The 56699-nt window shown below is 56.7% G+C and carries 54 protein-coding genes and 1 other annotated feature; of the genes, 21 read left to right on the top strand and 33 right to left on the bottom strand.

The features are described 5' to 3' along the window. Nucleotides 1-247: 247 nt before the first annotated feature. From QLG21_RS08600 to QLG21_RS08590, 3 genes are read left to right on the top strand one after another with little or no spacing between them, the layout of a single operon-like run. On the top strand, nt 248-1321 hold the full coding sequence (locus QLG21_RS08600) for an iron ABC transporter permease (RefSeq protein ID WP_282484227.1): 1074 nt from the start codon (nt 248-250) through the stop codon (nt 1319-1321). Then, nucleotides 1318-2097, top strand: a complete 780-nt coding sequence (locus tag QLG21_RS08595; protein ID WP_282484226.1) for an ABC transporter ATP-binding protein — start codon at nt 1318-1320, stop codon at nt 2095-2097. The genes QLG21_RS08600 and QLG21_RS08595 overlap by 4 nt, the downstream gene beginning before the upstream one ends. Nucleotides 2098-2113: 16 nt before the next feature. Then, nucleotides 2114-3250 carry an ABC transporter substrate-binding protein gene (locus tag QLG21_RS08590; RefSeq protein WP_282484225.1) on the top strand — a complete coding sequence of 379 codons (1137 nt, stop codon included), beginning with the start codon at nt 2114-2116 and terminating at the stop codon, nt 3248-3250. Nucleotides 3251-3294: 44 nt separating this feature from the next. Here QLG21_RS08590 and QLG21_RS08585 read toward each other — a convergent pair whose 3' ends face one another. The 3 genes from QLG21_RS08585 to tal all read right to left on the bottom strand — a co-directional run bounded on the left by QLG21_RS08585 (nt 3295) and on the right by tal (nt 6359). Beyond that, the gene (locus QLG21_RS08585; protein WP_236346534.1) at nt 3295-4584 is read right to left on the bottom strand and encodes an MFS transporter; all 1290 of its coding nucleotides are present in this window, start codon (nt 4582-4584) and stop codon (nt 3295-3297) included. Between the two features lie 122 nt (nt 4585-4706). Further along, complete coding sequence (mog, locus tag QLG21_RS08580) at nt 4707-5294, bottom strand: molybdopterin adenylyltransferase (RefSeq protein ID WP_282484224.1); 588 nt, start codon at nt 5292-5294, stop codon at nt 4707-4709. Nucleotides 5295-5405: 111 nt separating this feature from the next. Beyond that, the gene (gene tal / locus QLG21_RS08575) at nt 5406-6359 is read right to left on the bottom strand and encodes a transaldolase (RefSeq protein WP_006173984.1); all 954 of its coding nucleotides are present in this window, start codon (nt 6357-6359) and stop codon (nt 5406-5408) included. A 262-nt stretch (nt 6360-6621) separates the two neighbouring features. On the opposite strand from tal, the gene QLG21_RS08570 reads away from it, so the two are divergent. After that, on the top strand, nt 6622-8052 hold the full coding sequence (locus tag QLG21_RS08570) for a sodium:alanine symporter family protein (RefSeq protein WP_282484223.1): 1431 nt from the start codon (nt 6622-6624) through the stop codon (nt 8050-8052). Nucleotides 8053-8118: 66 nt separating this feature from the next. Further along, nucleotides 8119-8892: a peroxide stress protein YaaA gene (gene yaaA / locus QLG21_RS08565; RefSeq protein WP_282484222.1), complete on the top strand. Its 774-nt coding sequence runs from the start codon at nt 8119-8121 to the stop codon at nt 8890-8892. 33 nt (nt 8893-8925) lie between these two features. Here yaaA and QLG21_RS08560 read toward each other — a convergent pair whose 3' ends face one another. From QLG21_RS08560 to yjjY, 7 genes are all read right to left on the bottom strand, one after another. Next, on the bottom strand, nt 8926-9219 hold the full coding sequence (locus QLG21_RS08560; protein ID WP_058609644.1) for a DUF2502 domain-containing protein: 294 nt from the start codon (nt 9217-9219) through the stop codon (nt 8926-8928). Between the two features lie 301 nt (nt 9220-9520). Then, nucleotides 9521-10807, bottom strand: coding sequence for a threonine synthase (thrC, locus tag QLG21_RS08555; protein ID WP_282484221.1), 1287 nt, complete (start codon nt 10805-10807; stop codon nt 9521-9523). A gap of 3 nt (nt 10808-10810) precedes the next feature. Continuing rightward, nucleotides 10811-11740 carry a homoserine kinase gene (thrB, locus tag QLG21_RS08550; protein ID WP_282484220.1) on the bottom strand — a complete coding sequence of 310 codons (930 nt, stop codon included), beginning with the start codon at nt 11738-11740 and terminating at the stop codon, nt 10811-10813. Between the two features lies 1 nt (nt 11741). Next, entirely contained in the window at nt 11742-14204 is a 2463-nt protein-coding gene (gene thrA / locus QLG21_RS08545; RefSeq protein WP_282484219.1) for a bifunctional aspartate kinase/homoserine dehydrogenase I, read from the bottom strand. Nucleotides 14205-14228: 24 nt separating this feature from the next. Then, nucleotides 14229-14346 (bottom strand) — a sequence feature (Thr leader region). After that, nucleotides 14285-14353 (bottom strand): thr operon leader peptide, encoded by a 69-nt coding sequence (gene thrL / locus QLG21_RS08540; protein WP_072039575.1) that lies wholly within the window; start codon nt 14351-14353, stop codon nt 14285-14287. It overlaps the preceding feature by 62 nt. Before the next feature lie 211 nt (nt 14354-14564). Further along, nucleotides 14565-15251 (bottom strand): tRNA/rRNA methyltransferase, encoded by a 687-nt coding sequence (locus QLG21_RS08535; protein ID WP_058609641.1) that lies wholly within the window; start codon nt 15249-15251, stop codon nt 14565-14567. Nucleotides 15252-15650: 399 nt separating this feature from the next. Next, complete coding sequence (gene yjjY, locus QLG21_RS08530; protein WP_001541509.1) at nt 15651-15791, bottom strand: protein YjjY; 141 nt, start codon at nt 15789-15791, stop codon at nt 15651-15653. 95 nt (nt 15792-15886) lie between these two features. Here yjjY and arcA point away from each other — a divergent pair, with 95 nt between their 5' ends. Beyond that, complete coding sequence (arcA, locus tag QLG21_RS08525) at nt 15887-16603, top strand: two-component system response regulator ArcA (protein WP_006174002.1); 717 nt, start codon at nt 15887-15889, stop codon at nt 16601-16603. Between the two features lie 46 nt (nt 16604-16649). Here arcA and creD read toward each other — a convergent pair whose 3' ends face one another. From creD to creA, 4 genes are read right to left on the bottom strand one after another with little or no spacing between them, the layout of a single operon-like run. Next, entirely contained in the window at nt 16650-18002 is a 1353-nt protein-coding gene (gene creD, locus QLG21_RS08520; protein ID WP_137849626.1) for a cell envelope integrity protein CreD, read from the bottom strand. Between the two features lie 56 nt (nt 18003-18058). Continuing rightward, nucleotides 18059-19483 carry a two-component system sensor histidine kinase CreC gene (creC, locus tag QLG21_RS08515; RefSeq protein WP_282484218.1) on the bottom strand — a complete coding sequence of 475 codons (1425 nt, stop codon included), beginning with the start codon at nt 19481-19483 and terminating at the stop codon, nt 18059-18061. Then, nucleotides 19483-20172, bottom strand: a complete 690-nt coding sequence (creB, locus tag QLG21_RS08510; protein WP_282484217.1) for a two-component system response regulator CreB — start codon at nt 20170-20172, stop codon at nt 19483-19485. The genes creC and creB overlap by 1 nt, the downstream gene beginning before the upstream one ends. 14 nt (nt 20173-20186) lie before the next feature. Further along, a complete protein-coding gene (gene creA / locus QLG21_RS08505) occupies nt 20187-20657 on the bottom strand; it encodes a protein CreA (protein ID WP_006174009.1) in 471 nt (156 codons plus the stop codon). 211 nt (nt 20658-20868) lie between these two features. On the opposite strand from creA, the gene robA reads away from it, so the two are divergent. Next, nucleotides 20869-21738 carry an MDR efflux pump AcrAB transcriptional activator RobA gene (gene robA / locus QLG21_RS08500; protein WP_006174011.1) on the top strand — a complete coding sequence of 290 codons (870 nt, stop codon included), beginning with the start codon at nt 20869-20871 and terminating at the stop codon, nt 21736-21738. Here robA and gpmB read toward each other — a convergent pair. Next, complete coding sequence (gene gpmB, locus QLG21_RS08495; protein WP_006174012.1) at nt 21735-22382, bottom strand: 2,3-diphosphoglycerate-dependent phosphoglycerate mutase GpmB; 648 nt, start codon at nt 22380-22382, stop codon at nt 21735-21737. The two genes, robA and gpmB, sit on opposite strands and share 4 nt — an antisense overlap. A 49-nt stretch (nt 22383-22431) precedes the next feature. Here gpmB and yjjX point away from each other — a divergent pair, with 49 nt between their 5' ends. Next, nucleotides 22432-22947 carry an inosine/xanthosine triphosphatase gene (gene yjjX, locus QLG21_RS08490; RefSeq protein WP_282484216.1) on the top strand — a complete coding sequence of 172 codons (516 nt, stop codon included), beginning with the start codon at nt 22432-22434 and terminating at the stop codon, nt 22945-22947. On the opposite strand, the gene trpR is transcribed toward yjjX, so the two are convergent. Further along, on the bottom strand, nt 22944-23270 hold the full coding sequence (gene trpR / locus QLG21_RS08485; protein WP_042319296.1) for a trp operon repressor: 327 nt from the start codon (nt 23268-23270) through the stop codon (nt 22944-22946). The two genes, yjjX and trpR, sit on opposite strands and share 4 nt — an antisense overlap. A 55-nt stretch (nt 23271-23325) precedes the next feature. Then, on the bottom strand, nt 23326-25263 hold the full coding sequence (gene sltY / locus QLG21_RS08480; RefSeq protein ID WP_042319297.1) for a murein transglycosylase: 1938 nt from the start codon (nt 25261-25263) through the stop codon (nt 23326-23328). Nucleotides 25264-25490: 227 nt separating this feature from the next. Here sltY and ettA point away from each other — a divergent pair, with 227 nt between their 5' ends. Continuing rightward, complete coding sequence (gene ettA, locus QLG21_RS08475) at nt 25491-27158, top strand: energy-dependent translational throttle protein EttA (protein ID WP_042319299.1); 1668 nt, start codon at nt 25491-25493, stop codon at nt 27156-27158. A 39-nt stretch (nt 27159-27197) separates the two neighbouring features. Here ettA and QLG21_RS08470 read toward each other — a convergent pair whose 3' ends face one another. The 4 genes from QLG21_RS08470 to serB form a co-directional block, all read right to left on the bottom strand. Beyond that, a complete protein-coding gene (locus tag QLG21_RS08470; protein WP_058609638.1) occupies nt 27198-28097 on the bottom strand; it encodes a LysR family transcriptional regulator in 900 nt (299 codons plus the stop codon). A gap of 253 nt (nt 28098-28350) precedes the next feature. Beyond that, complete coding sequence (nadR, locus tag QLG21_RS08465; protein ID WP_006174022.1) at nt 28351-29583, bottom strand: multifunctional transcriptional regulator/nicotinamide-nucleotide adenylyltransferase/ribosylnicotinamide kinase NadR; 1233 nt, start codon at nt 29581-29583, stop codon at nt 28351-28353. A gap of 35 nt (nt 29584-29618) precedes the next feature. Next, on the bottom strand, nt 29619-31004 hold the full coding sequence (gene radA, locus QLG21_RS08460; RefSeq protein ID WP_023310326.1) for a DNA repair protein RadA: 1386 nt from the start codon (nt 31002-31004) through the stop codon (nt 29619-29621). 75 nt (nt 31005-31079) lie between these two features. Beyond that, complete coding sequence (gene serB, locus QLG21_RS08455; protein WP_088208825.1) at nt 31080-32048, bottom strand: phosphoserine phosphatase; 969 nt, start codon at nt 32046-32048, stop codon at nt 31080-31082. 117 nt (nt 32049-32165) lie between these two features. Between serB and QLG21_RS08450 the strand changes: the two genes are divergently transcribed. The 9 genes from QLG21_RS08450 to QLG21_RS08410 all read left to right on the top strand — a co-directional run bounded on the left by QLG21_RS08450 (nt 32166) and on the right by QLG21_RS08410 (nt 41943). Beyond that, nucleotides 32166-32810, top strand: a complete 645-nt coding sequence (locus QLG21_RS08450) for a YtjB family periplasmic protein (protein WP_006174028.1) — start codon at nt 32166-32168, stop codon at nt 32808-32810. Nucleotides 32811-32849: 39 nt separating this feature from the next. After that, nucleotides 32850-33866, top strand: a complete 1017-nt coding sequence (lplA, locus tag QLG21_RS08445) for a lipoate--protein ligase LplA (RefSeq protein ID WP_282484215.1) — start codon at nt 32850-32852, stop codon at nt 33864-33866. A gap of 359 nt (nt 33867-34225) precedes the next feature. Further along, nucleotides 34226-34912, top strand: a complete 687-nt coding sequence (locus QLG21_RS08440; protein WP_282484214.1) for a DUF1120 domain-containing protein — start codon at nt 34226-34228, stop codon at nt 34910-34912. A 389-nt stretch (nt 34913-35301) separates the two neighbouring features. After that, nucleotides 35302-35982 (top strand): DUF1120 domain-containing protein, encoded by a 681-nt coding sequence (locus QLG21_RS08435; RefSeq protein WP_282484213.1) that lies wholly within the window; start codon nt 35302-35304, stop codon nt 35980-35982. Nucleotides 35983-36243: 261 nt separating this feature from the next. Further along, nucleotides 36244-36954, top strand: coding sequence for a DUF1120 domain-containing protein (locus tag QLG21_RS08430; RefSeq protein ID WP_282484212.1), 711 nt, complete (start codon nt 36244-36246; stop codon nt 36952-36954). 238 nt (nt 36955-37192) lie between these two features. Continuing rightward, on the top strand, nt 37193-37909 hold the full coding sequence (locus QLG21_RS08425; protein WP_282484211.1) for a DUF1120 domain-containing protein: 717 nt from the start codon (nt 37193-37195) through the stop codon (nt 37907-37909). 71 nt (nt 37910-37980) lie between these two features. After that, nucleotides 37981-38670: a fimbria/pilus chaperone family protein gene (locus QLG21_RS08420; RefSeq protein ID WP_102891465.1), complete on the top strand. Its 690-nt coding sequence runs from the start codon at nt 37981-37983 to the stop codon at nt 38668-38670. Between the two features lie 17 nt (nt 38671-38687). Next, nucleotides 38688-41108, top strand: coding sequence for a fimbrial biogenesis usher protein (locus QLG21_RS08415; protein ID WP_282484210.1), 2421 nt, complete (start codon nt 38688-38690; stop codon nt 41106-41108). Between the two features lie 130 nt (nt 41109-41238). Then, nucleotides 41239-41943: a DUF1120 domain-containing protein gene (locus QLG21_RS08410; protein ID WP_282484209.1), complete on the top strand. Its 705-nt coding sequence runs from the start codon at nt 41239-41241 to the stop codon at nt 41941-41943. A gap of 41 nt (nt 41944-41984) precedes the next feature. Here QLG21_RS08410 and deoD read toward each other — a convergent pair whose 3' ends face one another. From deoD to deoC, 4 genes are all read right to left on the bottom strand, one after another. Continuing rightward, the gene (deoD, locus tag QLG21_RS08405) at nt 41985-42704 is read right to left on the bottom strand and encodes a purine-nucleoside phosphorylase (RefSeq protein ID WP_006174049.1); all 720 of its coding nucleotides are present in this window, start codon (nt 42702-42704) and stop codon (nt 41985-41987) included. A gap of 130 nt (nt 42705-42834) precedes the next feature. After that, complete coding sequence (deoB, locus tag QLG21_RS08400) at nt 42835-44058, bottom strand: phosphopentomutase (protein ID WP_282484208.1); 1224 nt, start codon at nt 44056-44058, stop codon at nt 42835-42837. Between the two features lie 52 nt (nt 44059-44110). Then, on the bottom strand, nt 44111-45433 hold the full coding sequence (gene deoA, locus QLG21_RS08395) for a thymidine phosphorylase (RefSeq protein ID WP_042319315.1): 1323 nt from the start codon (nt 45431-45433) through the stop codon (nt 44111-44113). A 109-nt stretch (nt 45434-45542) separates the two neighbouring features. Then, a complete protein-coding gene (gene deoC / locus QLG21_RS08390) occupies nt 45543-46322 on the bottom strand; it encodes a deoxyribose-phosphate aldolase (RefSeq protein WP_042319318.1) in 780 nt (259 codons plus the stop codon). Between the two features lie 262 nt (nt 46323-46584). Between deoC and QLG21_RS08385 the strand changes: the two genes are divergently transcribed. Together QLG21_RS08385 and QLG21_RS08380 are read left to right on the top strand one after the other, a co-directional pair. Then, nucleotides 46585-48132, top strand: a complete 1548-nt coding sequence (locus tag QLG21_RS08385) for a YjjI family glycine radical enzyme (RefSeq protein ID WP_282484207.1) — start codon at nt 46585-46587, stop codon at nt 48130-48132. Beyond that, on the top strand, nt 48107-48967 hold the full coding sequence (locus tag QLG21_RS08380; RefSeq protein ID WP_042319321.1) for a YjjW family glycine radical enzyme activase: 861 nt from the start codon (nt 48107-48109) through the stop codon (nt 48965-48967). Before QLG21_RS08385 ends, QLG21_RS08380 begins: the two co-directional genes overlap by 26 nt. On the opposite strand, the gene QLG21_RS08375 is transcribed toward QLG21_RS08380, so the two are convergent. The 8 genes from QLG21_RS08375 to QLG21_RS08340 form a co-directional block, all read right to left on the bottom strand. After that, nucleotides 48962-49744, bottom strand: a complete 783-nt coding sequence (locus QLG21_RS08375) for a TatD family hydrolase (RefSeq protein WP_102891470.1) — start codon at nt 49742-49744, stop codon at nt 48962-48964. The two genes, QLG21_RS08380 and QLG21_RS08375, sit on opposite strands and share 6 nt — an antisense overlap. After that, nucleotides 49741-50793: a patatin family protein gene (locus QLG21_RS08370; protein ID WP_042319323.1), complete on the bottom strand. Its 1053-nt coding sequence runs from the start codon at nt 50791-50793 to the stop codon at nt 49741-49743. Before QLG21_RS08370 ends, QLG21_RS08375 begins: the two co-directional genes overlap by 4 nt. A 123-nt stretch (nt 50794-50916) precedes the next feature. After that, complete coding sequence (locus QLG21_RS08365; protein WP_003856556.1) at nt 50917-51078, bottom strand: DUF1328 domain-containing protein; 162 nt, start codon at nt 51076-51078, stop codon at nt 50917-50919. A gap of 126 nt (nt 51079-51204) precedes the next feature. Further along, nucleotides 51205-51822, bottom strand: coding sequence for a molecular chaperone OsmY (gene osmY, locus QLG21_RS08360; protein WP_006174062.1), 618 nt, complete (start codon nt 51820-51822; stop codon nt 51205-51207). Nucleotides 51823-52126: 304 nt separating this feature from the next. Continuing rightward, nucleotides 52127-53716 carry a peptide chain release factor 3 gene (prfC, locus tag QLG21_RS08355; protein WP_006174064.1) on the bottom strand — a complete coding sequence of 530 codons (1590 nt, stop codon included), beginning with the start codon at nt 53714-53716 and terminating at the stop codon, nt 52127-52129. Between the two features lie 92 nt (nt 53717-53808). Further along, complete coding sequence (yjjG, locus tag QLG21_RS08350; protein ID WP_220711034.1) at nt 53809-54486, bottom strand: pyrimidine 5'-nucleotidase; 678 nt, start codon at nt 54484-54486, stop codon at nt 53809-53811. A 19-nt stretch (nt 54487-54505) separates the two neighbouring features. Next, nucleotides 54506-54949: a ribosomal protein S18-alanine N-acetyltransferase gene (gene rimI / locus QLG21_RS08345; protein WP_006174067.1), complete on the bottom strand. Its 444-nt coding sequence runs from the start codon at nt 54947-54949 to the stop codon at nt 54506-54508. Continuing rightward, nucleotides 54894-55331, bottom strand: a complete 438-nt coding sequence (locus QLG21_RS08340) for a DNA polymerase III subunit psi (protein WP_006174069.1) — start codon at nt 55329-55331, stop codon at nt 54894-54896. The genes rimI and QLG21_RS08340 overlap by 56 nt, the downstream gene beginning before the upstream one ends. Nucleotides 55332-55433: 102 nt before the next feature. Between QLG21_RS08340 and rsmC the strand changes: the two genes are divergently transcribed. After that, complete coding sequence (gene rsmC / locus QLG21_RS08335; protein WP_006174071.1) at nt 55434-56462, top strand: 16S rRNA (guanine(1207)-N(2))-methyltransferase RsmC; 1029 nt, start codon at nt 55434-55436, stop codon at nt 56460-56462. The last annotated feature ends 237 nt before the right edge of the window (nt 56463-56699 follow it).

Here is a 56699-nt window from a genome sequence, read left to right as displayed (position 1 = left end):
CCCCCCCCCCCCCCCCCCCCCCCCCCCCCCCCCCCCCCCCCCCCACTCCCCTGCCCGCTTCGCTTAATTTTGCGCCAAAACTCCAACAGTTCGTCAATGAAACACCCGTTATTTCAATATTGAATTGATAAGCATTATCACTTTAAATATCGTCGCCGGAGCCTCCCGGATATTGGATATCATGCAGCGCTCTCCACAGGAACGGTGGGAGGCATCACGATGTTGTTGTGTTGCATAAGGTTATCCAATGAACTCCAGCCTTGTCGCCAGCGTAAAGCCTGACGAATCGACCATTGCCTCTCACTATCGCCGGGTTGTGCTGCGCCGATACGCCCTTGCGGGCGCGCTTCTGCTTTTAATTGTCTGCTCCCTGCTTCTCGACTTTACGCTCGGGCCGTCCGGCATGTCGGTTTCGACCCTCTGGCACACCCTCGTCAACGCCTCCGCCGCCGACGCAGGTACGCGCGTCATTGTCTGGGATATTCGTCTGCCGTTCGCGCTGATGGCTGTGGCCGTGGGGATGGCGCTGGGGCTTGCCGGTGCAGAGATGCAGACCATCCTGAACAATCCGCTTGCCAGCCCCTTTACGCTCGGCGTGTCGTCTGCCGCCTCGTTCGGCGCCGCGCTGGCGATTGTGCTTGGCCTGGGCATTCCCGGCATCGACGACAAATGGTTTATTCCCGCCAACGCCTTTGTTTTTGCGCTGCTGGCCTGCTTTATTCTCGACGGCATCAGCCGCTGGACCCGTGTCGCCACCTCGGGCGTGGTGCTGTTCGGGATCGCGCTGGTGTTTACCTTCAACGCCCTGATCTCCATTCTGCAGTTCGTTGCCAGTGAAGATACGCTGCAGGGGCTGGTCTTCTGGACGATGGGCAGCCTGGCAAGAGCCTCCTGGGATAAGCTGGCGATCCTGGCCGTCGCGCTGGTGGTTATCATCCCGCTGTCGCTGAAAAACGCGTGGAAACTCACGGCGCTGCGCCTGGGGGAAGATCGTGCCGTGAGCTTCGGTATTAACGTGAAGAAACTGCGCATGACCACGCTGTTCCGCATCAGCATTATCTCGGCACTGACCGTCGCCTTTGTGGGGCCGGTCGGCTTTATCGGCCTGGTCGCGCCGCACATTTCGCGGATGATGTTTGGGGAGGACCACCGCTTTTACCTGCCCGGCAGTATGCTGATTGGCGCACTGGTGCTGTCGCTGGCCTCGGTCTTCTCGAAGAACATGGTGCCCGGCGTCATTATTCCCGTTGGCATTGTCACCTCGCTCGTTGGCGTTCCCTTCTTCCTGAGCATCATTATTCGTAACCGGGGGAATGTATGACCGACGGCCTGCTCGTTCGCGATCTGCACACCGGCTATCGCAAGAAAAAAATTATCACCGGGCTGAATACACCCTGCCTGCCACGCGGGAAAATTACCGCTCTGCTCGGCCCCAATGGCTCGGGTAAGTCGACCCTGCTGCGCGCCCTCGCTGACCTCAATCCCGCCCAGGGGGCGTTACAGCTCAATGGGGAAGACCTGATGACGATGCCCTCCGCCCAACGTGCGCAGAAGGTGGTTTATCTGCCGCAGTCCCTGCCGCAGGGAGTGCACCTTCACGCCCTGGAATCGGTCATCGTGGCCCGCCGGGCCAGCGGCAGCGAGCAGAGTGAAAACGTTGAGCAAGAGGCCTACGCCATCCTTGATAAGCTCGGCGTCGCGCACCTGGCGATGAGCTTTCTTGACCAGCTTTCCGGCGGGCAGAAACAGCTGATTGGCCTGGCGCAGTCTCTTATCCGCCAGCCGGACCTGCTGCTGCTGGACGAACCTCTCAGCGCCCTCGATCTGAACTACCAGTTTCACGTCATGGATATCGTGGCGCGCGAAACGCGGCTACGCAATATCGTCACCGTGGTGGTGATCCACGACATCAACATTGCGCTGCGCCATGCCGATTACGCCATGATGCTCAAAGACGGCGAGTTGATTGCCAGCGGGCCGCCGGGAGAGGTAGTGAACGCTGCAAATCTGGCAACGGTCTACGGCGTGCAGGGTCGGGTTGAATACTGTTCGCGCGGGCTGCCGCACGTGGTGGTTGACGGGTTAACGCCTTACTAAAACAGACGGGGAAAACATGACGCTCAGAAAACTTCTCGCCGCCGCAGGCGGTCTGGCACTGCTCCTTTCATCTTTCATCGCCCAGGCGCAGAGCTGGCCGGTCACGGTAAAAGATCTGGATAACCGCACGGTCACGATTGAACACAAGCCGCAGCGCATCATTTTGCAGGACGGGCGCGATATCTTCACGCTGGCGCTACTGGAGCGCGACAACCCGTTTGCCAGCGTGGTGGCGTGGAATAACCTGCCGAAGAAGCAGGACACTGAAACCTGGAACGTGCTGAAGCGAAAATGGCCGGAAGCAGAGAAGATCCTCGACATGAAGTTTTCCGACCAGGGGAACGTGGATCTGGAAACCGTGATTTCTCGCCAGCCGGACCTGATGATCGCCCAGCTTCGCGCCAAACCTTCGCTGGTGCAAACTGGCGTACTGGAGAAACTCGACGCGCTGCATATACCGGTCATTTTCGTTGACTACGAACTGCATCCGGTTGAAAACACCCTGCCGAGCATTGCCCTGCTGGGTAACGTCCTGGGCCAGACGGCGCGCGCGCAGGCCTATATCGACTTCTATCAACAGCGTCTGGACACTCTCCACCAGCGCCTGGCGGGCATCGCTAAAAAACCCCTGGTGTTTATCGAGCCGATTGCCGGTGTCGGTGGCATGGATAACGGCTGCTGCTTTACCCATGCGCGCAACGGCTGGGGCGGGCTGGTCGAGGCTGCGGGCGGGATCAACATTGGCTCACAGCTGCTGCCGGGCGCAACCGGGAACATCTCCGTCGAAAAAATTATCTCGATGAACCCGGATTACTACCTGATGACCGGATCTAAACGCCCGGGTAAAGGCACGGCGGTGATCCCGTTCGGCTATAACGTCCCGGCTGGCGACGTGACCGCAGCGTTCACTGCGCTGCTATCGCGTCAGGGCGTGTCGAGCATTCCGGCCGTCGCGGAAGGCCACACCGGCGCGCTCTATCACCACTTCTACAACAATCCGTACAACATCATCGCCATTGAGGCGCTGAGCAAAATCTTCTATCCAACGCAATTTAAGGATGTCGACCCGCTGGCGGATTACCACACCATTATCACCCGCTTCACCCACATTCCGGATGACAACATTATCCTGAGCTATCCCCCTTCGCACTAATCCATCAGCCGGGTGGCGGCTTCGCCAATACCCGGCCTGCCCTGCTATCCGGCCAGAACCGGTGCATTCACCGGTTTCTGACGCAGCCAGATGCCCAGCACCAGCCCCATCAGCGACAGCGCCAGTACATACCAGGCGGGAGCCATCGGCGACACGCCCATCAGCACGGTGACGGCAATCGGCGTCAGCCCGCCAAAGATGGCGTACGAAACGTTGTAGGAGAACGAGATGCCGGTGAAGCGAACTTCCGGCGGGAAGGCGCGCACCATCACATAAGGCACAGCCCCCACGACGCCCACGCACAGCCCCACAATGCCGTACAGCAGGAACAGTTGTTCAGGATGGCTTCCCGCAAGATGGTAGAACGCCCAGCTGGATGCCGCGAGCAGCAGGCTCCCCACGATAAAGGTCAGGCTGGGGCCGAAACGATCGGCCGCGAGCCCGGCCGCCAGGCAGCCGAAGCACAGCATAATCGTCGCAATACTGTTGGCCTGAAGCGTCACCGCCGGAGCAAAGCCGTACTGCTTTTGCAGCCAGACCGGCGACATTAAAATCACCACCACAATGCCCGCCGACAGCAGCCAGGTGAGCAGCATCGACACCACCACGGCCTGGCGGTGGCGTACCACCACCGCTTTGACCGGCAGCTCCTGCGCCAGCGCCTTACGCTGCTGCATCTCGAGGAAAATGGGCGTCTCCTGCAGCCAGCGGCGCAGGTACATCGCCACCAGCCCGAACGCACCGCCTAACAGGAAGGGGAGTCGCCATCCCCACTCATGAACGGCCTGCTGCGTCATGCTGGTGTTGACGATGGTCGCCACCACCGAACCAAGAAGAATGCCGATCGTCAGCCCTGCCGTTAAGGTGCCGCAGGCAATACCAATGCGGCGCGCCGGCACATGCTCGGCGACAAACACCCAGGCACCAGGCACCTCGCCGCCGATTGCAGCGCCCTGCAAAATACGCATCAGCAACAGCAGTAGCGGAGCAACAATGCCCATCGTGGCGTAGGTAGGCAGAAGGCCGATCGCCAGAGTGGGCACGGCCATCAGCAAGATACTGAGGGTAAACATCTTTTTACGCCCGACCAGATCGCCGAAGTGCGCCATCACAATGCCGCCCAGCGGTCGCGCCAGATAGCCCGCGGCGAAAATCCCGAAGGTCTGCACCTGACGCAGCCATTCCGGGATATCCGCCGGGAAGAACAGTTCTCCCACCACGGCGGCGAAGAAGACAAAAATGATGAAGTCGTAAAACTCCAGCGCGCCACCCAGTGCTGCGAGGGTCAGCGTTTTATAGTCCTGTCGATTGAGAGGTCGGGCGTTATGTGACATAGCGAACCATTCGTCGTGTAATGTGGATTAATTTTTACAGTGATCGTAAAGAAAAGATGACTATACCGTAAAACGGTTACCACGCTATCGCGACTTCAGCTAATGTCACATATTGATTAATTTCAGGAGATTGTTTCGCGACGCGCGCTTTTCGGGCGAAATGCTGCTACGACATTGTCGTGCGTTTCCACGTAAGGGCCGTCCAGCAACTGTATACAATACGGTACACTTGCAAAAATACCGTGGACAATGACCTTGCCATCCTCGCCTTTCAGCCCTTCCAGCGTCTCTTTAATCGATTTCGGCTGGCCCGGCAGATTAAGTATTAACGCCTGTTTGCGGATCACGCCAACCTGGCGCGACAAAATGGCGGTCGGGACAAAGTGCAGGCTGATCTGGCGCATCTGCTCGCCAAAGCCCGGCATTTCACGATCGGCCACGGCAAGGGTGGCATCCGGGGTCACGTCGCGACGCGCCGGCCCGGTTCCGCCGGTGGTCAGAACAAGGTGGCAGCTCATCTCATCCACCAGTTCACACAGCGTCTGCTCAATAATCGGCTGCTCGTCCGGGATCAGGCGGGTCTGGATCTCAAACGGGGTGGTCAAGGCGCTGCTCAGCCACTCTTCAAGTGCGGGGATGCCTTTATCCTGATAAATACCGCTGGAGGCGCGGTCTGAAATCGACACTAAGCCGATGCGTAAGGTATTCATGTTCATTCCATTCAAAAAAGTACTGACTAAGGGGAATGATACACGCAGAGGGGAAATTCAGACAGAGTACGAAAGAAGTAGCGTGACCGGGAGCCCGGCCACGCGAAATGATTACAGCAGGTCGCCGATCATTTTTTCCAGTTTTTCCTGATCGATGGCAAACTTACGGATACCGTCCGCCAGTTTGTCTACCGCCATAGGATCCTGGTTGTGCTGCCACAGGAACTCGGATTCGGTGATACGCTCAGGACGCGCTTTCACTTCACCGGTGTAAGACAGTTTGCGCTCGATTGCGCCTTCGCTCTCTGCCAGCTCTTTCAGCAGCGCAGGGGCGATAGTCAGGCGGTCGCAGCCAGCCAGCTCAATGATTTCACCGACGTTACGGAAGCTTGCGCCCATCACAACGGTCTCATAGCCGTGCTGTTTGTAGTATTCGTAGATTTCCGTCACTGACACTACGCCCGGATCTTCAGACGCCGCGTACTCTTTCTTGTCAGTGTTAGCTTTGTACCAGTCCAGAATACGGCCAACGAACGGAGAAATCAGGTAAACACCCGCTTCTGCACATGCACGCGCCTGCGCGAAGGAGAACAGCAGGGTCAGGTTACAGTTGATACCCTCTTTTTCCAGCTGCTCTGCCGCGCGGATGCCCTGCCAGGTAGAGGCCAGTTTGATCAGGATACGGTCGTTGCTGATGCCCGCGTCGTTGTACAGCTTGATCAGGCGCTTGGCTTTGGCGATAGACGCGTCGGTGTCGTAGGACAGGCGTGCATCCACTTCGGTAGAGATACGGCCCGGCACCAGTTTCAGAATTTCCAGACCGATGTTCACTGCCAGTTTGTCAGTTGCATCCACAACCTGCTGCGCGCGGTCGTTGCTCTGGCCTTTCGCCCAGGTCACAGCGTCGTCAATCAGTTTGCGATACTCAGGGATCTGCGCGGCGTTAAGGATCAGAGAAGGGTTGGTTGTGGCATCCTGCGGCTGGTACAGCTTCATTGCCGCGATATCTCCGGTGTCAGCTACGACAGTGGTGAACTGACGAAGGGAGGTCAATTTATCCGTCATGATAGTGTTTCTCTTTTAACGTGCCCTGGATAATTCACGCTACTGACAGCGAGCCAGCAACGGAAAAATGACAGGTTTACTTGTTAGGGGGATGTAACCGGTCTGCCCTGATGATAACACGACGGAGGGGTAGCGCAACCGCAGACAGTGCGCTTAGGCAGAGTATGATAAACTCGCAATATTAACAGGCTGCTAAGTAACGGCATGCTCACTCACTGGTAGCGCTTACATATGCATTTTGGCATCAACAAGAGGGACGTTAGTGCCTGATTTCTTTTTCTTTATTAATGAAATTCTCTGGGGTTCGATAATGATATACCTGCTGCTGGGAGCAGGTGTATGGTTCACGCTGCGCAGCGGTTTTATCCAGTTTCGCTATATCCGCAAGTTTGGCAGAAGTCTGAAAAATAGCGTAAGCCCTCAGCCCGGCGGATTAACCTCGTTTCAGGCGCTGTGTACCAGCCTCGCCGCGCGTGTAGGCAGCGGCAATCTGGCGGGCGTGGCGCTGGCCATCACTGCCGGCGGCCCCGGTGCGGTCTTCTGGATGTGGATGACGGCGATTATCGGCATGGCGACCTCGTTTGCCGAATGTTCGCTCGCCCAGCTTTACAAAGAGAAAGACCAAAACGGTCAGTTTCGCGGCGGCCCCGCCTGGTATATGGCCCGCGGGCTGGGTATGCGCTGGATGGGCGTCCTGTTTTCCCTCATTTTGCTCCTCGCCTACGGCCTGATTTTCAATTCCGTACAGGCTAATTCCGTGGCCCATGCCCTGCGTTATGCCTTTGCCTGCCCGGAGTGGGTCACCGGCGTCATGCTGGCCGCCCTTACGCTACTGACCATCACCGCGGGCCTGAAAGGCGTTGCCCGCCTGATGCAGTTCCTGGTGCCCGTTATGGCACTCCTGTGGGTATCAGCCAGCCTGATTGTCACGGTGATGCACATTGATCAGCTGCCGGAGATCGTAGCGGGCATCCTTAAGAGCGCGTTTGGCTGGCGTGAAGCGGCCTCCGGGGCGCTGGGCTACACCATCAGTCAGGCACTCACGGCAGGCTTTCAGCGGGGCATGTTCTCGAATGAAGCGGGCATGGGGTCGACGCCCAACGCGGCGGCGGCTGCGGCCTCATGGCCTCCTCATCCTGCGGCCCAGGGGATCGTCCAGATGATTGGCGTGTTCACAGACACCATCATTCTCTGCTCTGCCACCGCAATGATTGTGCTGCTGGCTGGCCCCGATTCCCATACGTCAGAGATTGCCGGGATCCAGCTTATCCAACTGGCGCTGGCCAACATGGTCGGCAGCTGGGGCGCAGGGTTTGTCTCACTCATTGTGTTGCTGTTCGCCTTCAGCTCGATTGTGGTGAACTATATCTACGCCGAAAATAACCTCATCTTCCTGAAGCTGGATTCGCGTTCTACCCGCAACGGGCTTCGTGCGTGCGTTATCGCGATGGTCATGACGGGTTCCCTGCTCCACATGCCGCTGATCTGGCAGCTGGCAGACGTTATTATGGCGCTGATGGCCATCACCAACCTGACGGCGATCTTACTGCTCTCACCGGTGGTGACGCTGATCGCCCGGGACTACCTGCGCCAGCGTAAGCTTGGGGTGCCACCGGTGTTTGATGCTGCGCGCTATCCTGAAATCGAGGCGCAAATCGCGCCGGGCACCTGGGATGATTTGCCGCGGCAATAACAGCTATCGATCAATCAAGGGCGATTTTTTGGTAAAGTCGCCCTAAATTTCCTGCAAGGACTGGATATGCTGATTCTGATTTCACCTGCTAAAACGCTCGATTACCAGAGCCCACTCGCCACCGAGCGGTATACCCAGCCTGAACTGCTGGACTACTCGCAACAACTCATCCACGAGGCGCGCAAGCTTTCCGCTCCGCAAATCGGCAAGCTGATGAGCATTAGCGACAAACTTGCCGATCTGAACGCGACCCGCTTCCACGACTGGCACCCGGATTTTACGCCAGACAATGCCCGCCAGGCGCTGCTCGCTTTCAAAGGCGATGTGTATACTGGCCTGCAGGCAGAAACGTTCAGTGAAGCCGATTTCGATTTTGCCCAGCAGCATCTGCGCATGCTCTCCGGCCTGTATGGCGTACTGCGCCCGCTGGATCTGATGCAGCCGTATCGCCTGGAGATGGGCATCCGTTTCGAAAATGCCAAAGGCAAAGATCTTTACCACTTCTGGGGCGATATCATCACCGATACGCTTAATCAGGCGTTAAAAGCCCAGGGCGATAACGTGGTGATTAACCTCGCCTCCGACGAATATTACAAATCGGTGAAGCCGAAAAAGCTGGACGCAGAGATCATCAAGCCGGTATTCCTGGATGAGAAGAACGGCACGTTTAAGGTGATCAGCTTCTACGCCAAAAAAGCGCGCGGGCTGATGAGCCGCTACATCATTCAAAACCGCCTGACCCGTCCGAAGCAGCTGACCGGGTTTAACAGCGAAGGCTATTTCTTTGACGAAGACGCGTCGGGGAAAGGTGAACTGGTGTTTAAGCGTCACGCGCAGTAAAAACAAAACCCCGCCTTCAGGCGGGGTTTTTGGTTAATGGTGCTTCCAGTCCGGGCCATGACCGCGATCGTCGTGGCGATCGTGGTGGTGGTTATCGTGCCCATGGTGCTCATCGTGCGGACGCCAGTGGTTATCGCGCCAGTCGTAGTGAGATTTCCACCAGTCATGGTCGCGCCAGCGGCCGCCATCCCAGTAGTGTCCGTTATTGTCCCGATCGCCAATCTGCAGTTTTACCGCAGGCACGAGGGTGATCTCAGCTGCCTGTACCGCCATGGGAGCGACCAGCATCAGTGAAAGCGCGATAAGTGCAGGTTTCAGTTTCGACATGGGTGACTCCTTATTATTCTTGCCCGCCGTGGGCCGATGTAAGGAGAATACGTGAGGGGGATGGAGGATGTTATTCTCTGCAATCCTAAACGCTAAGTGACCGCATTTATTGGGAATTTCTGCTTATTTACTGCGTTTTTTCTCCTTAATTTCTTCACAAAAAAGCCGGGGGGCGGCTGCGCCTTACCCGGCCTACAGATCGGTGCCGCTGTTGCCGGGTGGCGCTGTGCTTACCCGGCCTACGAATGGGGTCGCGGTGGGCGTTGTAGGTCGGGTAAGCGAAGCGCCACCCGACAAAACATCACCCGCGCGTCATCATTAACTTACGCAGCGCGGCAAAATCCGCTGGCAGTTCATGAGACAGCAGCGGCAGGTCGGCGCGGTCGGCCAGCTCTTTCGGCAGCGGCAGCGTTTCACCGAGGATCGCTTCAACGCTCTCCTTGAACTTCGCCGGATGCGCGGTGCCGAGGAACAGGCCATACTCTCCCGGCTGAAGCTGGTCGCGCAGAGCGCGGTAGGCAATCGCCGCGTGCGGTTCAGAGGTATATCCCACCGCTTTTAACTCGCGCATCGTCGCTTTGGTGGTTTCGTCCGTCACGGCAGCGTAACCCAGGTCGCCAAGACGCCAGACCTTGCGGCGAAACAGCTCCTCAACGCGCGGCCAGTTGTTCGGCTGGCTCACGTCCATCGCATTTGAAAGCGTCGCCTGCGTGGCGTTCGGTGCCCATTTCCCGTCTTTCAGGAAGCGCGGTACGGTGTCGTTGGCGTTGGTCGCCGCGATAAAGCGTTTCACCGGCAGACCCAGCGATTTCGCCAGCAGGCCCGCCGTCAGGTCGCCAAAGTTGCCGCTCGGCACGGAAACAACCAGCTGATTGCGCGCCTCCTGCGGCAGCTGTGCCACTGCTTCGAAGTAGTAGCAAATCTGCGCCAGCAGACGGCTGATGTTGATGGAGTTAGCCGAGTTCAGCCCCAGCGCCACTTTCAGCTCTTCGTCGTCGAAGGCCTGTTTAACCAGCGCCTGACAGGCATCGAAATCGCCGTCGATCGCCACGGTTTCAATGTTGCCGCCAAGGGTACAGAACAGTTTTTCCTGCAGCGGGCTGATTTTGCCTTTCGGGTAGAGGATCACCACGCGGACGTTTTTCAGGCCGTAGAACGCATGCGCGACCGCAGCACCGGTGTCGCCGGAGGTGGCGGTCAGAATGGTCACCGGCTTGTCGCCGCTGATGTGGGTCAGCATCTGCGCCATAAAGCGGCCGCCGAAGTCTTTAAACGCCAGCGTCGGGCCGTGGAACAGCTCCAGACAGCCGACGTCCGGCTCGACCTGCTTAACCGGTGCCGGGAAGGCAAAGGCCGCACGCACGCGCATTTCCAGCTGCTCTGGCGGGATCTCATCGCCGATGAACGCCGAGAGGATTTTGGTGCTGCGGGTGACAAAGTCCTGCTTCAGCAGTTCGTCGATGTCGGTGAGCTGAAATTCCGGCAGGTCGTGCGGGAAGAACAGCCCCTGATTTTTGCCCAGCCCCTGAGTCACCGCCTGCGCGAAGCTGACCTGCTCGTTATGATCTTTAAGGTTGTAGAGTTTCATTATTTATCCCAGTACTCGTGCGCCAGCCGTGTCCAGACGGCAAATATGAACAAAGCCTTCCTGATTTTGCAGGTAGTGTTTCGCGAGCCAGTCCGCCACGCGCTGCGCGGTGTCAGGCTTATCGCACAGGGCGAACAGCGTCGGGCCGGAGCCGGAGATGCCGCACGCCTGCGCGCCAATATCCAGTGACGCCTCTCGCGCCTCGTTGAAGCCGGGCAGCAGCTTAGTGCGATACGGCTCGGCAATGACATCTTTCATCAGTTTCGCCGCCAGCTGCGGCTGTCGGGTATAGCAGGCGTGAATAAAGCCTGCCAGATGACGCCCGTGGGCGATACAGTCCTGACGACGATACTGCGCGGGCAGGATCGCGCGCGCTTCGGCGGTGGAGACCTTAATGCCCGGATAGGCCAGCACCCACAGCCACTCGTCAAACCCTGGCACCTGCTGGCTGACGATGCCATTTTCTTCAATCATCAGCTGCATACCGCCGAGGAAGCACGGTGCCACGTTATCATAATGAATACTGCCGGAGATGCGCCCTTCCAGCTCGCCCATTAATCCCAGCAGGCGGTTGTTGTTCAGCGGCTTTCCGCAGTGTTCGTTCATCGCCACCAGTGCAGCAACCACGGAGCAGGCGCTGGAGCCGAGACCCGAGCCAATCGGCATACTTTTTTCCAGCGTCATGGTAACCGGCACGTTTTTGCCGATCTCCTGACAGAACCTTTCCCAGCACTGATAAACAATATTCTCGCGCGGGTCCGACGGCAGCTTGCTGGCGAAGCGGCCCACGTTGTGCAGGCTGAAGCTCTCTGCCGCTTCCACCGTCACCGTATCGCCCAACAGCGAACCGTCCACCGGCGTCACCGCCGCGCCCAGCACATCAAACCCGACGCTCATATTGGCGCTGGAAGCCGGGGCATAAACTTTGACCATGTTAAACTCCTAACTTCCATGACAGGGTACGCAGCAGATCGGCAAACACACCCGCCGCCGTGACGTCGTTCCCTGCACCATAGCCGCGAAGCACCAGCGGCAATGGTTGATAATAGTGGCTGTAAAACGCCAGGGCGTTCTCGCCGTTTTTCACTTTATACAGCGGATCGTTGCCATCCACTTCGGCAATCTTCACGCGGCAAACGCCATCCTCTTCAATATTGCCAACATAGCGCAATACCTTACCTTCATCACGGGCTTTCGCCACGCGCGCGGCAAAAGCGTCGTCGAGCTGCGGTAAATGGGTCATAAAGGTGCTGACATCGCCGCTGTCGTCAAACCCGGCGGGCAGCACCGGTTCAATAACGATATCCGACAGTTCCAGCTCGCGGCCGGTTTCACGGACCAGGATAAGCAGCTTGCGCGCCACGTCCATGCCGGAAAGATCATCGCGCGGGTCCGGCTCGGTATAGCCCAGTTCGCGCGCGGCGCGGGTCGCCTCCGACAGGCTCATCCCCTCTTCCAGCTTGCCGAAGATGAAGGATAACGAGCCGGAGAGGATGCCGGAGAAACGCTGCAGTTCATCGCCCGCGTTGAGCAGGTTTTGCAGGTTTTCAATGACCGGCAGGCCGGCGCCGACGTTGGTGTCATACAGGAACTTGCGGCGCGACTTGCTCGCCGCCAGGCGCAGCTGATGGTAGTAATCCATCGACGAGGTGTTGGCCTTTTTATTTGGCGTCACCACGTGGAAGCCTTCGCGCAGAAAATCGGCGTACTGGTCGGCCACCGACTGAGTGGAAGTACAGTCGACAATCACCGGGTTAAGCAGGTGATACTCTTTTACCAGGCGGATCAGGCGGCCCAGATTGAACGGCTCGTTGGCGCCGCTCAGCTCGGCCTGCCAGTTTTCCAGATTCAGCCCGTGGACGTTGGTCAGCAGCGCTTTCGAGTTCGCGATGCCGCACACGCGCAGATCGATATGCTTCTTCTTCAGCCACTCCTGCTGGCGCTTCACCTGCTCCAGCAGCGCCCCGCCGACGCCGCCGACGCCAATCAGGAACAGCTCAATGACCTGATCGGTGTTGAACAACATCTGGTGGACCACGCGCACACCGGTGGTAGCGTCGTCGTTATCCACGACCACAGAAATTGAACGCTCAGACGACCCCTGAGCAATCGCCACAATGTTGATATTGGCGCGGGCCAGCGCGGCGAAGAATTTGGCGGAGATACCGCGCAGGGTGCGCATTCCGTCGCCGACCACGGAGATGATCGCCAGACGCTCCTGAATAGAAAGCGGCTCCAGCAGCTCCTCTTTCAGCTCCAGATAAAACTCCTCTTCCAGCGCACGGCGCGCGCGCAGGCAGTCTATCTGCGGTACGCAGAAGCTGATGCTGTACTCGGATGAGGACTGGGTGATCAGCACCACGGAGATCCCGTTGCGCGACATCGCGGCAAATACGCGCGCCGCCATGCCGACCATCCCCTTCATGCCAGGGCCGGAGACGCTGAACATCGCCATGTTGTTGAGGTTAGAAATGCCCTTCACCGGCAGGCCATCTTCATCGGTGCTGGCACCTATCAGGGTGCCCGGTGCCTGCGGGTTACCGGTGTTTTTGATCAGGCAAGGGATCTGGAACTGGGCAATTGGGGAGATGGTACGCGGGTGCAGCACTTTGGCGCCGAAGTAGGAAAGCTCCATCGCTTCCTGATACGACATCGATTTCAGCAGCCTGGCGTCCGGCACCTGGCGCGGGTCGCAGGTGTAAACCCCGTCGACGTCGGTCCAGATTTCGCAGCAGTCTGCGCGTAAGCACGCCGCCAGCACGGCCGCAGAGTAGTCCGAGCCGTTACGGCCCAACACCACCAGTTCGCCTTTCTCGTTGCCGGCGGTGAAGCCCGCCATCAGGATCATGTGGTCGGCAGGAATTTTGCTCGCGGCAATGCGGCGGGTCGATTCGGCAATATCGACGGTGGATTCGAGGTAGTGGCCCACAGCCAGCAGTTTTTCAACCGGGTCAATCACCGTCACGTTGTGGCCGCGTGCGCTCAGCAGGCCCGCCATGATGGCGATAGAAAGTTTTTCACCACGGCAGATCAGCGCCGCATTGATGCTGTCCGGGCACTGGCCGAGCAGGCTAATGCCGTGCAGCACGTGTTTAATTTGCGCGAACTCTTGCTCAACAACGGTTTTCAGCTTCGCGAGTGGGAAGCCGGGCTGAGCCTCAGCCAGCCCCTGCAGCAGCTCGGCGAAAATACGCTCGGCATCGCTGATGTTCACAAGCGCATCCTGGCCACCGATGGTCTTCTCAATCATCGCCACCAGATGATTAGTGATTTTTGCCGGGGCAGAGAGCACGGTAGCAACCTGCCCCTGCCTGGCGTTACTCTCCAGGATATCGGCAACACGCAGAAAACGTTCTGCATTTGCCACTGATGTACCGCCGAACTTCAACACTCGCATGGTTCTACCTCGTTTCCTTTAGCCGAAAAAAAAGCCCGCACTGTTCAGGTGCGGGCTTTTTTTTGTTTTTCCTGTACGCGTCAGCCCGCATCGTTACCTGTGGTAATGATGGTGGTTGTTGTAATGGTGGTAATGCTGATGCGTTTCATGGATGTTGTGTGCTCTGTCATTATTATCTGTCTGTGCTCTATTCTTTTAGGGTTAAAGGATTGGCCCTGCTAAGTCAACGAATTTTTAATTTGATCACAGATTCGCTCACTCTGATGACCCGCTGTTTGCGGATTTATTTTCATCCGATTCCCCCAAAAGCAACCCCTGATATCAGACAGTTCAGCCATACTAAAAACGTATGGCAGCATTTTACTCGGCCAGTTTTTTTTCAATATCGTGCAGCAAACGGTGCAACATTGCCGTGTCGCGCTGTTCAAGTCGTCCCAGACGCTGCTGCAGCCAGTCCGTCATTTTTTGGTCGTCCGCCACGCCCAGGTGTGAAATCAGACTTTCTACCCGAGCGCGTAACGCGGTCAGTTGATTTTCATCGGTCGCGGAAACGGGCGGCGGGGTAATTTGCATTAAGGATGCTAATTGATAGCAGTAAACCATCACCGCCTGGCCCAGATTCAGCGAGGGATAATCCGCCACCATTGGCACGCCGGTAAGCACATCCGCCAGCGCCAGCTCGTCATTCGTCAGCCCGGAATCTTCACGGCCAAACACCAGCGCAGCGTGGGTGAGCCACTGACTTTTTTCACGCAGTAACGGCACGAGTTCTTCAGGCGTGGCGTAATAGTGGAACTTCGCCCGGCTGCGCGCCGTGGTGGCAACGGTGAATGAAATATCGTGCAGCGCGTCGGCGAGCGTATCGTAAGTCGTTATATTATCGACAATATCTCCCGAACCGTGCGCCACCCAGCGGGTTGCTGGCTCCAGATGCGCAACGCTTCCGACAATGCGTAAATCGGTGAACCCCATAGTCTTCATGGCACGCGCCGCCGCGCCGATATTTTCTGCTCTTGCTGGCTGAACCAGCACAATCGACAGATGCATTTTTGCTCTCTTTTTAATCAGTTAGCGGGTAAAAAGGTGATGCGCTTCGACATATTACGCAGCACGAATTTACAAAATTGCAACACAAATCACCGAAATAGCATTTCTTAACGAATTAAAGACGCTAAACTATTTTGTGACTGAACAATCAGTTAGAATGTTAACAGACGCTTATTATCCTTATGTTTTATAATGATAATAGCCGTATGAATACCCTCTGGTGATTGGATTCGTAACGTTTATCAATCAATGTCCGCAACTGGTTGGTTTATTGAAAAATTGTGACAAAGGCTAGCATTCGGCTACGATGATTTCATCAAACTGTTAACGTGCTACAATTGAACTTGATATATGTCAACGAAGCGTAGTTTTATTGGGTGTCCGGTGTCACTTAGCCTGTTATGTTGCTGTTAAAATGGTTAGGATGACAGCCGTTTTTGACACTGTCGGGTCCAAAGGGAAAGTACCCACGACCAAGCTAATGATGTTGTTGACGTTGATGGAAAGTGCATCAAGAACGCAATTACGTACTTTAGTCACGTTAAGCCGATCATGTTAATTTGCGACATGCATCAGGCAGGTCAGGGACTTTTGTACTTCCTGTTTCGATTTAGTTGGCAATTTAGGTAGCAAACATGCAGACCCCGCACATTCTTATCGTTGAAGACGAGTTGGTAACACGCAACACGTTAAAGAGCATTTTCGAAGCAGAAGGCTACGATGTCTTTGAAGCGACCGATGGCGCAGAGATGCATCAGATCCTTTCTGAAAATGATATCAACCTGGTCATTATGGACATCAACCTGCCAGGCAAAAACGGCCTTCTTCTGGCGCGCGAACTGCGTGAACAGGCGAACGTGGCGTTAATGTTCCTGACGGGCCGCGACAACGAAGTCGATAAAATCCTTGGCCTGGAAATCGGTGCGGATGACTACATCACCAAACCGTTTAATCCTCGCGAGTTAACCATTCGTGCACGCAACCTGCTGTCCCGCACCATGAACCTGGGTACGGTCAGTGAAGAGCGTCGTAGCGTAGACAGCTATAAATTCAACGGCTGGGAACTTGATATCAATAGCCGTTCGCTGGTTAGCCCGAACGGTGAGCAGTATAAACTGCCGCGCAGCGAATTTCGCGCGATGCTGCACTTCTGCGAAAATCCGGGCAAGATCCAGTCTCGTGCAGAACTGCTGAAGAAAATGACCGGTCGCGAGCTTAAACCTCACGACCGTACCGTTGACGTGACCATCCGTCGTATTCGTAAGCATTTCGAATCCACGCCAGACACGCCTGAAATCATCGCCACCATTCATGGCGAAGGTTATCGTTTCTGTGGTGATCTGCAGGAGTAATCCCGCAGATAATGCATTAAAAAACGGCGCATTTGCGCCGTTTTTTTTATTTCCAGATCCTCATGGTGTCGTTGTCCGGCTCAGCGGGAGGCGTTGGGCGCTTCGGCTGAGAGAGCGCATACCAGTCTAAATGACGCGTCAGATACATCACCGCAAACAGCGCGAACGCAAGCACCGCAGAACCCAGCAGCAACGCGCTGTCCTCCGAGCGCAGCAGGAACCACATCACCACGTCCAGCCCCAGCAGCGCCAGCACAAACAGTCCGCTGCGCTTCCAGCTTTTCAGCACGGCCTGCAGGTACATTCCGTTCATCAACGCCCCCACAAGGCTCGCGACAATCCAGGCGGGGGTAAACCCGGCATGCTCGGACAGCGCCAGCAGCACCAGATAGAACAGCACCAGCGACAACCCTACCAGCAGATACTGCATCGGGTGCAGGCGCAGCCCCGTTAAGGTTTCGAAAACAAAGAAGGCCATAAACGTCAGGGCAATCAGCAAAATAGCGTACTTGATTGCCCGGTCGGTTAGCTGATACTGGTCAGCCGGTGTCGCCACCGTGACGCTAAAGGCCGGGATAGTGCTCCACTCCGGTGTCTCATCATCGCTCAGCCAGCTTTGCATATTGTTTGCAAACCAACTGCTCTGCCAGTTTGCCTGGAACCCGGACTTACCGATCTGATGCTTAACAGGCAGATAATCCCCCATAAACCCCGGGTGCGGCCAGTTGCTGTTGAGCGTCATTTCGCTGTTACGCCCTACCGGTGCGACGGCAAAACTTCCCGTTCCCGCCAGATTTAACGAGATATCAAACGCGAAGGTTTTGTTCTCCAGCGCTTTATCGGTGAGTGGAATATGAATACCGGAAAGCGCGCCACTGACGCCCGCGCCCGGCTCGACGCTCAACGTTTCACCGTTGATTTTAGAGACATTCACCGTGCCAATCCCGCGCGCGTCTCCAACGCCGACCACGATAAACGGCTGCCCCAGCGTCAGCGTTTCACCCTTAAACTGTGACATTTTCTCCGTCGAAAACTGCGCTTTTATCTTCAGGTCGGTGTTCCAGATTTGTCCGTCATAGATACCGATACTCCGGGATTCCACATGCTGATTCCCTTCAACGAGCAGTGACTCCGGCAGAATGAAATGCATATAGCTTTTCTTGTATTCCACCTTTTTTTCATCTTCCAGCTTGTAAAAGACTTCCGTCACCGGAATGGCAATCAACGGACCGACCAGCTTCTGTGGTCCGCTGGTGCTCTGGCGCAGCGTGTTCTCGACATCGTTGCGATAGCTTTCGCGCTCCGAAACCAGGTTGCTGACCATAAAGAGGGGAATTAATAACAGCAGGATACACCCGAGCAGGGTGCTTACTTTCCAGAACAGGGGGGATTTCATCATTACGTCTCCTTTGTGATGAGGAGAGCGTACCGGGCCTGTGTGGGGCCAGTTTGAAGCTATGTGAAGTGACGGTGAAGCGTCAGCGTGGCAATGACGCCGCCCTCCTCCCGGTTACGCAGCGTAATCTCCCCCAGGTGCAGCCGGGCAACCTCCTGCACAAACGCCAGCCCTAACCCGCTGCTCTTCACGCCATTCTCACGCGGCAGCGAATAAAAACGTTCAAAAATACGGTCCAGCGCGTAATCGGGGATCCCGCTTCCGCTGTCGGTCACGGTGAGTTGTACCCGATCTTGCGTTTCACGGGCAGCAAGCTGGATTGCCCCGCCCTCAGGCGTGAAATCGATGGCGTTATCCAGCAGATTACCCAGCGCCTGTTCGAGCAGGTCGGGATCGCCCTGCACCGCCAGCGACCCGCTCTGGCAGACCAGCGTAAGCTGTTTTGCCGCCAGCAGCGCCGGGCGCGAGCCTGCAAGCCGCGTAAACAGCGTTTCAACGCTCACGTTCACCGGGACAATGTCCACCCGGTTTTCCAGCCGCGCCTGCGCAAGGAGCTTCTCCACCAGCGACTGCATACGGGCGTTTTGTACCAGGATGTTATCGATAAATCGTGCGGTCACCTCCGGAGGAGGACGTTCTGACAAAATTTCAGCCGCGCCGCGTATCGCCGCAAGGGGGCTTTTCAGCTCATGGGTCAGCGCATGAACGTAGCGCTCGATATAATTTTTTCCTTCCAGCCGAAGACGCATATTCTCCAGCGCCTGCGCCAGCTTTCGCAGTTCGCTGCTGCCGGGATTGGGCAGCGGCAGCGGCGTCTGGGTAGTCACCGAGTCGGCGTAGCGTGACAACATGCTGATGGAGCGGTTAATCCATACCACAACCAGCAGACCAATCAGCAAGGCAATCCCGAGCAGCGCGCCGCCCGCCCAGAGTATCCGCCGCTCGCTGCGGTTAATGACAGGCGCCATCGCGCTGTTGGGTTTTCCAACCGACAGCACGCCGATGATCTTGTCCCGATCGACAACCGGTGCGGCAACGTACATCACCGTGCTCTCCGGATCGTCCGGATTGCGTTGGGTACTCCTGGCCCCGTATTTGCCGCGAAGCGTCAGCCAGACGTCGTTCCAGCGGGAATAATCTTTTCCCAGCGCCTGCCCGGCAGAATCAAACACCACCGTGCCCTGCGCATCGGTCATGTAGACGTGATACTCGTTACGGACTTTGTGGATGCCGCCGATATTGGCCCGGAAGGGCCGCTGGTGGAGCTGTAAAAACGCTTGCGCCAGTTTGCCCTGCCGGGCATGACCTGATAGCAGATCGTCACGCCCGACTTCCGCCAGCAGCGTGGCGGTGTCTATCAACGTGCCCTCGGTCGCCCGTCGTACGCCGGGTTTCACCTCCTGAACGAAGATCGACAGCACGAACCATGCCGCGATAGCGACGATCAGGAAATACCCCAGCAGCAGGCGCATGCCGATACGCATTAATACAATCCCAGACTGTAACCCATGCCACGGTGGGTACTGATGGGTGAAATCTCCGCGTTTACCGCTCGCAGCTTGGCACGCAGCGTTTTGATATGGGTGTCCACGGTGCGATCAAAGCTGTCGCCGTCTTCACCCCACACCAGATCCATAAGCTGCTGGCGGGAGAAAACACGTCCCGGAGCGTGCAGCAGGATTTTAAGCAGCAGAAACTCGTAGCGCGTCAGCAGCAGAGGTTCACCACACCAGTGGATCCGGGCGGCAGGCTCATTAAGCTCAAACTGGCCGATACGAAGGATGTCAGAGGGTGCCGCTGATTTTTGCATCCGGCGTAAAATAGTGCGCACTCGCGCGCACACTTCACGCGGGGAGAAAGGCTTAGCCACGTAGTCATCCGCCCCCATTTCCAGCCCGAGGAGTTTATCCACCTCATCGCTACGCGCCGTCAGAAACAGCACCGGCAGAGACGGATGCCGGGCAAGAAGTTGGCGGCACAGCTCAAACCCGCTGATATCCGGCAACCCGACGTCCAGAATCGCGAGCGCGGGAACCTGTCGCCGCGCCGCCTCCAGCACCGGTAACCCTCGTTCAAACGCCTTTACCTCAAATCCCTCCTGCTGGAGCATATAGATAAGCGTATCGGCGATACTGATTTCGTCTTCAACCAGCCAGACAACAGGTTGTTGCATAGGTCATCCCTGAATCAGTGCCACGGCATAATCGGCACGGCGCTGATCGCGTTTTTCGGTGATCCTTCCACCACTTTGTCGGAATAGGCAAGATAGGCCAGGGCGTTACGTTTGGCGTCGTAAAAACGCACCACCTGCAGCTTTTTGAACACCAGCGAGGTTCGTTTCTGGAATACCACGTCGCCCTGTGCTTTGCCGTTTTTGATTTTGTCGCTCAGTTCAACCGGCCCCACCTGCTGACAGGAGATCGCCGCGTCGGAGGTATCTTCTGCCAGCCCCAGCCCGCCTTTGATACCGCCGGTTTTCGCCCGGCTGATATAGCAGGTCACGTTTTTCACATCGGGATCGTCGAAGGCTTCCACCACGATTTTGTGGTCGGGGCCGAACATTTTAAATACGGTATCGACGGAACCTACCTGTTCCGCCTGTGCCGCACGGCCAGCCATCAATAATAACGCGGTGAAGAGCAATGTCTTGTATTTCATATTGTTACCATTCTTTAAAATTACATTGAGCGATTATTCAACACTTTAGCCAAAAATGTAGCAAGATCACAGGATTAGAATATATCTGCCCATAATGCCTCGCAAAAAGCATTAATGCGCAAAAAAAACACTGAATGCTAAAACATCAAAAAATGCTATTATCCGCTAACCTGTTATCAGGCACCTGCTGTTTTAAGGATGAGGATAGTATATGGATCAGGCTGGAATTATTCGCGACCTGCTTACCTGGCTGGAAGGTCATCTGGACCAGCCTTTGTCACTGGATAATGTGGCGGCAAAAGCAGGCTATTCCAAGTGGCATCTGCAAAGGATGTTTAAGGATGTCACCGGTCATGCTATCGGGGCTTATATCCGCGCACGCCGACTTTCGAAGTCTGCTGTGGCGCTGCGTCTGACCGCGCGCCCTATTCTGGATATTGCGCTGCAGTATCGGTTTGATTCACAGCAAACCTTCACCCGCGCCTTCAAAAAACAGTTCTCGCTGACGCCTGCGCTCTATCGCCGTTCGCCTGACTGGAGCTCGTTCGGGATGCGTCCGCCGCTGCGTCTGGGCGAGTTCGCCATGCCGAAATACCAGTTCATTACGCTGCCTGAAACCCATTTGATCGGGACGACGCAAAGCTACTCCTGTTCGCTGGAGCAGATCTCCGAATTCCGTCATCAAATGCGCGTGCAGTTCTGGCGTGATTTCCTGAGCCATGCGCCCGCGATCCCGCCTATCCTGTATGGCCTGAACCAGACGCACCCAAGCCAGGAAAAAGACGACGAGCAGGAGGTGTTTTACACCACCGCGCTGACGCCGGAGTTGGCTAATGGCTATATTCAGGGTTCAAAGCCGGTCGTCGTGGAGGGTGGCGAATACGTCATGTTCTCGTATGAAGGGCTGGGCACCGGCGTTCAGGAGTTTATCCTGACCGTGTACGGCACCTGCATGCCGATGCTGAACCTGAACCGTCGTAAAGGTCAGGACATTGAGCGCTACTATCCGGCCAGCGATGCTAAGCCGGAAGAAGGCCCAATCAATCTGCGCATGGAATTCTTAATTCCGATCCGCCGTTAACGCTGCAGTTCGTCCAGCGCAGGGGCATCGAGATGCGAAATGTCCCCTGCCATCTCCACGACCCACCCGGAAGCCAGCCATTGGCTCTCCTGATAATCAATGCGGGAAATTGAGCAGTTACGCAGGCGCAAACGGCGCTCGGCGTAGGCCGGTAATCCCAGAATGGTGCTCACCAGGCAACCCAGCGCGATACCGTGGCTCACCAGCAGCGGACGGCTTCCGGCCGGCAGCTTCAGGCACTCTGCCAGCGCCGCATGCATGCGCACGCTCAGCTCCTGCATGGATTCGCCTTCCGGAATACGGCCATCTTCGGTACCGTTCACCAGCGCACGCCGCCAGCCCTCTTCCTGCTCTGTCAGCGTATCGATATGGCGTTGCTCCAGCACCCCCATATCCAGCTCGCGAATGCGTGGCTCGAGGGTAACATCGCAGCCGCAGGCATCCGCGATAATTCGCGCCGTCTGCTGTGTACGACCTAAATCACTGGAGATAACGTGAGTGATGCCCAGCGTTCTGGCGCGTTCCGCTACCTGCCATGCTTGCTGCACACCCTTTTCAGTGAGGGGACTGTCTGACTGGCCTTGAATACGTCGCTCGGCGTTCCACTGCGTCTCACCGTGGCGAACAAGGTATACCTGTAACATGCTTTTTTTCCGTTATACTGCGATGAGTTTTTTTGAATCGAGCTTAATTATGCACCATGTTGTCTCTGCTACCACCAATCCTGCCAAAATTCAGGCAATTCTAAAGGCATTTGAAGAGATTTTCGGCGAAGGATCCTGCCACATTGACGCCGTCGGCGTCGAGAGCGGCGTCCCTGAACAGCCGTTCGGCAGCGAGGAAACGCGTGCTGGCGCACGAAATCGCGTCGCCAATGCCAAAGCCGCCGCGCCCAATGCAGACTTTTGGGTCGCCATTGAAGCGGGTATCGACGAAGGCGCAACCTTTAGCTGGGTGGTCATCGAAAGCCGTGCGCAGCGTGGTGAAGCGCGCTCGGCCACCCTGCCGCTGCCGGACGTCATTCTGAATAAGGTTCGCGAAGGTGAAGCGCTCGGGCCGGTGATGTCGCAGTACACCGGCATCGATGAGATTGGTCGTAAAGAAGGGGCAATTGGCGTCTTTACCGCAGGCAAGTTGACGCGCTCAAGCGTTTATCATCAGGCGGTGATTCTGGCGTTAAGCCCGTTCCACAACGCGATTTATCGTTAGGGATTTTTCAATAACACCGCTTCCAGCCACTGACGCAGTTCAACCGGCGCAGACTTCAGGCTGTTCGACCCGCGAGTGATGGTCGCAATGCCCGCGCCTAGCTCGTTTTTCAGCTCGCGCTGGCTCATTTCACCGCGCAGCAACTCTTCGATAATCCGCACGCGCGTGCCCAGCGCCTCGCGCTCGTCGGGCGTCAGCATCAGCTGCATCAGCGGCAGGTGCAGGTCTTTCTCATAAGACTGGCGGAGCAACTCCACAAAACGAAGCCACTCCTGATTGCGTTGTTCGGCCATCGCCGAGGAATACGGGGAATGCTGGGTCATGTTATGCCGCCTCTTGTACTCATTAGCGAGTACAGCATAACACAACCCACGCCGATCAGTAACGTCTCTGCCACTCAGCATCGCTCATCAGGGTATCTTTCTGCCCCATGAAGTAGCGGTAGTACGCGTCATAGGCCAGCACGTTCTTCACATATCCACGCGTTTCCGAGAACGGAATACTTTCGACAAACGCCACGGCATCGATCCGACCGGCGCTGTTCCCGAGCCAGGTGCGCACCCGCCCCGGACCGGCGTTATAGGCCGCCGAAGAGAAGATACGGTTATTGCCAAACTGCTGATAAACGTACTGCAGGTAGCTGGTACCGATATTGATATTGGTCTCCGGGTCCAGCAGCTGTGACGGGCTGCTGTAGCCTGGAATGTTGAACATCTTCACCGTGTGCGTGGCGGTACCCGGCATGATCTGCATCAGGCCGCTGGCCCCGACCGGTGAGCGGACTTTCGGGTTCCAGGCGCTCTCCTGACGGGCGATCGCCATTGCATAGCTCTGCGGAATGTCTTTCCCGCTGGTATAGCGCTCAAACAGATCGTTGTAGGCCAGCGGGAATCGCTCTTCAAGATGATCCCACAGCTTACCGGCGATCGTCGCCTGCACGCTCAGATCCCACCAGTGGTTATTAAAGGCGTAGCGGGCAAGCTGCGCTTTTTCGTCGGTGGTGCGGCTGGTGACCAGGTTAGCCCACTCGCTGCGCGCGGTGTTGTCGAGATTCCAGTACATCAGCTCGCGCACGCGGGCCATCTCCGGCCCCTGCGTCAGCGTCGGGTTGGCGTTAGCCGGGGCTTTGTCGATTTTCAGGGTGTACTCTTCACCCAGACGCTGCGCCGCCACCATCGGGTAGAACCCACGCTGCTGCATCAGGGCGTGGAGGATCGTTTTCGCTTCGTCTTCACGGCCGCGCTCCAGCAGCAGGTCTGCCTGCCAGTAGCGCCATTCATCTTTCTCTTTGGCATCCATCGGCAGGCGAGCCAGCCAGGTATTCAGCCCACGGCGATCGCCCGTGCCCAGCGCCATGCGCACGCGGCGCTCAACCAGAGAGGTGGAGTTTGACCGCATAATCGCGTCGTCACGCCAGCGGGCCTGCTCGTCGGTCACATCCGTGCCCATCAGTCGCCACGCCACGGTGTCGCGCAGCTCCTGAGTTTGCTCGTCGTTAAGCTGCTGCGCCTGCACCAGTTGCGGGATCATCAGCCGCGCGTTTTCCACATCGTCACGCGCCACGCTGGTAAAGGCTACCGCCGCCATCTGACGGGTAAAATCGGTGGCCCCCGTGGTACGCGCAAAGGTCAGCACCGAATTGGGATCGTTCGCAAGCGCGATGACGGCTGTCGAAATGGTCTGATAGTCCGGCGGCATCTGCCCCGCCAGGGCGGTGACCAGACGCGTATTCCCGGCCTTCATCGCCAGGCGGATACGCTCAAGATAGGCCAGCGGATCCTGCTTGCCGGAGGCGCGCCAGGCACCAAACAGCGAATCGCAGGCGTTTGGCTGGCTTTTGCCGGTCAACCACAGATCCTTCGCCCCTGCCCAGGCCTCTTCCTGCTGGCCGGTGGCCCATTTCGCGTAGTAATAATTACACTGTGCCTCGGTCGTGCCCGGCTTTTCAGGGCTAAAGGCCAGCAGCCCGCGCCAGTCTTCACGACGGGCCAGCTCGTTCACAAACCGGGATTTAAGGTTGCGCGCGGGCGGCAGGGTCGGATTCGCCTGGATAAAATTGTTGACGGTGACGGTCGGTTGATTCATGAGATCGTCAGTAATCTGGCGATACTCGAGATACGGGTACAGCGGATACTCTTTTAGCGTCGGCATCAGCGCCTGCACGGTATCCATCTGTTTATTGTCCCACGCCTGCTTGATTTGCGCGTAGCGGCTGCGCTGTTCATCCAGTGAATCGGCTCGCACCGCCTGGCTCGCTGCCATTACGCATACGCTGGCAGCCAGCAGTCGCCAGACCACCTGTTTGGCTTTTTCCACAAGCTCTTCCTCATTGTTTTTACTTCCGTTGCGGCGTCATGCCATCTCAACGACTTATCAACTTATGCTAACCAGGCATCCGGCAGCGCGCCACGTTATGGACACTTTTTTACCTTTCTTGCGCGTTTTAACACTCCCGACGTTCCTGGCTGGGATTAGGTCGTGAAAAAGGCTACACTTCGGGGCTTAAACCTATTCACATCACGATAAAAGAGGCGAAGTCCAACGTGGCTCAATTCGTTTATACCATGCATCGTGTCGGCAAAGTGGTTCCGCCGAAACGTCATATTCTTAAAAATATCTCGCTGAGCTTCTTCCCGGGCGCAAAAATCGGTGTTCTGGGTCTCAACGGTGCCGGTAAGTCCACCCTGCTGCGCATCATGGCCGGCATCGATACAGACATCGAAGGTGAAGCCCGTCCGCAGCCTGGCATCAAAATCGGCTATCTGCCGCAGGAACCTCAGCTCAACCCGGAACACACCGTCCGTGAATCCGTTGAAGAAGCGGTTTCCGAAGTGGTTAACGCGCTGAAAGGCCTGGATGAAGTGTATGCCAAATATGCCGAGCCGGATGCGGACTTCGACAAGCTGGCTGCTCAGCAGGGCAAGTACGAAGAGATCATTCAGGCGCACGACGGTCATAACCTGAACGTGCAGCTGGAGCGCGCGGCCGATGCCCTGCGTCTGCCAGACTGGGATGCAAAAGTGGAGAAGCTCTCCGGTGGTGAACGCCGCCGCGTGGCGCTGTGCCGCCTGCTGCTGGAAAAACCAGACATGCTGCTGCTCGACGAACCGACTAACCACCTGGATGCCGAATCCGTAGCGTGGCTGGAACGCTTCCTGCACGATTTCGAAGGCACCGTTGTGGCGATTACCCACGACCGTTACTTCCTCGACAACGTTGCGGGCTGGATCCTTGAGCTGGACCGTGGTGAAGGTATTCCGTGGGAAGGTAACTACTCCTCCTGGCTGGAGCAGAAAGATCAGCGTCTGGCGCAGGAAGCGTCTCAGGAAGCGGCGCGCCGTAAGTCTATCGAGAAAGAGCTGGAGTGGGTTCGTCAGGGCGCGAAAGGCCGTCAGTCTAAGGGCAAAGCCCGTCTGGCACGCTTTGAAGAGCTGAACAATACCGAATACCAGAAACGTAACGAAACCAACGAACTGTTTATTCCGCCTGGAGCACGTCTGGGGGATAAAGTGGTTGAAGTCAGCAACCTGCGTAAATCCTACGGCGACCGCGTGTTGATTGACGACCTGAGCTTCTCCGTGCCGAAAGGCGCGATCGTCGGCATCATCGGTCCGAACGGCGCGGGTAAATCCACCCTGTTCCGCATGATGTCCGGTCAGGAACAGCCTGACAGCGGCTCCATCACCCTGGGTGAAACCGTGAAGCTGGCCTCCGTTGACCAGTTCCGTGACGCCATGGACAACAGCAAAACCGTGTGGGAAGAAGTCTCCGGCGGCCTGGATATCATGCGTATCGGCAACACCGAGATGCCAAGCCGCGCCTACGTTGGCCGCTTTAACTTCAAAGGCACCGACCAGGGCAAACGCGTGGGCGAGCTGTCCGGCGGTGAGCGCGGTCGTCTGCATCTGGCGAAGCTGCTGCAGGTGGGCGGTAACGTGCTGCTGCTCGATGAACCAACCAACGACCTGGATATTGAAACCCTGCGCGCGCTGGAAAACGCCCTGCTGGAGTTCCCGGGCTGTGCAATGGTTATCTCGCACGACCGCTGGTTCCTGGACCGTATCGCGACCCACATTCTGGATTACCAGGACGAGGGTAAAGTGGAGTTCTTCGAAGGTAACTTCACCGAGTACGAAGAGTACAAGAAACGCACGTTGGGCGCAGACGCGCTGGAGCCGAAGCGTATCAAGTACAAGCGTATAGCGAAATAAGTGCCGACAGCCGGGTAAGCGTCAGCGCACCCGGCTTTTTTAATTCCCCACGTAAAACCGCTTCACCTCATCAAACTGCATTGCAAAGTCGATATAGCTCATCAGCGCAGGCGAGTTCAATTTGCGGCTCGGATAGGCCAGCCACAGGTCGTTCCCCTCGACGTTCCACTCCGGCAGCACCTTTACCAGCGCACCTGTTTCAATCTTATCTTCCAGCAGGAATGCGGGGAGCATGGTGATCCCGGCCCCGGCGACCGCGCACTCGCGGGCGTAGACCAGGTTATCCGTCATATGGGCGTTATCCGGCAGATAGCGGTAATCCTCACTCGCGCGTTGCAGCACCCATTCTGACCAGGCCCGGTGGGTAATGCAGCGATGGCCCACCAGCTGGCTGGGATGCGTGAGCGGTTCCCGGCGCGCCAGATAGCCAGGAGATGCCAGCATATAGCGCGGACAGTGTCCAATCATGCGGCCTATCAGCGTGGAGTCCTGCGGTTTGCCGGTGCGTAGCGCCACGTCATAGCCGGACTCGACCAGGTCGAGCACGTCATCGGAAATCGACACATCGAGCGACACGTCGGGATAGCGAAGCTGAAATTCGGCATTCATGTGCGCCAGCAGCGTCGCGCCGATCCCGGCGGGACAGGTGATCCGCAGCCGCCCGCTGGGGTTATCCCGCAGGCGCTGAATGGCGTATTCCGCCCGTTCGCTCGCGGCCAGCATCTCGCGGCAGTGCACCAGATAATGCTCGCCCGCGAAGGTCAGGCTTAGCCTGCGGGTAGTACGGTTCAGCAGGCGGATCCCCACCTGCTGTTCAAGCTGGCTGATACGCTGGCTGACGCTGGATTTCGGCAGGTCGGCTTTGCGCGCCGCCGCGGTGAAGCTGCCCATCTCGGCCACCAGCGCAAACAGGGCCATATCCTGCAGCTGTTTAAACATGATTGTTCAACCTGTTCGAACGCTTCGTTCTTGATTGTCCATCTTATCACGCAGACGCGGGCTTAATAGGCTGGTCTCAACACAACGCATTCCACCGAGGCGCACAGGAAAGTGCTTGAGGGACATATGCGGAGGAGAGTAGTGGTGGCGTTTTGAGCACTCTGGTGCCCTCACCCTAACCCTCTCCCACGGGGAGAGGGGATTTTAAGTTCCCTCTCCCTTTGGGAGAGGGATGGGGTGAGGGGAAAGCAATCTACCCCTGCTCCCCCATCATCGCCTTTACCAGCTCCACGCAGCGCAGGAAACGCGAGTCGTAGTCCGCCTCTTCAACGTGAACATACTCCACATTATTCTCGTTGAGCATCTCCACCAGCATGGACTGGAACTCTTTTCTGTCCACGGAGCTGCCGAGGCTGCGCATCCCGTCGGCCACCCACGGGGTGTTGTTTTCCAGCAGGATCACCAGGTCGAAACGGTATTCGTCAATCAGCGCCTGCACGAACGGGTGCTCGCGCCCTTCGTACTTCTTACAAAACGCCTGGGTGGTAACAAAATCGGTATCGATAAACGCCACTTTGTTAGCGTATTTCACCGCAAAATCGATGTACTGCGCATGGCCGAGCGCGATTTTATCGTAGTCGGAATACTGTAGCGCCATCTCATCGCCGCCCAGATGCGAGAAGACGTAGTCGCGCCCGTACTCCCACGCGCTGGTAGTGTTAAAGATGTTCGCCAGCTTGTTGACCAGCGTCGATTTACCGCTCGACTCACCGCCGAGGATCGCCACCGTGCGCACAAAGAAGGGCTTCACTTCGGTCGGGATGTAATCCCAGTAGCGGGACGGGTTTTCGCGGATCTGCGCCCCGCTGATGTTCATAAAGGTACGCTTAGGGTCGATCAGCACCGTCTCGATACCCAGATGCTGGCGGAACTGCGGCGCATCGGACTCTTCAGAGGTGTAGATCCAGTTGGGGGTAATCCCCTTCTCGTCCATAAACGTCTTTACACCGTTGCTCCACACGTCCCAGCCGTGCGGGTACGGCTCCATGCCCTCTTCGTTAAAGGCATGAATACGAATGTTTTTTTGATATTTAAACGTCTGAAGCAGCCAGCGCAGGCGGTCTGATACCGTCGGCTGCTGCGACATGGCGCTGTCTTCAAACAGCTGACGGTCGCGGGTTTCGTCGTAGCCCATAATTATGTGCAGCTCATCAACCTGGCTACAGGCGCGCTGGATCAAATAGATATGCCCGGTATGCAACGGATAAAACTTACCGAACACCACGCCGATGTTCTTTTGCATACGCGGGAATTCCAGCCCCAGAAAGCGGTGCAGCGCTTCGAGCTTTTGCGCGCTGGGGCTTTTGATTTTGGCATTAAGCAGTTGGCTCAGATAGCCTTTGGTCATGCCGCTGGCGTCCGCCACCTGCTGCAGCGTACAGCCCTTCTGGCGAATGGCGGTCTTGATATAGTCAAACGACGACATAAATTACGGTGCCTCCTGCAAAATCGAATACGTAATTATAAGTCGTCAAAGACGTTTAACGCATCCGCGAGTTTTTTCACGCCAAAGACCTGCATCCCTTCCGGGATCTTTTTCGGCACGTTGGCCGCCGGAACAATCGCCCGGCGGAAGCCGTGTTTCGCCGCCTCGGAGATACGCTCCTGGCCGCTCGGTACCGGGCGGATTTCACCGGCCAGCCCCACTTCGCCAAACACCACCAGATCCTGCGGAAGCGGTCTGTCGCGCAGGCTGGAGACCATCGCCAGCAGCAGCGCCAGGTCGGCGCTGGTTTCCGTCACCTTGACGCCGCCCACCACGTTGACGAACACGTCCTGGTCCGCCATCTGCAGGCCGCCGTGACGGTGCAATACCGCCAGCAGGATCGCCAGGCGGTTCTGCTCCAGACCAACTGCCACGCGCCTTGGGTTGCCCATCATCGAGACATCGACCAGCGCCTGAATTTCGACGAGCAGCGGACGCGTTCCTTCCCACAGCACCATCACCGAGCTGCCGGAGGTGATTTCATCTCCCCGGCTCAGGAAAATGGCGGAGGGGTTGCTGACTTCTCGCAGCCCCTGCTCGGTCATGGCAAACACGCCCAGCTCGTTCACCGCGCCGAAACGGTTTTTGTGGCTGCGCAGGGTGCGAAAGCGTGAGTCCGCATCGCCATCGAGCATCACGGAGCAGTCGATACAGTGTTCAAGCACCTTCGGCCCGGCCAGCGAGCCATCTTTAGTAACGTGGCCGACCATCACAATCGCCACGCCGCGCGTTTTGGCAAAGCGCGTCAGGTAGGCCGCCGTTTCGCGGACCTGCGCCACGCTGCCCGGTGAAGACTGGATGTCGGCCATGTGCATCACCTGGATGGAGTCGATCACCATCAGCTTCGGCTGCTCTTCTTCGGCAATCATGCAGATCTGCTCGATGCTGGTTTCCGAGAGCATATTCAGGTTACCGGTCGGCAGGCCGAGACGGTGGGCGCGCATCGCGACCTGCTGCAGGGACTCTTCCCCCGTGACGTACAGGGTTTTCATCTGCTCGGCGAGCCGGCAGAGCGTTTGCAGCAGCAGGGTTGATTTCCCCGCTCCCGGGTTACCGCCGATGAGGATGGCGCTGCCGGGAACCACGCCGCCGCCGAGCACGCGGTCGAACTCTTTGAATCCGGTGGAGAAGCGCGGCAGCTCTTCAAGGCTGATGTCCGAAAGCTTTTGCACTTTCGCGACACCGGCATTCCCCGCATAGCCGCTCAGGCGTTCGTTGCGGGCCACGCTCGGCGAAGCCGCCACACCACGCACTTCGGTGATGGTGTTCCAGGCATGACAGGCGCTGCACTGCCCCTGCCAGCGCGGATAGTCCGCACCACATTCATTACAGACAAATGCGCGTTTAGGAGCTTTCGCCACGGTTTACCTCTTTATTTCTGTGCGGGCTGCGTGCCGGGTGGCGTTGACGCATACCCGGCCTGGAAAAGCAGACCGTTATTTCTGATTAATGCTGCCGGAGAGGATGCAGAACACCCCCATCAGGTCAGCGTGACGGATGGTCACTTCCGTCTTTTCATTCACTTTGGGCTTCGCGTGGTAGGCAATGCCGAGGCCCGCCGCTTTGATCATTGGCAGGTCGTTGGCACCGTCGCCAATAGCCACGGTTTGCGCCACAGGGATTTCATATTTTTCCGCCAGACGCGTTAACGTATTGGCTTTGTACTGCGCATCCACGATGTCACCCGTCACCTGCCCCGTCAGCTTACCGTCGACGATCTCCAGCTCGTTCGCCACCACGGTGGTCAAACGCAGCTTATCGCGCAGGTAATCCGCGAAGAAGGTGAACCCTCCCGAGGCGATAGCCACTTTCCAGCCCAGCGTCTCCAGCTTCAGCACCAGCTGTGTTAATCCTGGCATCAAAGGCAGCTCGTCGCGTACCTGGCGCAGAATGGTCGCATCGGCCCCTTTCAGGGTAGCGACGCGCTGTCTCAGGCTGGCGGTAAAGTCCAGCTCGCCGCGCATCGCCCGCTCGGTGACTTCCGCCACCAGCTCGCCGCTGCCCGCCAGCTTCGCGATTTCGTCGATGCACTCGATCTGGATCGCCGTGGAGTCCATATCCATCACCAGCAGGCCTGGCGTTTTCAGATGAGGAATTTTGCCCAGGGGGGCGACGTCCAGCCCGGCGTCGTGTGCCAGGCGCGTAGCGCGCTGCGTCAGGGAGCCTGCCAGGCGAATGACCTGATAATCTTCCACGCACCAGGCCGCCACGATCACCATCGCTGCGCCCAGGGTCGATTGATATTGGGTAAGGCGTTGCTTATCCAGGCCGCGTCCGTACAGCAGCCAGCCGCTACGACCGGCGTGATAATCGAGAGGCATTACCTCATCGCCACTTAAAGAGAGCGGCAATCCTGGCCATAAAGAGACATCCATCGGCAGGTCGCACCAGGTAATATTCGGCATTAAAGCTCCTGTAAATTCGTTCGCGCCGGAAGGTTCCCGAGGGAAAATAACGCATGAGGCTACCTTGTAACCATCACTTCTGGCAACATTAAGCCGTAAATTTTCAGCAGGTGGAATATGGCTCGCGCAAAACTGAAATTCCGGCTCCATCGTGCCGTGATTGTCCTGTCCTGTCTCGCATTATTAGTCGCGCTGATGCAAGGGGCATCGTGGTTCAGCCAGAATCACCAGCGGCAACGTAACCCGCAGTTTGAAGAACTGGCGCGCACCTTAGCCCGCCAGGTCACATTGAACGTCGCACCCGCAATGCGGACCGAAACGCCTGACGAAAAGCGGATAGGCCAGGTGCTACGCCAGTTGACGGAGAACAGCCGCATTCTTGATGCCGGTGTGTATGACGAACAAGGCGACCTGATCGCCCGCGCCGGCGAGCACGTCGACGTGCGCGACAGGCTGGCGCTGGACGGCAAAAAAGCCGGGGGCTATTTCAACCAGCAGATCGTCGAACCCATTCAGGGGAAGAATGGTCCGCTGGGGTATTTGCGCCTGACGCTGGATACCCACACCCTGCCAACGGAAGCCAAACAGGTGGATAACACCACCAATATTCTACGCCTGATGCTACTGCTTTCCCTCGCCATCGGCGTTGTGCTGGCACGTACCCTGCTGCAGGGCAAACGCACCCGCTGGCAACAGTCGCCTTTCCTGCTGACCGCCAGCAAGTCCATTCCCGAAGAGGAAGAGAGCGAGAAGAAGGATTAGTGATAAAGTAGGCGGATGATTCGGAAAAGGAACTCTGCTATGACGACGCTTCGCCTGCTCATCTCTGATTCGTACGATCCCTGGTTTAATCTTGCGGTGGAAGAGTGCATCTTCCGCCAGATGCCCGCCACCCAGCGCGTGCTGTTTCTCTGGCGTAACGCCGATACGGTGGTCATTGGCCGTGCGCAGAACCCGTGGAAAGAGTGCAACACCCGGCGGATGGAAGAAGATAACGTTCGTCTCGCAAGGCGCAGCTCGGGCGGCGGTGCGGTGTTCCACGATCTCGGCAACACCTGCTTCACCTTTATGGCGGGCAAGCCGGAATATGATAAAAGCATCTCCACATCCATTGTCCTTAACGCCCTGAACGCGCTCGGCGTGACGGCGGAAGCCTCCGGCCGTAACGATCTGGTGGTGAAGACCCCCGAGGGCGATCGCAAAGTCTCCGGATCCGCCTATCGTGAAACGATGGATCGCGGGTTCCATCACGGCACGCTGCTGCTCAACGCCGACCTGAGCCGGCTGGCCAACTACCTCAACCCCGACAAGAAAAAACTGCAGGCGAAGGGCATTACCTCCGTGCGTGGCCGCGTGGCGAACCTCGTGGAACTGCTACCGGGCATCACCCATGAACAGATCTGCGACGCCATCCGCGAGGCCTTCTTTACGCATTACGGCGAGCGCGTGGAGGCAGAGGTCATTTCACCGGACAAAACGCCCGACCTGCCGAACTTCGCCGAAACCTTTGCCCGCCAGAGCAGCTGGGAGTGGAACTTCGGTCAGGCACCGGCGTTTTCGCACCTGCTGGACGAGCGCTTTACGTGGGGCGGCGTGGAGCTGCACTTTGACGTGGAAAAGGGGCATATCACCCGTACCCAGGTCTTCACCGACAGCCTGAATCCGGCCCCGCTGGAAGCGCTGGCAGCACGATTGCAGGGCTGCCTGTACCGCGCCGATATGCTCCAGCAGGCATGCGATGCCCTGCTTGCGGACTTTCCGCAGCAGGAGACCGAGCTTCGCGAGCTGTCTGCCTGGCTGGCGCACGCGGTACGTTAATCCTCTCGCCCTGAAGCACGCGCTTCAGGGCTGGCTTTCCCGTTGAACGACGGTGTTTTTATTCTGGGAAAATATAAACAGATATGACAAACTATAAGCATTGATATTTTACGCAGGAGAAAATGGCGACATTAATAACCTTGACGAATACGTAAATCTTACACCACCGGCATTTATCCCAGAAAAATCGAAAAGCATTCATCCCTAAAATTCATTAAGATTCAATTAACCCATCCCTAAAAAAATCTAAATATCCCAATAAAATATCCATCATAAAATATTATCAGTAATCAGGATGATATTGCTGAACATATTGATTACAGGACCCTTTCAATTTTCTTCTTCGTTAAGGAACAACAATGAAAAAGCTTCTCGTGGCGACGGCCATTTCAATGGCAATGTCCGTTACCGCTGCACACGCGGCTGACACCGCAGTGCTCAAGGTCCAGGGCAAACTGACCAACGCCTCCTGCACCCCAGCTCTGAGCAACGGCGGGATTGTTGACTATGGCACGATCCGCCTGGGTGAACTGAGCCCAACCGCAACCAACCAGTTGGGTGAGCGCGATGCCTCCCTGACCATTACCTGCTCCTCACCAACCAAAGTGGGCTGGAGCATCTCGGACGATCGCACCGACTCCGTGTCGCCAAACGTTAACGTCAAAGTGCTCGGCGATTATAGCTATCCAACCGACGGTTCGGCGATGGGCCTGGGCAAAACAACAGGTGGCGTCGCCATTGGTAACTGGGCGCTTTACGTTGTGGCGGCAAACGTGACAGCGGATAGTGAGCACGCTATTCCCGTTAAGAAGTCGGACCAACAGCCTGCCTGGACAAATGCAACACCCCTTCCCGTATTAAATGCAGCTAAGCATACGATGATGTCTGTTATATCGGATGATGCGACTAACCCGAACCCTATGGCCTTCACTCAGGCCGTCTATCCTCTTAAAACCTCAGTAGCCATCGACAAAACCGCCCGACTGGGTATTACCGATGATACCCAGCTTGACGGCCAGGCAACCATTACCCTGACATACCTGTAAGTCATTTAAGACGTCGCTGTTCTGATGTAGTCCAGCCCCGCTGGCAGCCCGATTGCAGGGCTGCCTTTTTCGCTAAGCAACAGCGTTTTATTCAGGATAAATATAAACAGACATGACAAATTATAAGCATTGGTATTTTACTCAGGACAATGCAGCGACAACAATAACCCTGACAAATTAAAAAAGCTCACATCACCGATAAATGTCCTATAAAAACCCAAAAGCATTCACTTCTAAAATTCATTAAGAATCAATAAACCCGCCCCTAAAAAAATCTAAATATCTTAATAAGTTATCCATAATAAAATATTATTAGTAATCTGGATGATTTTGCTGAACATATTGATTACAGGACTCTTTTTAAATTTCTTCTTCGTTAAGGAACAACAATGAAAAAGCTTCTCGTGGCGACGGCCATTTCAATGGCAATGTCCGTTACCGCTGCGCACGCGGCTGACACCGCTGTGCTTAAGGTCCAGGGCAAACTGACCAACGCCTCCTGCACCCCAACTCTGAGCAACGGCGGGATTGTTGACTATGGCACTGTCTACCTGGGTGAACTGAGCGCTACCACGACTAACCAGTTGGGTGATCGCGATGCCTCCCTGACCATTACCTGCTCCTCGCCAACCAAAGTCGCCTGGAGCGTGGTTGACGATCGTGCCGATTCAGCAACCAGTAACGTTAACGTAAAATTAGGGTTGATAACAGGGTATGGTGCCTACCCCGATACTTATGGCTTAGGTAAAACAACAGGTGGTGTGAGCATTGGTACCTGGGGATTCTATTTCCCTTCAGATCACGTCCCAACAGTGGATGGTAATCAAGCTCGGATGATTGAAACAAATAGTTCAGGAACCTGGCAACAAGCTTCCTACACAGTGGATCATCGTGATTATACAATGGTGAGTCTTTCCACAGCCACGCAGGGTCAAGCTTCGCCTGACGCTTTCACAGAAGCCGTTTTCCCGTTCAAAGTCTCCGCAGCCATCGATAACACCACCCGACTGGCAATTACCGATGACACCCAGCTTGACGGGCAGGCAACCTTTATCCTGAAATATCTGTAAGTCTTTTCGGACTTAGCATCACTGTTCTAATTTCACCGGCGATCTCTGTATCGCCGGTTTTTTATTTCCTCTCCACCACGCAAACAATGTAAATACATTCAAGCTTGTATTTACAGTCATTAAAAATACTCAATTTACAGATTAGAATTCATAAATATCTATATTACTGTAACCGTTAATAAAATCTTCCCGCTTGTTAAGCAAGTCGTTAAATATTCATACAATTTAAAACACTTCTTCTTTTTTGGTTAAGGAAAAACAATGAAAAAACTTCTTCTCGCCACTCTGATTGCGGCCACTTCCACGGCTGCACTGGCAGACGCCTCCGTTGTCATGAAGGTGAAGGGCAAAATGAATCACGCCTCCTGCACGCCAGAACTGAGCAACGGTGGCTCAATCGACTTCGGCACCATTGCGCTGGACCAGCTGTCGCCTAACGTTGTTAACCAGATGGGTCAGAAAGACATGTCGCTGACCATCAATTGCCCGGCCGCGACCCGCGTGGCGTGGAGCATTGCGGATAACAAAGAAGATTCAAACGCCGCGAACGATCTGACCTCCAGCCAGTTCTATATCTGCGATGGCGCAGACAACGGCAACGACGTCTGGGGCGCGGGCACCACTTACGGCGTGGGCTTTACGTCAGTGGGTGAAAAAATTGGTGCATACGCGATTGCGACGCGCGTTAACGATATCACCGCCAACGGCGTACCGGCTCAAGCGATCTATGCTCCGGCATTTACCAACAGCAAAGGGGAATACATGTGGCGTAACCTGACGACAGGTCTTATCGCCAACGGTAATGCGGAAATTATGACCGCAACCTCACCGGGTAAAACCACACCGCTGGCCATTACTAACGTCGTCTTCCCGTTCAAGGTTTCTCTGGCCGTTGTGAATACCGATCGCCTGACCACTACGGAAGAAACACAGCTCAGCGGTGAAACAACGATTACTCTGGTTTATCTGTAACAGCTTTAATTATTCAGCGGCGAATTACCTCGCCGCTATTTCCTCACGTATTTCTTCCTGACGTGTATTTAATATTGAACCTTACTCAATAGTGACGTTAGAAATTCTAAGTATTGAATTAGTCGAATCATTAATAGAATCGGCGAGCTTTTAGACAAACGCGATGTAATAAGCAAGTCATTTAGCACCCAAAATTATTCTTATTGAATGTGTACATTTTTAAGGTTAAGGAAAAACAATGAAAAAAGTGCTTCTCGCCACGGTATTAACCATGGCAGCAACGGCTGTTTGCGCTGAACCTACCGCCACCCTGAAAATTCAGGGTTCGCTGACCACCGCAGGCTGCGTGCCGGAATTAAGCAACGGCGGCCTGGCTAACTTTGGCGAAATCGGTCTGGATTCTCTGTCCTCCGCCGTGCCTTACCAGGCGGGCCATAAGGACGTGACGCTGTCCATCAAGTGCCAGTCTGCCACCCGTGTGGGCTGGACCTTCCACGATGACCGCGCAGACACCAACGCGGGTAAAACGCTCTCCTCCACCGAGTTTTACGTCGACAATGCGGGCAATGACGGCACCAGAGCGTCCGGCGCCTATCAGCTGAACGGCGTAGGTAAAACCAGCGCTGGCCAGAACATCGGCGGCTACGCTGTTTCCACCAACCTGAGCGCGGTCACCGCAGACGGCGCAGCCGTTCAGCCTATTGCCAGCACCATGTACAACGGCGGCACCATCAGCAGCAGAAGCTGGATCAACATGTGGAACACCGGTTACATCATGAATGACGGCACCGACGTGATGACCGTGTCCAAAACCGGCCAGCGTGCGCCGCTGGCGTTCACCACGGCGACCTTCCCGCTGAAGATCGCCCTCGCCATTGCGCCAAGCAAAAACCTGACCCTGACCGATAAAACCGAGCTGGACGGCCAGTCCACCATCACCCTGGTTTATCTGTAAGCCTTAACGCGTTTAACACTCCCCATGCTGATGGGGAGTGTTTTGTCTCCCTCTCACGAAGCCGAAACACCATGTACACACTCCTGAAATACGCGCCGTTATTACTCGCTTTGCCGTCCACCCTGTTTGCTGCCGGCATGGTGCCGGAAACCACGCTCCTGATGATTGACGAAGCCAACCACGGCGGCGTGATGAACGTCAAAAACACCGACAAAATCCCCACGTTGCTCTACACCTCCATCCGGGACATTGAAGGCAATGACGGGGTGAAGCTTAACGTCACCCAGCCCGTTGTCCGCCTTGAACCAGGCCAGGAACAGCAGGTGCGCTTTATCCTCGAATCGGATAAACCGCTTACCGTCGAACACTACAAGCGCGTGGTATTTGAAGGTATTCCGCCGAAAAGCAGCGACAAGAACATCACCGTCGGGATCAACCTGCGCCAGGATCTGCCGGTCTTGATCCACCCTAAAAATCTCCCGGTTGTTACCGACGCCTGGAAGCTGCTGACCTGGTCCGTTAAGTCGAACGTGCTTCAGGTGCAGAACAGCTCGCCTTACGTGGTGCGTTTCTCCACGGCCGTGACGCTGCTGCCGTCTAACACTGCCGGTACGCTGAATAAGACCTTTATCTTGCCGGGTGAAACCATGAAGGTGGAGACCAACGCGCCGCTGAACGGTAGCGATAACGCAGTGCAGATCGAGCCTGCCAGCCGTTACGGTATCGAAGTCGAAAGCTATACCGCCCCTGTAACGCGCTAAAGGGTGGAGACCGTCTGGTGAGTGATCTCCCTTTGCGTAAGTATGCCTTTGGCCCCGCCGTTGCGGCGGCCGTGTTGCTGCCTCCCTGCACCGCGGGCGCAGCCGACCTGGATTTCAATACCGATATTCTGGCGACGCGAGGGATCAGCACCAACCTTGCGCACTATTTTTCCGGGGCGCAGCGTTATCTGCCCGGTCAGCATGCGGTACAGGTCAGGATCAACGGCGTGGACAAAGGCACGCTCGCCGTACGTATTGGCGAAGAGGGCCAGCTTTGCGTGGATGACGATTTCACGCGCGCCGCGGGATTGCTTCCCCTGAATATCTCAGAAAAAGAGACCTGCCACGAACTGGTGCGGGACTACCCCACGGCGACCGTCACCCCGTTGCCTAACAAAGAGTCGTTAGAGATTTTCGTCCCCGCCGAGGCGATGGATAACGGGTTCTACGCCGCAAAATACTACGAGCACGGCGGCGTGGCGGGGCTGATCAACTACAACGCGTTCAGCAACTACAACGTGTTTGGCGGCAGCGGCAGCAGCACGTTTTCCCAGGGCAATATCGGCACCGGGCTTAACGTGGCGAACTGGACGGTGCGCAGCAGCACGATCCTGACGGACGATAACGGCACCCGCAGCGTTGAGAATCTCTACACCTACGCCGAGCACGTTTTTGAAGAACGTAAGCTTCGCGCGCAGGTGGGCCAGATCAACGCCACCTCGTCACTGTTCAGCGGCGCACAAATTAACGGCATCCAGTTCCTGCCGGAAACGGGTTTGCAGCCCAATATTCCGGCGACCACCATCACGGGCATCGCCCACAGCAACCAGGCGCGCGTGGAGGTGAGACAGGCCGGGCAGGTTATCTACTCCACGCTGGTCAACGCCGGGCCGTTCACCTTGCCCGACGTGCCGGTGGTGCGCGGCAACGTCGACCTCGACATCAGCGTGGTGGAAACCGATGGCTCCTCCACCCGCTTCACGGTGCCCTCCTCGTCGCTCAATATCAGCGGCACGACGCGCGCCGAGGGACTGAGCTTCTCCGTCGGGCAAGTACGTGACGGGGGCGACGATAACGGTTCGCCGTGGGTGATGAATATCTCCAACGGCACGCGCCTGACAGAAGACTTAACGGGCGTGACGGCGGGCGTGCTTGCCGAAAAATATCAGGCAGCCGGCGCGCAGCTTGAGTGGGCGGTTAACGAAAAGTGGATGATCACCCCGAGCGTAATGGTCAGCGCCGCGCGCTTTCACGCGGAACAAAACGGCACCAAAGCCGAGCTGCAAAATACGCTGATGCTGCCGGGTCAGCTCACGCTGGGCCTTACCGCCTCGGGCTACAGCGCCGGTTTTCGGGAAATGACCGAAGCGATGGACGACGAATCCGAGGGCTACCAGAACGCGTGGAACGCCAGCCTCAACTGGAACAATGCGCTGCTCGGGACGTTCTCACTGCAGTACAGCGAAAACGCCGGGGATAAAGAAAGCGGCGACTCCCGCTATCTGATGGCCGCGTGGGGGAAAACGCTCGGCCATGCTTCCGTGTCCGTCAACTGGCAGCACGCCATGAGCAGCGGCAGCAACAATTCCGAGGGCAGCGGCCAAAATAATGACGATCTGTTTTACGTCAACCTGGCGGTGCCGTTCGGCACGGAGCGTATCAGCACCTACATGCGCAGCCAGGGTAATAAACAGAATTTTGGCCTGCAGGACAGCGGTTCAATCGGGCAAAACCTCAGCTACAACCTCTCTGCCGATCGGGACAATCAGGATAAGAGCAACGCCTTTGACGGCAACCTGAACGCCAATCTGCACTATACCCAGCTTGGCCTGGCGGCAGGGATGGACGACGGGGATCGGCGCAACTACAGCGCCTCGCTGATGGGCGGCATTGCGCTGCACCGCCACGGGGTCACCTTCTCGCCTTATCCCGTTAAGGAAACCTTTGGCATTGCCCGTCTGAGCGAACCGGAAAGCGGCATTGAGCTAAGCACGCCGGACGGCACCGTCTGGACCGATCGCTGGGGCCAGGCCGTGGTGCCGGGCCTGCGCGAATGGCAAAAATCCCAGATCGTCATCAACGCCAACTCCCTCCCTCAGGGGATGGATTTATCCAACGGCATACAGACCCTCTCCGCCGCCTACGGCTCGTTTTCGCAGGTCGACTTCCGCGTTCTGCAAACCCGTCGCGTCATGCTTGACGTGAAAAAGCCGAACGGCGAATGGCTGACCCGGGGGCTCAGCGTGGTGGATAAAGACAGTAACTATATTGTCAGCGTAATGGATAACGGCAGCGTATTTATTCCCGATGCGACAGATTCACCAGAGTTATTCGTGGTGGACGACAGCAGGGTGAGGATCTGCCAGATCCACTACGCGCTGAGCGAAGAAAAAAACAAAGAAGCCTATTACGAAAAAGCGCAGGGAGTGTGCAAGTGAACCTGCCGCAACGCGCATTCACGCGTCAGCCTAACGCTGGCGTGAATAATCAGAAAAAAAACGACCGTGAACATTCAAGGAACGTACTCCGGACAATGTCACCCCTTTATCTCTATGTTAAGGAAAAACCATGAAAAAAAGCGTACTTGTCGTCGCACTGGCACTGGCATCGGCCAGCGCCTTTGCGGGCGATACCGCGGTGCTGAAAGTGAAAGCCTCTCTTTCAAGCAACTCCTGCACGCCGGAGCTGAGCAATAACGGCATCGTTGATTTTGGCGCAGTGCAGGTAGGCGATCTTTCGCAAACCGAAAGCACGCAGCTAGGTGAGAAGGGTCTGACGCTGACCATCACCTGCCCTACGCCAACCAAAGTGGGCTGGAGCATTGCAGATAACCGTACGGATTCCAACGCCAGCACCGGCAGCAATTCAAACTTCAAAGTGATGAATGCCACCGATAACGGCGCTGCGCTGCGCGGCTCCGCGTCAACCTTCGGGCTGGGTAAAACGCACGACGGCAAGAATATTGGCGCGTACTCCATCTATGCCAGCACTGGCGAGGTCACGGCGAACGGCGGGAACGTTGAGCCGATTCGCACCGCGCTGGCGGCGGGCAACGGCGTGACCCGCTGGCAGAAAGCCACGGGCGGCACACTGGCGAATAAAGACATGAGCCTGATGAGCGTGGCCCCCGCCGGTAAAACCGATCCGATGGCCGTAACGCGCGTCTCTTTCCCGCTGAACGTCTCGCTTGCGGTAGAAAGTCTGAAGAAGCTGGCGCTGACGGAAGCGACGGAGTTTGATGGTCAGGCGACCATTAGCGTGGTGTATCTGTAAGAAAACGATGCCGGGCAGCGAAGGCCGCCCGGCAGACAACATTACTCTTTATCGCCCAGCAGAACGGATTCCAGCGCGATTTTGATCATGTCGTTAAAGGTGGTCTGACGCTCCGCGGCAGTGGTCTGCTCGTGGGTGCGGATGTGGTCGGACACGGTGCAGATGGTCAGCGCTTTCGCACCAAACTCAGCCGCGACGCCGTAAATGCCCGCTGCTTCCATTTCCACGCCCAGAATGCCGTACTTCTCCATCACGTCGAACATTTCGCCGTCCGGAGAGTAGAACAGGTCAGCAGAGAAGATGTTGCCCACGCGCGCATCCACGCCCAGGTTTTTCGCCGCGTCTACCGCGTTACGCACCATGTCGAAGTCAGCGATGGCGGCAAAGTCGTGATCCTTAAAACGAATACGGTTCACTTTAGAATCGGTGCAGGCACCCATACCAATCACGATATCGCGCAGTTTAACGTCCATGCGCACCGCGCCGCAGGAACCCACGCGAATGATTTTCTTCACGCCGAAATCGGTGATCAGCTCTTTGGTGTAGATGGAGCAGGATGGGATACCCATGCCGTGACCCATCACGGAAATTTTGCGGCCCTTGTAGGTACCGGTGAAGCCCAGCATGCCGCGAACGTTGTTCACTTCACGCACGTCTTCGAGGAAGGTTTCTGCAATGTGCTTAGCGCGCAGCGGGTCGCCCGGCATCAACACGACGTCAGCGAAATCACCCATTTCTGCATTAATGTGAGGAGTTGCCATCTTTCAGTTCCTTTTACATTGTTGTTTTGGCCGGGTGGCGGCTGCGCCTTACCCGGCCTACATTCTGGTGTACTCCCTCTCCCGATGGAAGAGGGCCGGGGTGAGGGCATCAGGCCGCCCCCCAGTCACATCAGAACATGGCCTTGCCATATTCCATGTCGGACGTACCAAAGTATTTCGCGATGGTCTGGCCGATATCCGCAAAGGTTTCACGGTGACCCAGCGAGCCTGGTTTCACTTTCGGGCCGTACACCAGCACCGGAATGTGCTCGCGGGTGTGGTCGGTGCCGGTCCAGGTTGGGTCGCAGCCGTGGTCCGCGGTCAGGATCAGAATGTCATCTTCACCCACCAGCTCCATCAGCTCCGGCAGACGGCGGTCGAACAGCTCCAGACCGGCAGCATAGCCCGCCACGTCACGGCGGTGGCCCCAGGAGGAGTCGAAGTCCACGAAGTTGGTAAAGACGATCGTCTTATCGCCCGCCTCTTTCATCTCTTTGATGGTGGCGTCAAACAGCGCGTCCAGACCGGTAGCTTTCACTTTTTTAGTGATACCGCAGTTCGCGTAGATATCTGCGATTTTACCAACGGAAACCACCTTGCCGTCTTTCTCGTCGACCAGTTTTTGCAGCACGGTGGGTGCCGGTGGCTCAACGGCCAGATCGTGACGGTTGCCGGTACGCTGGAAGTTACCCGCTTTGTCGCCGATAAACGGACGCGCGATCACGCGGCCAATGTTGTAGCCGCCTTCGGTCAGCTCTTCACGCGCGATTTCGCACAGCTCGTAAAGTTTATCCAGGCCAAACGTCTCTTCGTGGCAGGCAATCTGGAACACGGAGTCAGCGGAGGTATAGAAAATCGGTTTGCCGGTTTTCATGTGCTCTTCGCCAAGCTGGTCCAGGATCACGGTACCGGAAGAGTGGCAGTTGCCGAGATAGCCCGGCAGGTTGGCACGCTTAACCAACGTGTCCAGCAGCTCCTGCGGGAAGCTGTTTTCGTGATGGGAGAAATAGCCCCAGTCGAACAGAACCGGCACACCGGCAATTTCCCAGTGGCCTGACGGGGTATCTTTACCGGAAGAGAGCTCGTGCGCCCAGGCATAAGCGCCCACCACTTCCGCATCACCGTCCATACCGGCTGCGATCTTACCGGTAGAACCTTCATGCGCTTTCACCAGACCCAGACGGGTCAGGTTTGGCAGAGTCAGAGGGCCTTTACGACCGTTGTCCGCTTCGCCTTTGGCGCAGGCTTCCGCGATGTGACCCATGGTATCGGAACCCACGTCACCAAATCGTTCTGCATCTTCGGTTGCGCCGATGCCGAATGAGTCCAGCACCATAATAAATGCACGTTTCATAATTGTTCTCCGTACGTAGTGCTTAAAAATGATTGATCAGATCAGTATACCGCTATTCGGTGATACGACGATAGACCGTCGGTGTGCTTTCCGGTGCTTTATCGTCAAGCTTAATTGCCGCTTTCACCGCCTTCGCCGCATCCTGCCAGCTGGCTTCGTCTTTCGCATGGATCACCGCCAGCGGACGCTGTCCGTCCACGCTGTCGCCCAGGCGGGCCATGTCGGTGAAACCGACGCTGTAATCAATGGTGTCCGATGCCTGACGACGTCCGCCGCCCATTGACACCACCGCCATGCCAAGCGCGCGGGTGTCCATCGCCGAAACAAACCCTTCGGTATCGGCATACACCGCTTTGGTTAAGGTCGCGGTAGGCAGGTATTTCGCGTAGTTTTCCACGAAGTCGGTCGGGCCTTTTTGCGCGGCAACCATGCGGCCAAAGATCTCCGCCGCTTTGCCGTTGTCCAGCACCGCCTGCAGCTTCGCTCGCGCCTCTGCATCGTCTTTGGCAAGCTTGCCTGAGATCAGCATCTCAACGCACAGCGCCATGGTCACGTCGAGCAGACGCGGGTTGCGATATTCACCTGTCAGGAACTGTACGGCTTCACGCACTTCTACTGCGTTACCGGCGCTGGAAGCCAGCACCTGATTCATGTCGGTCAGCAGTGCGGTGGTGCGCACGCCTGCGCCGTTGGAGACGCCAACGATCGCTTCAGCAAGCGCTTCAGAAAGTTCATAGGTCGGCATAAACGCGCCGCTGCCCACCTTCACGTCCATCACCAGCGCATCCAGCCCTTCCGCCAGCTTTTTCGCCAGAATAGAGGCGGTGATCAGCGGAATGGAGTCCACGGTAGCGGTGATGTCGCGGGTCGCGTAGAAACGCTTGTCTGCCGGTGCCAGGGAGCTGGTCTGGCCGATAATCGCCACACCAACGTCTTTGATAATGTCGCGGAAGCGGGCGTCATCCGGGAAGATATCGAAGCCCGGAATGGCTTCCAGTTTGTCGAGCGTGCCGCCGGTATGGCCCAGGCCGCGCCCGGAGATCATCGGGATGTAACCGCCGCAGGCCGCCACCATCGGGCCAAGCATCAGCGAGGTGACGTCACCCACGCCGCCGGTGGAGTGTTTATCGACGATCGGGCCGTTAAGGTTAAGGCTTTTCCAGTCAAGGACGGTTCCTGAATCTCGCATCGCCATGGTCAGCGACACGCGCTCAGGCATCGACATATCGTGGAAGAAGATGGTCATCGCCAGCGCAGCAATCTGCCCTTCTGAGACGGTGTTATCACGAATGCCATTGATGAAAAAGCGGATCTCTTCGTCGCTTAATGCATGACCATCACGTTTTTTACGAATAATTTCTTGTGCGAGAAACACGGTAACCTCCATGCGGAATCGGGGGAGTTGTGGCGGGTGGCGCTACGCTGACCCGCCCTACGATCCTGTAGGCCGGATAAGCGAAGCGTCATCCGGCATTAGCGGGCAATCAGTAGCTGCTTGCGCTCTTACCGTCGCCGTGACCCAGCGCTTTCAGCAGGCTTGCCAGCAGGCTGGATGCGCCGAAACGGTAGTGACGGGAATCCGCCCACTCTGCGCCAAACAGTTCGTCGGCAATCGCCAGGAACTGCTGCGCGTCTTCTGCGGTACGCACGCCACCGGCCGGTTTAAAGCCCACGGTTTTGGAGACGCCCATATCACGAATGACTTCCATCATGATGCGCGCGCTTTCCGGCGTGGCGTTTACAGGCACTTTACCGGTAGAGGTTTTGATGAAATCTGCACCCGCATTGATCGCGATTTCAGACGCTTTACGGATCAGGGCTTCTTCTTTCAGTTCGCCGGTTTCGATGATCACTTTAAGCAACACATTTGCCGCGGCACAGGCGTCTTTACAGGCTTTCACCAGGTCAAAACCCACCTGCTCGTTGCCGGCAATCAGCGCGCGATACGGGAAGACCACGTCCACTTCATCCGCACCGTAAGCAATCGCCGCGCGGGTTTCTGCCAGCGCAATCTCGATATCGTCGTTGCCGTGCGGGAAGTTAGTCACGGTTGCAATACGCACGTCCGGCGTGCCCTGCTCTTTCAGCGTTTTGCGGGCAATCGGGATAAAGCGCGGGTAGATACAGATGGCAGCGGTGTTACCGACGGGCGTTTTCGCCTGATGGCACAGGGCGATGACTTTTTCATTGGTGTCGTCATCGTTCAGGGTGGTCAGGTCCATCAGTTTCAACGCGCGCAGGCTGCTTGCAGTTAAATCGGTCATAACATTCTCCAACGGCATCGCCGTATCAATTTTACCTTGCGGGTCTGTGAGTATTCTAACATTCACCCGCATTCACACTTCGACATTCATCACAGTTAATGAAAACTGCGTACAAATTTGCATTACTGTAATGAGATCAACATCAAATTTTAGCAGGCCAACCGCGGGTTAAATCAGCGATCACCCCTGTGGGATCAAAAGCCCCGGCGGGACGCCTTTCTACAATTTCGTCATCATTCACCGATGACTCAAGGAAGCGCCTATGTCCTCCTCTCGCCCCGACGCCCTGCAACAGCGTAGCCAGCACATTGTGACCAGCCCGACGTTAACACCGGAGCAAAAACGGCATTTTCTGGCGCTGGAAGCGGAGAACAATCTGCCCTACCCGGCGCTTCCTTCGGCGGCCCGCGCCGCGCTGGACGAGGGCGTTATCTGCGATATGTTCGAGGGACACGCCCCTTACAAACCGCGCTACGTGCTGCCGGACTACGCAAAATTCCTGGCGAACGGTTCTGACTGGCTGGAGCTGGAAGGGGTAAACGATCTGGATGATGCCCTCTCGCTGCTTACCATTCTCTATCACCATGTTCCGTCCGTGACATCGATGCCGGTCTATCTGGGCCAGCTTGATGCCCTACTCGATCCCTATGTTAAAATTCTAACACAGGATGAAATCGATAGCCGAATAAAACGTTTCTGGCGCTACCTCGACAGAACCCTGCCCGACGCCTTTATGCATGCAAACATTGGCCCGGCAGATAGCCCCATCACCCGCGCCATTCTGCGTGCCGATGCGGAGTTGAAGCAGGTTGCACCAAACCTGACCTTTATCTACGACCCCGACGTCACCCCTGACGATCTGCTGCTGAGCGTGGCGAAAAATATCTGTGAATGCAGTAAGCCGCATATTTCCAATGGCCCGCTGAATGATAAAATTTTCACAAAAGGCCGCTATGGCGTGGTGAGCTGTTACAACTCTCTACCGCTGGCGGGCGGCGGCAGCACGCTGGTGCGCCTCAATCTGAAAGCCATTGCCGAACGTAGCGACTCGCTGGACGATTTCTTCACCCGCCAGCTGCCGCACTACTGCCAGCTACAGATTGCCATCATCGATGCGCGCTGCGATTTCTTGTATGAACAGTCCGGCTTCTTTGAGAATAGCTTCCTCGTCCAGGAGGGGCTGATTGATGCCGGGCGTTTTGTGCCGATGTTTGGCATGTACGGCCTGGCAGAAGCCGTTAACGCGCTCTGCGAGAAAGAAGGGAAGACGGGTCGCTACGGTAAGGATGATGAGGCCAACGCGCTGGGGTATCGCATCAGCGAACAGCTGGCGACGTTCGTTGAAAACACGCCGGTGAAGCACGGCTGGAAGCAGCGGGCGATGCTCCACGCGCAGTCGGGGATCAGCTCCGATACGGGCACTACGCCGGGGGCACGTCTCCCTTACGGCGACGAGCCCGATCCGATCGGCCATCTGCTGGCCGTCGCCCCGCACCACCGTTATTACCACTCCGGCATCAGCGACATCCTCACCCTGGACGAGACCGTAAAAGCCAATCCACAGGCGGTGGTGCAACTTTGTCTCGGGGCATTCAGGGCCGGTATGCGTGAGTTCACCGCTAACGTGGCGGGAAACGATCTGGTGCGCGTCACTGGCTATATGGTGCGGCTGTCTGATCTGGAGAAGTACCGCGAAGCCGGATCGCGCACCAACACCACATGGCTGGGTGAGGAGGCCGCGCGCAACACCCGAATCCTTGAACGTCAGCCACGCGTAATTAGCCATGAACAGCAGATGCGCTTTAGTTAGTCAGATTATCCCCTTCTCCTGCGTGGACGGGCCGGGGAGCCGCCTGGCGCTGTTCCTGCAGGGCTGTAACCTGCGCTGCAAAACCTGCCACAACCCATGGACTATCGGGCGCTGCAACGACTGCGGCGACTGCGTTCCCCACTGTCCGCACGATGCGCTGAATATTCAGGCGGGCCGCGTCTGGTGGCAGGAAAGCCACTGTCAGCAGTGCGATACCTGCCTGCACCTGTGCCAGCAGCAGGCCACACCGATGGCGCAGCGCTACAGCGTGGAGGAGATCCTCGCGCAGATCCGCAAAGCCGCACCGTTTATTGAGGGGATCACCGTCAGCGGGGGTGAAGCGACAACTCAGCTACCGTTTTTGATCGCCCTGTTCTCAGCGATCAAGGCCGATCCCGCGCTGCGCCACTTAACCTGCCTGGTGGACAGCAACGGCCTGCTAAGCGAAACTGGCTGGCAAAAGCTGTTGCCGGTTTTCGATGGCGCTATGGTGGATTTAAAAGCCTGGGGCAACGAGCACCACCGCTTTTTGACCGGGCGCGACAATCCGCAGATCAAACAGAGCATTCGCTGGCTGGCGGATCATCACCGTCTGGCCGAACTGCGGCTGCTGTTGATCCCCGATCGCTGTGATTATCTGGCGCATCTCACCCCGCTGTCGGCATTTATTCGCCAGCTGGGGAATATTCCGGTACGCATCAACGCGTTTCATGCGCACGGCGTGTATGGAGAGGCGGCGTCATGGCGCAGCGCCACGCCGGAGGACGTCGAGCCGCTGGCCGTGGCCCTGGAAAAACGGCAGATTACCGTTATCCGCCCGGCGCGCTATCTATAGCGTGATGCCAAAAACGGCGCGGGTATTATCGAGCAACGCCTGAGCGATAATCTCTTCAGGCTCATCGCGCAGTTCACAGAGCGTAGCGAAAACGCGCGCCGCCTGCTCCGGGCGGTTAGGCTGCCCCTGAAATCCATTGAGCGGCATATCGGGCGCATCCGTTTCCAGCAGCAGCGAGTCGAGCGGCAACCGGGCCATGACGTCGCGGGTTTTGCTGGCGCGCGGATAGGTAATGGTCCCGCCAACGCCGATTTTGTAGCCCAGCGCGATAAAACGCTGCGCCTGCTGCAGGCTGCCGGAAAATCCATGAACCACCCCGGTGCGCGGAAGATCCATGCGTTTCAGGTGCATCGCCAGCTTATCGTGGGTGCGTCGCGAGTGGAGGATCACCGGCAGATCGTGGCGCTTCGCGAGCCGAAGCTGCGCGTCGAGGATCGCTTGCTGGCGCGCAAAGTGCGGATCTTCGCGATAGAGATCGAGGCCGATCTCGCCAATGGCCACCAGCCGGTCATTTCCCCTGCCCAAAACGGTATCGAGCTGGTCAATGTGCTCATCAAGATGATGCTCGATGACGATAGGATGCAGGCCCAGCGCGGCATACAGCGCGTCATGTTGCCGGGCAAGTTCAAGCACCCGGTCAAAATAAGCCGCTTCGATCGCCGGCACGATAATCGCCCCGACGCCAGCCTGAGCCGCGCGGGCAATACTGTGCGTCTCGTCGCCGGTAAACGGCGGAAAATCAAAGTGACAGTGGGTGTCGATAAAGCGGTGCGTCACGCCAGATCCTCGTTATCTAACAGGGCGTCATTGGCCTGCGGCGCATCGACCAGCGGCGTCACCAGAGCATCATTGGCGACGACGGCAGGCGGGGTGATAATCGGCTTATGCCGCAGAATCGGGGGTTGCTCCATCAGCATTTTCCCGACCGTCGCCAGGAAATAGCGCCCGCACAGCCGCCCGGTTTTGTAATCCATGCGCAGGGCCGGCAGGCGGCTGCCCAGCGCCATGCTCACCAGCGGCCGGGGGGGATAAATTTCAAAGATCCGCAGCTTGCCCGGCGGCTTTTCGATAAAACGCTGCATGGCACCATAGGTTGATTCATGGAGCTTCGCGATATTCACCAGCGGCTGCAGGCTACTGTCGCCCAGCCAGCGCTCCATGCGCTTAAACCACTGCGGGGTGTAATACATTTGTGAGGGAACCGTGCGGATCACCACGATGGTTTTCGCGCCACGCCGCGCGGCCTCCTGAACCGGCACCGCATCGCTGATGCCGCCGTCAAGGTAGTTCACGCCGTCCAGCAGCGCACCGGTGCGGTAGAAGCCGGGAATGGCGCTCGAGGCGCGAATGATGTCCAGCCAGTTCTCTTTCTGCGGGGAGAAGTACCCCGGGGAGTAGTCATCACCGCGGCTGGCACACATCCAGAATGCTTTTCCGCTATCAAACAGGCGCGCGGCGTTATCCATCGCCAGCGGCATCTGGCTGGCGGTAGACTCCAGCAGCCAGTCGAGATCGATCAGGTTTCCGCCGCGCACGAAGCGCACCGGGTTGAAAAATTCTTTCGAGGTGGTGTAGCGCATGATCACTTTGCGCGCATAGCCCGGCTGGTTACAGACATACGCAGAAAGGTTCTGCGCCCCGGCCGAGGTGCCAAAGTAGAGGTCGAAGGGGTTGAATTGCGCGCGCATAAACTCGTCCAGCACACCGGCCGTAAAAATGCCGCGCTGTCCACCTCCTTCACAAACCAGCGCAAGCTGGCCTGCACGAAACGGTTTTAACGCCAGCGGCGCAATATTACCGAGCGTAACGGGAATTCGCTGTCCCACCTCTGCTTTCCTGTTTTCATTATTCAGTTCAGACACAGTAGCGCACATTCCCTCTGATACTCAAACGAGAAAAAGCCAGTCACAGGGACTGGCTTTGCAGGGTTGTTCTCAGTAAGCAGTCTGCTAAGGACGGCGTCGACCCGTAAACAGGCTGACCAGAAACAGGATGATACCGACGACGAAGACAATTTTAGCTGCCCATGCCGCTGTACCCGCCAGTCCACCAAAGCCCAATGCGGCGGCAATTAACGCGATAACCAGAAATATAATGCCCCAACGAAACATAAGCCTCTCCTTTACCATAGTTAATGTCTGCCGCGATATGTGAGCGCTCAGGCGTCTCACCGGCGTTCTTCCAGTGTCGTTCTTATTTCGCCCGCAGGCCTCAGCCGTTAGGGCGAATTATGTCGATTACTTCGTTTTCAGATCGTTTTTAACGCTTTTCACACCATCGATCGCTTTCGCGATGCTTTCGGCACGGTCACTCTGTGCCTGTGAATCAACCGTACCGGAGAGCTGGACGACGCCATCGGTCGTTTCAACTTTCACCTTACGGGATGGCACGATGTCATCCGCTAACAGTTTAGCTTTGATTTCACTGGTGGTTGCTGCGTCACCGGCATAACCTTTTACCGACGCGTTTTTGCTGTCACGGACGTGCAGCTTATCGCTAACGGAGGTCACGCCTTCAACACCCTTCGCCACTTTTACAGCCTGTTCGGCCTGGGCCTGGCTTTCTACAAAGCCACTCAGGGTGACAACTTTCTTATCCGTTTTTACAGAGATGTCGGTGCTCTTGATGGCTTCATCGTCCACCAGCGCGGCTTTCACTTTTGCTGTGATCGAGCTGTCGTCCATGAAATTACCGACTTTATTCATAGAGCTATCGATTTTATCCCCTGCGGTATCAGCAGTGGACTGCGCTTTATCCATGGTGGTGTTTTCTGCCAGTGCAGAACCACTTACCAGGACGCTACCCAATGTCACAGCCAGCAGAGTTTTAGAAATCTTCAGTCTTGTCATATTCATCGATGTATTCCTGTGTTTTGCCCATTATTTGGGCGTCAAACGTCCTTTATTACTCGTTTTAAATTTTGCGTAAAAACACACGGGCTAAGTGGAGAACCCATCGTCATGCATTGAACAGTTAATTCATCCACGCCCGGTGCTAAACACTGAATTAAATATAGATCACAATTTCAGGTGCGCTTTCAGAAATGAATAAAAAACGAGCGAATAGCGAGAAAATGCAATGAATTAAGAACATTCCGCACGGGAGAAATAAGGCAGGAAAAAGCGAAGAGCACGGCGTATGCCGTGCTCTGAGAGAGGATTAATGCTCGCGGGTTTTACGGAACTGCACGTCAGGATAACGTTCCTGCGTCAGGTTGAGGTTAACCATGGTTGGGGCGATATAGGTCAGATTATCGCCACCATCCAGCGCCAGCTGGACCTCGTTCTTACGCTTAAATTCTTCGAATTTTTTCACGTCAGAACACTCAACCCAGCGCGCCGTGGCAACGTTCACCGATTCGTAAATCGCTTCGACGTTGTACTCGCTTTTCAGACGCGCAACGACCACGTCGAACTGCAGCACGCCGACCGCGCCCACGATCAGATCGTTGTTGGCAATCGGGCGGAACACCTGCACTGCGCCCTCTTCGGAAAGCTGGACCAGGCCTTTCAGCAGCTGTTTTTGCTTCAGCGGATCGCGCAGGCGAATACGGCGGAACAGCTCAGGGGCGAAGTTCGGAATACCGGTAAACTTCATCATCTCGCCCTGGGTAAAGGTGTCGCCGATCTGAATCGTGCCGTGGTTGTGCAGCCCGATGATGTCGCCAGGGTAGGCTTCTTCAACGTGAGAACGGTCGCCCGCCATAAAGGTCAGCGCATCGGAGATCACCACGTCTTTACCGATACGCACCTGGCGCAGCTTCATGCCTTTTTCGTATTTACCGGAAACCACGCGCATAAAGGCCACGCGGTCACGGTGTTTCGGATCCATGTTGGCCTGGATCTTAAAGACGAAGCCGGTGAATTTCTCTTCCTGAGCGACCACTTCGCGGGTGTCGGTTTTACGCGGCATCGGGCGTGGCGCCCACTCCACCAGACCGTCGAGCATGTGGTCAACGCCGAAGTTACCCAGCGCGGTGCCGAAGAATACCGGCGTGATTTCACCTGCGAGGAACAGATCTTTGTCAAACTCGTGGGATGCGCCTTTCACCAGCTCCAGCTCGTCACGCAGCTGAGCGGCCAGCTCTTCGCCAACGGCAGCGTCCAGCTCCGGGTTATCCAGGCCTTTCACCACGCGCACTTCCTGAATGGTGTGGCCTTTACCGGTCTGATAGAGATAGGTTTCATCTTTATAAAGATGGTAAACGCCCTTGAACAGCTTGCCGCAGCCAATCGGCCAGGTGATCGGCGCACAGGCGATCTTCAGCTCGCTCTCGACTTCATCCATCACTTCCATCGGATCACGGATGTCGCGGTCGAGTTTGTTCATGAAGGTGAGGATCGGCGTGTCACGCAGACGCGTAACTTCCATCAGCTTACGGGTACGATCTTCAACCCCTTTTGCGGCATCGATAACCATCAGGCAGCAGTCCACCGCCGTCAGGGTACGGTAAGTATCTTCGGAGAAGTCTTCGTGCCCTGGGGTGTCCAGCAGGTTCACCAGGCAGTCGTGATACGGGAACTGCATCACAGAGGTGGTAATGGAGATACCACGCTGTTTTTCCATCTCCATCCAGTCAGATTTCGCATGCTGGCTGGAACCACGGCCTTTAACGGTACCGGCGGTCTGGATCGCCTGTCCGAACAGCAACACCTTTTCGGTGATGGTCGTTTTACCGGCATCCGGGTGAGAGATAATGGCAAAAGTGCGGCGCTTGGCCACCTCCTGCAGATAAGGAGACAACGTCATAGTCAATTCTTCTTATGTAGGCGCGGCACGACGCCGCGCATCATGGAATACGGGAAATGCGGCTATTTTACCCATCAATAGGGGGCAGGCAATCATTGTTTACACAGGAGCTGCTCCAGTTCGTTCAATGACGTGACGGTCCAGGTTGGCGTAATGCCTTCCGGGGTTGTGCGGCCATGCGCGTTCAGCCAGACGGTAGCGATCCCGGCGTTCATGCCGCCTAAGATATCCGATTCGGCGGTATCCCCCACCATCAGCACGCGATTGCGGTCAGGGTTGCCGGCCTGGGCCAGCGCATAGTCAAAAATACGCGGGTCGGGTTTCGGGTAGCCGACCTCTTCTGAGATCACCAGCGCGTCGAAATGATCGCGCAGGCCGGTGCGTTCCAGGCGTATCTGCTGCAACGCGGTAAAACCGTTGGTGATGATCCCGAGCTTCGCTTTGCCTTTCAGGGAATCCAGCAGGGACACCGCGCCCGGCAGAGGCGCGCAGATCTCCGCCATGGCATTCAGGAAAGCCTCATTGAGTAGCCCAGGGCTGACCTTTAACCGTTCGGCCCAGACGTCAAAGCGCTGATGCTGAAGCTGTAACGCCGTGATGGCACCGTTCTGGTAATCCACCCACAGCGGTTTGTTCACCGCCTGATAGTCCTGAAAATCTTCAGCGGTGAAGGTGACGCTATAGTCCATAAACATCCGCTGTAGGCCACCGAACGAGTCAAACGTAAACAGCGTTTCGTCGGCATCAAAGAAAATCCAGTCCCATTTCATCGTTACAACCTTATTTTAGTTATCCAAGCGGCAGAGCCATAATAATGGCGTCTTCACGTCCCTCTGCGGTGGGGTAGTAGTTACGGCGGATTGTCGCCTCGTTAAAGCCTAAGCTTTCATAGAGCGCGATGGCGGCGACGTTCGAGGCACGCACTTCCAGCCACAGGGTGAACACGTCGCGGGTTTCAAGCTCGCGAATGAGGTGCTCCAGCAGTTCTCTTCCCAGCCCGCGGCGCTGATAGGCAGGGTCAACCGCAATGTTAAACAGCGTGGCCTCATCGAGAACCACCTGCGTGATGGCAAACGCGGCGAGGGTGCCATCAACGTCCAGGCGCAGATTCAGGTACCGTTCGCCCTGATTGCTGGCGAACGTTTTTTCGCTCCACGGAAAAGCATGGGCGCGGGTTTCAATCGCGAACGCCGTCGTCAGATCGGCCGTCGTGAGGGAAGAAATTGTGTTCATATTCACAGATTTGTTGCCATAGCGCGCTGCGCGCTTTTGGGTTGGCTTTGAGTTCTTCCAGCGCAGGTGAGCAAATCTGGCCTCCCTCAAGGGATATTTCGTCGACGTCGCCCATCCGCCAGCTATTGCAGCGGCTGTCCGGTGGAAGCATCGCGACCCGTTCTGGTGTCAGCTGTAATACCTGATCCGGCGTCAGCTTCAGGCTACGAAGGACATCGCCAATCAGGATTTCATTCAGGGCAGGCAGCTCCTCCCCCACCATCACCAGGCGAACGTGCGCGGGGATGGAGATAGCGATTTCACCCTGCAACGCCGTCGGGCGACGCAAAGCCCACTGGGTAATACCCAGCTGCTGCAACTGCCAGTCTCGTCGGGATGTCATAGCGAAAACTCCTGTCTCTCAGGCGCGCAAATATAGCAAATGTGTCGAAACTACGCCATCTACCGACTATAATCCCCGCCTGAGTTTATTGAGGAACAATTCATGTCTGCATTTACCCCGGCAAGTGAAGTCTTGCTGCGTCACAGTGATGATTTCGAACAAAGCCGTATTCTGTTTGCCGGAGATATGCAGGATGACCTGCCTGCGCGTTTCGACTGTGCTGAAAGCCGTGCCCACACCCAGTATTACCACCACTGGCAGGTGCTGAGCCGCCAGATGGGCGAGCGCGCGCGTTTTAGCCTGGTGGCGGAGCCAGGCGATGTTGCCGACTGCGACACGCTGATTTACTACTGGCCGAAGAACAAGCCGGAAGCCCAGTTCCAGCTGATGAACCTGCTCTCCCTGCTGCCGGTCGGCTGCGATATTTTCGTGGTCGGCGAGAACCGCAGCGGCGTGCGCAGCGCGGAGCAGATGCTTGAAGAGTTCGCGCCACTGAACAAAGTCGACAGCGCCCGTCGCTGTGGCCTGTATCACGGGCGTCTTGAAAAACAGCCTGCCTTCGATGCAGAGCAATTCTGGGACGAATATCAGTTAGACGATCTGACCATCAAAACCCTGCCGGGCGTGTTCAGCCGCGATTATCTGGATGTCGGCAGTAAGCTGCTGTTATCCACCCTGACGCCACACACCAAGGGCAAAGTACTGGATGTCGGCTGTGGCGCAGGCGTGCTGGCAACCGTGCTCGCCAGCCACTCGCCGAAAGTGCGTTTAACACTGTGTGACGTGAGCGCCCCGGCGGTAGAAGCCAGCCGCGCAACGCTTGCGGCAAACGGGTTTGAAGGTGAGGTCATCGCCAGCAACGTCTTCTCTGACGTGACCGGCCGTTTTGACATGATTATCTCGAATCCGCCGTTCCACGACGGGATGGAAACCAGCCTGGAGGCCGCGCAAGCGCTTATCCGCGGTGCCGTCCGTCATCTTAACAGCGGTGGCGAGCTTCGTATCGTGGCGAACGCCTTCCTGGCCTACCCGAAAGTGCTGGACGAAACCTTTGGTTTCCACGAAGTGATTGCCCAGACCGGCCGCTTCAAGGTGTATCGCACCGTGATGACGCGTCAGGCTAAAAAGTAATCGTCAAACCTGTAGGCCGGATACGCGCAAGCGCTCTCCGGCCCTACGCCCTCTCTACCTGGCCCACCCGTCGACCATTTTTGCATCAATCGAGGCATCCCCCGCACTTTTCTGTTGACGTAAAGCTGAAAACATCTAGAATGCGCCTCCGTGGTTACGATACTTTTACAGTATCGATGGTATGCGAAGGTGGCGGAATTGGTAGACGCGCTAGCTTCAGGTGTTAGTGTCCTTACG

This window comes from Enterobacter sp. V87_3 (genome assembly GCF_029967835.1).
GTDB classification, from domain to species: domain Bacteria; phylum Pseudomonadota; class Gammaproteobacteria; order Enterobacterales; family Enterobacteriaceae; genus Enterobacter; species Enterobacter cancerogenus.
The sequence above is the reverse complement of the archived record's forward strand: the minus strand, read 5'-3'. Positions and strand labels throughout refer to the sequence as shown.

Bases quoted from the DNA above. Each gene is read 5' to 3' on its own strand.
- QLG21_RS08560 (WP_058609644.1), bottom strand. From the start codon at position 9,219: ATGTCGAAACTGAAACCTGCACTTATCGCGCTTTCACTGATGCTGGTC.
- rimI (WP_006174067.1), bottom strand. From the start codon at position 54,949: ATGAACACAATTTCTTCCCTCACGACGGCCGATCTGACGACGGCGTTC.
- serB (WP_088208825.1), bottom strand. From the start codon at position 32,048: ATGCCGAATATTACCTGGTGCGACCTGCCGATGGATGTCTCTTTATGG.
- QLG21_RS08440 (WP_282484214.1), top strand. From the start codon at position 34,226: ATGAAAAAGCTTCTCGTGGCGACGGCCATTTCAATGGCAATGTCCGTT.
- thrC (WP_282484221.1), bottom strand. From the start codon at position 10,807: ATGAAACTCTACAACCTTAAAGATCATAACGAGCAGGTCAGCTTCGCG.
- arcA (WP_006174002.1), top strand. From the start codon at position 15,887: ATGCAGACCCCGCACATTCTTATCGTTGAAGACGAGTTGGTAACACGC.
- QLG21_RS08410 (WP_282484209.1), top strand. From the start codon at position 41,239: ATGAAAAAAAGCGTACTTGTCGTCGCACTGGCACTGGCATCGGCCAGC.
- creD (WP_137849626.1), bottom strand. From the start codon at position 18,002: ATGATGAAATCCCCCCTGTTCTGGAAAGTAAGCACCCTGCTCGGGTGT.
- robA (WP_006174011.1), top strand. From the start codon at position 20,869: ATGGATCAGGCTGGAATTATTCGCGACCTGCTTACCTGGCTGGAAGGT.
- creA (WP_006174009.1), bottom strand. From the start codon at position 20,657: ATGAAATACAAGACATTGCTCTTCACCGCGTTATTATTGATGGCTGGC.
- QLG21_RS08340 (WP_006174069.1), bottom strand. From the start codon at position 55,331: ATGACATCCCGACGAGACTGGCAGTTGCAGCAGCTGGGTATTACCCAG.
- yjjX (WP_282484216.1), top strand. From the start codon at position 22,432: ATGCACCATGTTGTCTCTGCTACCACCAATCCTGCCAAAATTCAGGCA.
- QLG21_RS08365 (WP_003856556.1), bottom strand. From the start codon at position 51,078: ATGTTTCGTTGGGGCATTATATTTCTGGTTATCGCGTTAATTGCCGCC.
- QLG21_RS08450 (WP_006174028.1), top strand. From the start codon at position 32,166: ATGGCTCGCGCAAAACTGAAATTCCGGCTCCATCGTGCCGTGATTGTC.
- creB (WP_282484217.1), bottom strand. From the start codon at position 20,172: ATGCAACAACCTGTTGTCTGGCTGGTTGAAGACGAAATCAGTATCGCC.
- yjjG (WP_220711034.1), bottom strand. From the start codon at position 54,486: ATGAAATGGGACTGGATTTTCTTTGATGCCGACGAAACGCTGTTTACG.
- deoD (WP_006174049.1), bottom strand. From the start codon at position 42,704: ATGGCAACTCCTCACATTAATGCAGAAATGGGTGATTTCGCTGACGTC.
- QLG21_RS08435 (WP_282484213.1), top strand. From the start codon at position 35,302: ATGAAAAAGCTTCTCGTGGCGACGGCCATTTCAATGGCAATGTCCGTT.
- gpmB (WP_006174012.1), bottom strand. From the start codon at position 22,382: ATGTTACAGGTATACCTTGTTCGCCACGGTGAGACGCAGTGGAACGCC.
- deoB (WP_282484208.1), bottom strand. From the start codon at position 44,058: ATGAAACGTGCATTTATTATGGTGCTGGACTCATTCGGCATCGGCGCA.
- QLG21_RS08420 (WP_102891465.1), top strand. From the start codon at position 37,981: ATGTACACACTCCTGAAATACGCGCCGTTATTACTCGCTTTGCCGTCC.
- QLG21_RS08600 (WP_282484227.1), top strand. From the start codon at position 248: ATGAACTCCAGCCTTGTCGCCAGCGTAAAGCCTGACGAATCGACCATT.
- QLG21_RS08380 (WP_042319321.1), top strand. From the start codon at position 48,107: ATGAACAGCAGATGCGCTTTAGTTAGTCAGATTATCCCCTTCTCCTGC.
- nadR (WP_006174022.1), bottom strand. From the start codon at position 29,583: ATGTCGTCGTTTGACTATATCAAGACCGCCATTCGCCAGAAGGGCTGT.
- trpR (WP_042319296.1), bottom strand. From the start codon at position 23,270: ATGACCCAGCATTCCCCGTATTCCTCGGCGATGGCCGAACAACGCAAT.
- thrA (WP_282484219.1), bottom strand. From the start codon at position 14,204: ATGCGAGTGTTGAAGTTCGGCGGTACATCAGTGGCAAATGCAGAACGT.
- mog (WP_282484224.1), bottom strand. From the start codon at position 5,294: ATGAATACCTTACGCATCGGCTTAGTGTCGATTTCAGACCGCGCCTCC.
- yaaA (WP_282484222.1), top strand. From the start codon at position 8,119: ATGCTGATTCTGATTTCACCTGCTAAAACGCTCGATTACCAGAGCCCA.
- QLG21_RS08430 (WP_282484212.1), top strand. From the start codon at position 36,244: ATGAAAAAACTTCTTCTCGCCACTCTGATTGCGGCCACTTCCACGGCT.
- prfC (WP_006174064.1), bottom strand. From the start codon at position 53,716: ATGACGTTGTCTCCTTATCTGCAGGAGGTGGCCAAGCGCCGCACTTTT.
- QLG21_RS08385 (WP_282484207.1), top strand. From the start codon at position 46,585: ATGTCCTCCTCTCGCCCCGACGCCCTGCAACAGCGTAGCCAGCACATT.
- QLG21_RS08585 (WP_236346534.1), bottom strand. From the start codon at position 4,584: ATGTCACATAACGCCCGACCTCTCAATCGACAGGACTATAAAACGCTG.
- QLG21_RS08425 (WP_282484211.1), top strand. From the start codon at position 37,193: ATGAAAAAAGTGCTTCTCGCCACGGTATTAACCATGGCAGCAACGGCT.
- rsmC (WP_006174071.1), top strand. From the start codon at position 55,434: ATGTCTGCATTTACCCCGGCAAGTGAAGTCTTGCTGCGTCACAGTGAT.
- QLG21_RS08535 (WP_058609641.1), bottom strand. From the start codon at position 15,251: ATGCATCTGTCGATTGTGCTGGTTCAGCCAGCAAGAGCAGAAAATATC.
- thrB (WP_282484220.1), bottom strand. From the start codon at position 11,740: ATGGTCAAAGTTTATGCCCCGGCTTCCAGCGCCAATATGAGCGTCGGG.
- QLG21_RS08595 (WP_282484226.1), top strand. From the start codon at position 1,318: ATGACCGACGGCCTGCTCGTTCGCGATCTGCACACCGGCTATCGCAAG.
- QLG21_RS08590 (WP_282484225.1), top strand. From the start codon at position 2,114: ATGACGCTCAGAAAACTTCTCGCCGCCGCAGGCGGTCTGGCACTGCTC.
- tal (WP_006173984.1), bottom strand. From the start codon at position 6,359: ATGACGGATAAATTGACCTCCCTTCGTCAGTTCACCACTGTCGTAGCT.
- osmY (WP_006174062.1), bottom strand. From the start codon at position 51,822: ATGAATATGACAAGACTGAAGATTTCTAAAACTCTGCTGGCTGTGACA.
- lplA (WP_282484215.1), top strand. From the start codon at position 32,850: ATGACGACGCTTCGCCTGCTCATCTCTGATTCGTACGATCCCTGGTTT.
- QLG21_RS08470 (WP_058609638.1), bottom strand. From the start codon at position 28,097: ATGTTTAAACAGCTGCAGGATATGGCCCTGTTTGCGCTGGTGGCCGAG.
- creC (WP_282484218.1), bottom strand. From the start codon at position 19,483: ATGCGTATCGGCATGCGCCTGCTGCTGGGGTATTTCCTGATCGTCGCT.
- deoC (WP_042319318.1), bottom strand. From the start codon at position 46,322: ATGACCGATTTAACTGCAAGCAGCCTGCGCGCGTTGAAACTGATGGAC.